Origin of the sequence: Ectobacillus panaciterrae DSM 19096 (assembly GCF_000430785.1) — a bacterium.
GTDB lineage: Bacteria > Bacillota > Bacilli > Bacillales > Bacillaceae_G > Ectobacillus > Ectobacillus panaciterrae.
Genome location: NZ_AUMR01000003.1, coordinates 230,687 through 283,148, shown reverse-complemented (window position 1 = coordinate 283,148; position 52,462 = coordinate 230,687). Strand labels below are relative to the sequence as shown.

General features: G+C 41.7%; 52 protein-coding genes and 7 pseudogenes (1 of these 59 only partly in view). 17 read left to right on the top strand and 42 right to left on the bottom strand.

Features of this window, described 5'->3' with window-relative positions:
• Nucleotides 1-202, top strand: a 202-nt coding sequence (locus H540_RS31670; protein ID WP_034670128.1) for a zinc ribbon domain-containing protein, incomplete at its 5' end; no start/stop codon positions are given.
• A gap of 352 nt (nt 203-554) precedes the next feature.
• Here the strand turns inward: H540_RS31670 and H540_RS0101495 are convergent.
• The 7 genes and pseudogenes from H540_RS0101495 to citZ form a co-directional block, all read right to left on the bottom strand.
• On the bottom strand, nt 555-2,075 hold the full coding sequence (locus H540_RS0101495; RefSeq protein ID WP_028399102.1) for a malate:quinone oxidoreductase: 1,521 nt from the start codon (nt 2,073-2,075) through the stop codon (nt 555-557).
• 256 nt (nt 2,076-2,331) lie between these two features.
• Nucleotides 2,332-3,030, bottom strand: a complete 699-nt coding sequence (locus tag H540_RS28710) for an adenylate kinase (protein ID WP_051316945.1) — start codon at nt 3,028-3,030, stop codon at nt 2,332-2,334.
• Nucleotides 3,031-3,193: 163 nt separating this feature from the next.
• Nucleotides 3,194-3,601, bottom strand: a pseudogene (locus H540_RS0101485) (AMP-binding enzyme); the annotation flags it as partial.
• 148 nt (nt 3,602-3,749) lie between these two features.
• Nucleotides 3,750-4,367 carry an acetate uptake transporter gene (locus tag H540_RS28705; protein ID WP_051316944.1) on the bottom strand — a complete coding sequence of 206 codons (618 nt, stop codon included), beginning with the start codon at nt 4,365-4,367 and terminating at the stop codon, nt 3,750-3,752.
• Nucleotides 4,368-4,858: 491 nt separating this feature from the next.
• Nucleotides 4,859-5,218: pseudogene (locus H540_RS0101470) on the bottom strand (2-oxoglutarate dehydrogenase E1 component); the annotation flags it as partial.
• Nucleotides 5,194-5,577: a hypothetical protein gene (locus H540_RS0101465; RefSeq protein WP_028399099.1), complete on the bottom strand. Its 384-nt coding sequence runs from the start codon at nt 5,575-5,577 to the stop codon at nt 5,194-5,196. The gene H540_RS0101465 and the pseudogene H540_RS0101470, both read right to left, overlap by 25 nt.
• 200 nt (nt 5,578-5,777) lie before the next feature.
• Nucleotides 5,778-6,890: a citrate synthase gene (gene citZ, locus H540_RS0101460; protein ID WP_028399098.1), complete on the bottom strand. Its 1,113-nt coding sequence runs from the start codon at nt 6,888-6,890 to the stop codon at nt 5,778-5,780.
• Nucleotides 6,891-7,784: 894 nt separating this feature from the next.
• Here citZ and H540_RS0101455 point away from each other — a divergent pair.
• Entirely contained in the window at nt 7,785-8,111 is a 327-nt protein-coding gene (locus H540_RS0101455) for a Spo0E family sporulation regulatory protein-aspartic acid phosphatase (protein WP_028399097.1), read from the top strand.
• Between the two features lie 74 nt (nt 8,112-8,185).
• Here the strand turns inward: H540_RS0101455 and H540_RS35430 are convergent.
• The 3 genes and pseudogenes from H540_RS35430 to H540_RS0101440 all read right to left on the bottom strand — a co-directional run.
• A pseudogene (locus H540_RS35430) lies at nt 8,186-8,298 on the bottom strand (IS6 family transposase); the annotation flags it as partial.
• A 385-nt stretch (nt 8,299-8,683) separates the two neighbouring features.
• A complete protein-coding gene (locus H540_RS0101445; protein ID WP_028399096.1) occupies nt 8,684-9,247 on the bottom strand; it encodes a hypothetical protein in 564 nt (187 codons plus the stop codon).
• A gap of 95 nt (nt 9,248-9,342) precedes the next feature.
• Entirely contained in the window at nt 9,343-9,621 is a 279-nt protein-coding gene (locus tag H540_RS0101440) for a hypothetical protein (protein ID WP_028399095.1), read from the bottom strand.
• Nucleotides 9,622-10,074: 453 nt separating this feature from the next.
• Here H540_RS0101440 and H540_RS34330 point away from each other — a divergent pair.
• Nucleotides 10,075-10,311: pseudogene (locus tag H540_RS34330) on the top strand (IS1595 family transposase); the annotation flags it as partial.
• A gap of 554 nt (nt 10,312-10,865) precedes the next feature.
• Here H540_RS34330 and H540_RS0101425 read toward each other — a convergent pair.
• The 6 genes from H540_RS0101425 to tkt form a co-directional block, all read right to left on the bottom strand.
• Nucleotides 10,866-12,617: an ABC transporter ATP-binding protein gene (locus H540_RS0101425; protein WP_034670107.1), complete on the bottom strand. Its 1,752-nt coding sequence runs from the start codon at nt 12,615-12,617 to the stop codon at nt 10,866-10,868.
• Entirely contained in the window at nt 12,614-14,368 is a 1,755-nt protein-coding gene (locus tag H540_RS0101420; protein WP_028399093.1) for an ABC transporter transmembrane domain-containing protein, read from the bottom strand. The genes H540_RS0101425 and H540_RS0101420 overlap by 4 nt, the downstream gene beginning before the upstream one ends.
• 60 nt (nt 14,369-14,428) lie before the next feature.
• Nucleotides 14,429-14,734, bottom strand: coding sequence for a hypothetical protein (locus H540_RS35425; RefSeq protein WP_425388063.1), 306 nt, complete (start codon nt 14,732-14,734; stop codon nt 14,429-14,431).
• 123 nt (nt 14,735-14,857) lie between these two features.
• Nucleotides 14,858-15,076, bottom strand: coding sequence for a YneF family protein (locus H540_RS0101410; RefSeq protein WP_028399092.1), 219 nt, complete (start codon nt 15,074-15,076; stop codon nt 14,858-14,860).
• An 86-nt stretch (nt 15,077-15,162) separates the two neighbouring features.
• Nucleotides 15,163-15,609, bottom strand: coding sequence for a sporulation inhibitor of replication protein SirA (gene sirA, locus H540_RS0101405; protein WP_028399091.1), 447 nt, complete (start codon nt 15,607-15,609; stop codon nt 15,163-15,165).
• A 187-nt stretch (nt 15,610-15,796) separates the two neighbouring features.
• Nucleotides 15,797-17,803, bottom strand: a complete 2,007-nt coding sequence (tkt, locus tag H540_RS0101400; protein ID WP_028399090.1) for a transketolase — start codon at nt 17,801-17,803, stop codon at nt 15,797-15,799.
• 771 nt (nt 17,804-18,574) lie between these two features.
• Here tkt and H540_RS0101395 point away from each other — a divergent pair.
• Complete coding sequence (locus tag H540_RS0101395) at nt 18,575-18,817, top strand: spore germination protein (protein ID WP_028399089.1); 243 nt, start codon at nt 18,575-18,577, stop codon at nt 18,815-18,817.
• A 315-nt stretch (nt 18,818-19,132) separates the two neighbouring features.
• Complete coding sequence (locus tag H540_RS0101390; RefSeq protein WP_028399088.1) at nt 19,133-19,375, top strand: spore germination protein; 243 nt, start codon at nt 19,133-19,135, stop codon at nt 19,373-19,375.
• 252 nt (nt 19,376-19,627) lie between these two features.
• Here the strand turns inward: H540_RS0101390 and H540_RS0101385 are convergent, their stop codons facing one another.
• The 3 genes from H540_RS0101385 to H540_RS0101375 all read right to left on the bottom strand — a co-directional run bounded on the left by H540_RS0101385 (nt 19,628) and on the right by H540_RS0101375 (nt 21,327).
• Nucleotides 19,628-20,119, bottom strand: coding sequence for a CarD family transcriptional regulator (locus tag H540_RS0101385; protein WP_211241877.1), 492 nt, complete (start codon nt 20,117-20,119; stop codon nt 19,628-19,630).
• A 267-nt stretch (nt 20,120-20,386) separates the two neighbouring features.
• Nucleotides 20,387-20,626, bottom strand: coding sequence for a DUF896 domain-containing protein (locus tag H540_RS0101380; RefSeq protein ID WP_028399086.1), 240 nt, complete (start codon nt 20,624-20,626; stop codon nt 20,387-20,389).
• A gap of 41 nt (nt 20,627-20,667) precedes the next feature.
• Nucleotides 20,668-21,327, bottom strand: coding sequence for a YneB family resolvase-like protein (locus H540_RS0101375; protein WP_028399085.1), 660 nt, complete (start codon nt 21,325-21,327; stop codon nt 20,668-20,670).
• A 133-nt stretch (nt 21,328-21,460) separates the two neighbouring features.
• Here H540_RS0101375 and lexA point away from each other — a divergent pair, with 133 nt between their 5' ends.
• Nucleotides 21,461-22,081, top strand: a complete 621-nt coding sequence (gene lexA / locus H540_RS0101370; RefSeq protein ID WP_028399084.1) for a transcriptional repressor LexA — start codon at nt 21,461-21,463, stop codon at nt 22,079-22,081.
• A 255-nt stretch (nt 22,082-22,336) separates the two neighbouring features.
• Here the strand turns inward: lexA and H540_RS0101360 are convergent, their stop codons facing one another.
• From H540_RS0101360 to H540_RS0101350, 3 genes are all read right to left on the bottom strand, one after another.
• Nucleotides 22,337-22,753, bottom strand: coding sequence for an RNA-guided endonuclease TnpB family protein (locus H540_RS0101360; RefSeq protein ID WP_028399083.1), 417 nt, complete (start codon nt 22,751-22,753; stop codon nt 22,337-22,339).
• Nucleotides 22,754-23,123: 370 nt separating this feature from the next.
• Nucleotides 23,124-23,318, bottom strand: a complete 195-nt coding sequence (locus H540_RS28695; RefSeq protein ID WP_034670106.1) for a hypothetical protein — start codon at nt 23,316-23,318, stop codon at nt 23,124-23,126.
• 770 nt (nt 23,319-24,088) lie between these two features.
• On the bottom strand, nt 24,089-24,277 hold the full coding sequence (locus H540_RS0101350; RefSeq protein WP_028399082.1) for a hypothetical protein: 189 nt from the start codon (nt 24,275-24,277) through the stop codon (nt 24,089-24,091).
• A 221-nt stretch (nt 24,278-24,498) separates the two neighbouring features.
• Between H540_RS0101350 and H540_RS35420 the strand changes: the two genes are divergently transcribed.
• Nucleotides 24,499-24,735: a DDE-type integrase/transposase/recombinase gene (locus H540_RS35420; RefSeq protein ID WP_425388061.1), complete on the top strand. Its 237-nt coding sequence runs from the start codon at nt 24,499-24,501 to the stop codon at nt 24,733-24,735.
• A 136-nt stretch (nt 24,736-24,871) separates the two neighbouring features.
• On the opposite strand, the gene H540_RS32855 is transcribed toward H540_RS35420, so the two are convergent.
• The 3 genes and pseudogenes from H540_RS32855 to H540_RS28685 all read right to left on the bottom strand — a co-directional run.
• Nucleotides 24,872-25,009, bottom strand: a complete 138-nt coding sequence (locus H540_RS32855) for a hypothetical protein (protein WP_155890903.1) — start codon at nt 25,007-25,009, stop codon at nt 24,872-24,874.
• A gap of 158 nt (nt 25,010-25,167) precedes the next feature.
• Entirely contained in the window at nt 25,168-25,347 is a 180-nt protein-coding gene (locus H540_RS28690) for a hypothetical protein (RefSeq protein ID WP_034670105.1), read from the bottom strand.
• Nucleotides 25,348-25,390: 43 nt separating this feature from the next.
• A pseudogene (locus tag H540_RS28685) lies at nt 25,391-25,699 on the bottom strand (transposase); the annotation flags it as partial.
• Between H540_RS28685 and H540_RS31240 the strand changes: the two are divergent.
• Together H540_RS31240 and H540_RS0101325 are read left to right on the top strand one after the other, a co-directional pair.
• Nucleotides 25,683-26,246 carry an AHH domain-containing protein gene (locus tag H540_RS31240; RefSeq protein WP_028399080.1) on the top strand — a complete coding sequence of 188 codons (564 nt, stop codon included), beginning with the start codon at nt 25,683-25,685 and terminating at the stop codon, nt 26,244-26,246. The pseudogene H540_RS28685 and the gene H540_RS31240 sit on opposite strands and share 17 nt — an antisense overlap.
• Nucleotides 26,247-26,386: 140 nt before the next feature.
• Nucleotides 26,387-26,962, top strand: a complete 576-nt coding sequence (locus tag H540_RS0101325; RefSeq protein ID WP_028399079.1) for an imm11 family protein — start codon at nt 26,387-26,389, stop codon at nt 26,960-26,962.
• A 176-nt stretch (nt 26,963-27,138) separates the two neighbouring features.
• Here H540_RS0101325 and H540_RS28675 read toward each other — a convergent pair.
• The 5 genes and pseudogenes from H540_RS28675 to hflX all read right to left on the bottom strand — a co-directional run bounded on the left by H540_RS28675 (nt 27,139) and on the right by hflX (nt 32,549).
• Nucleotides 27,139-27,616 (bottom strand): annotated as a pseudogene (locus H540_RS28675) (sigma-70 family RNA polymerase sigma factor).
• A 416-nt stretch (nt 27,617-28,032) separates the two neighbouring features.
• Nucleotides 28,033-29,367 (bottom strand): type I glutamate--ammonia ligase, encoded by a 1,335-nt coding sequence (gene glnA / locus H540_RS0101315; RefSeq protein ID WP_028399078.1) that lies wholly within the window; start codon nt 29,365-29,367, stop codon nt 28,033-28,035.
• 55 nt (nt 29,368-29,422) lie between these two features.
• Entirely contained in the window at nt 29,423-29,764 is a 342-nt protein-coding gene (locus H540_RS0101310) for a MerR family transcriptional regulator (RefSeq protein ID WP_081414962.1), read from the bottom strand.
• A gap of 228 nt (nt 29,765-29,992) precedes the next feature.
• Nucleotides 29,993-31,276: a methionine gamma-lyase family protein gene (locus tag H540_RS0101305; protein ID WP_028399076.1), complete on the bottom strand. Its 1,284-nt coding sequence runs from the start codon at nt 31,274-31,276 to the stop codon at nt 29,993-29,995.
• Nucleotide 31,277: 1 nt separating this feature from the next.
• Nucleotides 31,278-32,549 carry a GTPase HflX gene (gene hflX / locus H540_RS0101300; protein WP_028399075.1) on the bottom strand — a complete coding sequence of 424 codons (1,272 nt, stop codon included), beginning with the start codon at nt 32,547-32,549 and terminating at the stop codon, nt 31,278-31,280.
• A 97-nt stretch (nt 32,550-32,646) separates the two neighbouring features.
• Between hflX and H540_RS0101295 the strand changes: the two genes are divergently transcribed.
• The 3 genes from H540_RS0101295 (at nt 32,647) to H540_RS33940 (ending at nt 33,637) form a co-directional block, all read left to right on the top strand.
• The gene (locus tag H540_RS0101295) at nt 32,647-33,270 is read left to right on the top strand and encodes a trimeric intracellular cation channel family protein (RefSeq protein ID WP_028399074.1); all 624 of its coding nucleotides are present in this window, start codon (nt 32,647-32,649) and stop codon (nt 33,268-33,270) included.
• Between the two features lie 77 nt (nt 33,271-33,347).
• Nucleotides 33,348-33,482 carry a hypothetical protein gene (locus H540_RS35085; RefSeq protein WP_281172438.1) on the top strand — a complete coding sequence of 45 codons (135 nt, stop codon included), beginning with the start codon at nt 33,348-33,350 and terminating at the stop codon, nt 33,480-33,482.
• Between the two features lie 11 nt (nt 33,483-33,493).
• On the top strand, nt 33,494-33,637 hold the full coding sequence (locus H540_RS33940; RefSeq protein WP_169729561.1) for a hypothetical protein: 144 nt from the start codon (nt 33,494-33,496) through the stop codon (nt 33,635-33,637).
• Nucleotides 33,638-34,080: 443 nt separating this feature from the next.
• Here H540_RS33940 and H540_RS0101280 read toward each other — a convergent pair whose 3' ends face one another.
• Together H540_RS0101280 and spoVK are read right to left on the bottom strand one after the other, a co-directional pair.
• Entirely contained in the window at nt 34,081-34,686 is a 606-nt protein-coding gene (locus tag H540_RS0101280) for a poly-gamma-glutamate hydrolase family protein (protein WP_028399073.1), read from the bottom strand.
• A gap of 43 nt (nt 34,687-34,729) precedes the next feature.
• On the bottom strand, nt 34,730-35,683 hold the full coding sequence (gene spoVK, locus H540_RS0101275) for a stage V sporulation protein K (protein WP_028399072.1): 954 nt from the start codon (nt 35,681-35,683) through the stop codon (nt 34,730-34,732).
• A 109-nt stretch (nt 35,684-35,792) separates the two neighbouring features.
• Between spoVK and H540_RS0101270 the strand changes: the two genes are divergently transcribed.
• Entirely contained in the window at nt 35,793-36,785 is a 993-nt protein-coding gene (locus H540_RS0101270) for a tyrosine-type recombinase/integrase (protein WP_155890902.1), read from the top strand.
• A 24-nt stretch (nt 36,786-36,809) separates the two neighbouring features.
• Here H540_RS0101270 and hfq read toward each other — a convergent pair whose 3' ends face one another.
• Nucleotides 36,810-37,034 carry an RNA chaperone Hfq gene (gene hfq, locus H540_RS0101265; RefSeq protein WP_028399070.1) on the bottom strand — a complete coding sequence of 75 codons (225 nt, stop codon included), beginning with the start codon at nt 37,032-37,034 and terminating at the stop codon, nt 36,810-36,812.
• A 40-nt stretch (nt 37,035-37,074) separates the two neighbouring features.
• Nucleotides 37,075-38,010, bottom strand: coding sequence for a tRNA (adenosine(37)-N6)-dimethylallyltransferase MiaA (gene miaA / locus H540_RS0101260; RefSeq protein WP_028399069.1), 936 nt, complete (start codon nt 38,008-38,010; stop codon nt 37,075-37,077).
• 195 nt (nt 38,011-38,205) lie between these two features.
• On the opposite strand from miaA, the gene H540_RS0101255 reads away from it, so the two are divergent.
• From H540_RS0101255 to H540_RS0101240, 4 genes are all read left to right on the top strand, one after another.
• Nucleotides 38,206-38,436: a hypothetical protein gene (locus H540_RS0101255; RefSeq protein WP_051316942.1), complete on the top strand. Its 231-nt coding sequence runs from the start codon at nt 38,206-38,208 to the stop codon at nt 38,434-38,436.
• A 268-nt stretch (nt 38,437-38,704) separates the two neighbouring features.
• Nucleotides 38,705-40,240, top strand: a complete 1,536-nt coding sequence (locus tag H540_RS0101250; RefSeq protein ID WP_028399067.1) for a spore germination protein — start codon at nt 38,705-38,707, stop codon at nt 40,238-40,240.
• Nucleotides 40,237-41,337, top strand: a complete 1,101-nt coding sequence (locus H540_RS0101245) for a GerAB/ArcD/ProY family transporter (RefSeq protein WP_028399066.1) — start codon at nt 40,237-40,239, stop codon at nt 41,335-41,337. The genes H540_RS0101250 and H540_RS0101245 overlap by 4 nt, the downstream gene beginning before the upstream one ends.
• Complete coding sequence (locus H540_RS0101240; protein ID WP_028399065.1) at nt 41,334-42,449, top strand: Ger(x)C family spore germination protein; 1,116 nt, start codon at nt 41,334-41,336, stop codon at nt 42,447-42,449. The genes H540_RS0101245 and H540_RS0101240 overlap by 4 nt, the downstream gene beginning before the upstream one ends.
• A gap of 94 nt (nt 42,450-42,543) precedes the next feature.
• Here H540_RS0101240 and mutL read toward each other — a convergent pair whose 3' ends face one another.
• The 8 genes and pseudogenes from mutL to H540_RS0101200 all read right to left on the bottom strand — a co-directional run.
• Nucleotides 42,544-44,415, bottom strand: coding sequence for a DNA mismatch repair endonuclease MutL (gene mutL / locus H540_RS0101235; RefSeq protein ID WP_028399064.1), 1,872 nt, complete (start codon nt 44,413-44,415; stop codon nt 42,544-42,546).
• A 4-nt stretch (nt 44,416-44,419) separates the two neighbouring features.
• Nucleotides 44,420-47,035 (bottom strand): DNA mismatch repair protein MutS, encoded by a 2,616-nt coding sequence (mutS, locus tag H540_RS0101230; RefSeq protein ID WP_028399063.1) that lies wholly within the window; start codon nt 47,033-47,035, stop codon nt 44,420-44,422.
• Nucleotides 47,036-47,274: 239 nt separating this feature from the next.
• Nucleotides 47,275-47,820, bottom strand: coding sequence for an outer spore coat protein CotE (locus H540_RS0101225; protein WP_028399062.1), 546 nt, complete (start codon nt 47,818-47,820; stop codon nt 47,275-47,277).
• A gap of 365 nt (nt 47,821-48,185) precedes the next feature.
• Nucleotides 48,186-48,629 carry a YlbF/YmcA family competence regulator gene (locus H540_RS0101220; RefSeq protein WP_028399061.1) on the bottom strand — a complete coding sequence of 148 codons (444 nt, stop codon included), beginning with the start codon at nt 48,627-48,629 and terminating at the stop codon, nt 48,186-48,188.
• Complete coding sequence (miaB, locus tag H540_RS0101215; protein ID WP_028399060.1) at nt 48,630-50,159, bottom strand: tRNA (N6-isopentenyl adenosine(37)-C2)-methylthiotransferase MiaB; 1,530 nt, start codon at nt 50,157-50,159, stop codon at nt 48,630-48,632. It lies immediately after the preceding gene.
• 400 nt (nt 50,160-50,559) lie between these two features.
• Nucleotides 50,560-50,745 (bottom strand): annotated as a pseudogene (locus H540_RS31665) (hypothetical protein); the annotation flags it as partial.
• A gap of 235 nt (nt 50,746-50,980) precedes the next feature.
• Nucleotides 50,981-51,847 carry a 2-oxoacid:ferredoxin oxidoreductase subunit beta gene (locus H540_RS0101205; protein WP_028399059.1) on the bottom strand — a complete coding sequence of 289 codons (867 nt, stop codon included), beginning with the start codon at nt 51,845-51,847 and terminating at the stop codon, nt 50,981-50,983.
• Nucleotides 51,834-52,462, bottom strand: the 3' end of a protein-coding gene (locus H540_RS0101200) for a 2-oxoacid:acceptor oxidoreductase subunit alpha (RefSeq protein WP_028399058.1). Its footprint extends 1,126 nt past the window's final position; 629 of the gene's 1,755 nt are visible here — the last part of the coding sequence; the start codon falls outside the window, past its right edge; it ends in the stop codon at nt 51,834-51,836. The genes H540_RS0101205 and H540_RS0101200 overlap by 14 nt, the downstream gene beginning before the upstream one ends.

Below are 52,462 nucleotides of genomic sequence, written 5' to 3'. Positions count from 1 at the left end.
TAAGTTAGAGAAACAGGGGAAGAAACTGATCAAAATCGACAAGTGGTTCCCTTCTTCCAAAACTTGTTCCTGTTGCGGTCAAGTAAAAGCAGAACTGTCTCTTTCTGAACGGACATTCCAATGTGAATGTGGATTCACGGCGGATAGAGACCATAATGCTTCTATCAATATCAAACGAGAGGGCTTACGCCTGTTAGCATAAACATATAGAGCACGGAATAGGCTCGATAGCTCAGTCCATTTCGTATCATGAGGTGCGAGTACCTGAGAAGCCCCCACCTCTAAGCGTTAGCGTAGGTGGCGGGTAGTTCACTTAGCTCCTTGTCATGAAATTCAGTAAGGAGCAGTTGGGGACAAATTGGGGGCACAAATAAACAAACTGGCCTCAATTCCTCCTATCCAATCCGAAATACTCAATAGAAAAAGGACTTCCCACAAAGAGTGAGAAGCCCTTTTTCAATAGAATAGTAGAACACGTATTCTATGATAATAATATATGCTTAATCTTTAAGTCGTTACATTTTGGGTTATAGCTTCAAAAAATTCGCACCTACTTATGATACGCTTTGGCCTGCTATCTGTAACGGCAAGTTTTCGCTTAGACCAAGCGCCCGCGCTGTTGAAGTATGAATTTCGTGGATAAGCTCTGGGTTTTCCATTAGTGACACGCCATAAGAAGGAATCATTTCTTTTATTTTCGGTTCCCACTCTTTTATATGTTGCGGGAAGCATTTTTTTATTACCTCAAGCATGACGGAAACGGCGGTAGAAGCGCCCGGAGAAGCGCCGAGCAATGCAGCTATCGAGCCATCAGCGGCACTAATAACTTCCGTACCAAATTGAAGTGTTCCTTTACCGCTGGCCTCAGTATCTTTGATAACTTGCACACGTTGGCCCGCTACCACTATATCCCAATCCTCGCTTTTGGCGTTCGGAATAAACTTGCGTAATTCTTCCATGCGCTTTTCATTCGATAACATAACTTGCTGGATCAGGTATTTTGTCAATGCCATCTCTTTTACGCCTGCCGCCAACATAGTGAAGACATTATTCGGTTTTACGGAACCTATCAAATCAAAATTTGAACCAGTTTTTAAGAACTTTGGTGAGAAGCCGGCAAACGGTCCAAACAGCAATGTTTTTTTGTTGTCGATATATCTTGTATCAAGATGCGGAACAGACATTGGAGGAGCACCAACCTTAGCTTTACCGTATACTTTTGCATGATGCTGCGCTACAACTTCCGGATTGTTACATACCATAAATAGTCCGCTTACCGGAAATCCTCCAATATGTTTTGACTCAGGAATACCGGTTTTTTGTAGTAAAAGCAGACTTCCGCCCCCACCGCCGATAAAGACGAATTTTGCAGTATGGTATTCAATTTTACCACTATCGATATCATGCACTTTCACTTCCCACAAGCCGTCGCTAGTACGTTTAATATCCTCAACACTATGCTTGTAGTTTATCTCGACGTTTTTACTCTTTAAGTGGTCAAACAACATGCGTGTTAAAGCACCAAAGTTGACATCCGTTCCAGAGTCGACTTTTGTTGCCGCTATCGGTTCATTCGATGTACGGCCTTCCATGATAAGCGGAATCCATTCCTTCAGTTTTTCAGGGTCATCGGAAAATTCCATCCCTTGAAACAGGGGATTGTTCGACAGCGCTTCAAAACGTTTTTTCAAAAACGTTACATTTTTTTCCCCTTGTACTAAACTCATATGAGGTATTGGCATGATAAAGTCCTGTGGATTACGAATCAGATTGCTGTTTACAAGATAAGACCAAAACTGTCCTGAAAGCTGAAACTGTTCATTAATTTTAATAGCTTTGCTAATATCTATAGATCCGTCCGGTTTTTCGGATGTATAGTTAAGCTCACACAGTGCAGAATGGCCCGTACCCGCATTATTCCATTCGTTAGAGCTTTCCTCTCCTGCGTTTGCGAGCTTCTCAAACACTTTGATTTCCCATTCCGGTGCTAACTCTTTCAGTAATGATCCCAAAGTCGCGCTCATGACTCCAGCACCAATTAAGATAACGTCTGTTCTAGTTTGTCTGCTGCTCATTTTTCCCATCCTTATCCCCTAGGTTTGCAGAAAGGATGTAGGCGCTCTTGCTTAGGCGTCACAGCAAGCCAGGGCGCGACCCAGTCACACACCTTTTCTGCATCAATTATAACCTGATTATAGTATGTTACTATTATTTATAGATTAAAATATCTACTATAAACGTAGATTTTACAGCATTTTTAACGTAGTGCGTAACGGTATTTTTACTGTAGTGTTACGGTAAATGCTTACTATGTTTAGCGGTATCGCCACGTTAAGCCGTAACGCCTTTTAAACCATTGGTAATAACAGTTGTAGCTGAATTGGAACGATTACAGACAATATCGTCAATACATTTAAATACCATATCAATTGGTTGAGACCCATCAATGTTACATAAATATCCTTTTTCTTGATAAAAATCAAGCAGTGGTTGCTGCTGGCTTATATTAACTTCCAGTCGTGTTCCTACCGTTTTTTCATTGTCATCATCACGTTGGTAGAGTTCTCCACCACATTTATCACACATACCTTCAACATGAGTTGGGTTAAAGATGACATGATAAGTCGCTCCACAATTACGACAAAGACGGCGTCCAGTTAATCTAGCCATTAACTCTTCACGAGCAACATCAATGTTAAGAACATAGTTAATTGTTCGCCCCATTTCAGCTAACATTTGTTCAAGGACATCAGCTTGTGCTACTGTTCGAGGGAAACCATCTAGCAAAAAACCTTTTTCACAATCATCTTTACTTAAACGTTCACGGACAATACCAATGGTTACTTCATCTGGAACTAAATGTCCAGAACCCATATATTCTTTCGCTTTCTTTCCAAGAGGTGTCCCTTCTTTTATCGCTGCACGGAACATATCTCCAGTAGAGATATGAGGGATTTCGTATTTTTGGGCTATTCGTTCAGCTTGGGTTCCTTTACCTGCCCCGGGAAGCCCCATTAATAATACATTCATCCATAATCTCTCCTTCTTTTTTGCCTGACTTTGTATATGTTTAGATGCTCTAAGTTGTTATTCTTCTCACCTATATTCCCTTTACACATGAGCGAATAGGAATTACTGTCGCTGAACCGCTCACATTTTAGAGCAGTTCAGCAGGAACATGTAAACTTAGTTTTTAACCTTCCATTGTTGATAAATCACCGGTTGGTAAATCGAGCTCCCATGCTTTTAAGACACGCCTCATAATCTTTCCACTTCTTGTTTTCGGAAGTGTATCACGAAACTCAATTTCTCTGGGAGCTGCATGTGCGGCAAGTCCCGTTTTAACAAAAATGCGAATTTCTTCTTTTAGTTCATCCGATGCTTCATATCCTTCTCTTAATGCAATAAATGCTTTAATAATTTCTCCACGTATCGGATCAGGTTTTCCAATGACTCCGGCTTCAGCAACTGCCGGGAATTCAACTAATTTACTTTCAACTTCAAACGGTCCGACACGTTCCCCTGCGGTCATAATTACATCATCGACACGGCCTTGGAACCAAAATTAACCATCTTCATCCATGTAAGCAGAATCACCGGTATGCTCATAGTTTTCTAAATTAAAGTGCCCTTTTTGCACAGAAAGCGTTTCCAACTTCATTATTTTTTCCTCCTAGCTTAATAGATATGTTGTAACTGATACATGGCTTTTCTAGGTAAAAGATTGTATACAGTCCTAACTTTAATGGTTAAGCACTTTTTTCTGCCTGTTGTGCCCGTTGCATTTTCGTTTTATACGGACCGATAGGCAATACATCTCTTCCGTATAAGGGATTTAAAATACCTGCTGCTGACGCATACCAGGCGGCAAGAGCAGTCCCTATTCCGAAGTAGCCTGCAATCGGACCAGAAATAATTTTGAATTCTGTTAAATCCAATAATATGAAGGTAGCCAATAATAAACCAAAAACGATATTTAATGAACGATTTAAACGGAAAGTTCCAATCCACATGTAGAATGTAAAAAGTGTCCAAGCAATCAAAAACACACCGACGGCAATATTTCTATCAGCGCCAAACGACAAAACGCCAGTTAACTCGAAATAAACCATAGAGGACAATGCGATCCAAAAAGCACCGTAAGATGTAAAGGCGGTTGCACCAAAAGTGTTGCTTTTCTTAAACTCCCACATGCCAGCCAACAATTGTGCCAATCCGCCATAGAATAATCCCAGCGTCAGAAATACATCAGCGACAGAAGTGGGGACAAGATGAGCATTCACACAACTTAAAACAAATGTCGTCAGGGCAAAGGCGGCTAATCCTAGCGGTCCAGGATCTGCAATAGTTTCCTTCTTTTCATTCATGCTTTTCAGCTCCTTAGTATTTTTTATGTAAGCTATTACTTGTTGAAAAAGTTGGAATGGCGCGGTGAGTATTTTTATCATTTTTAGCCAAGAAGGCTCCTTCCTCAATTTGTGTGAAGGTGCATAGCACCAACAAATAGGTGGGAGATGAATTGGCTTTTCGTGTAGCAAAACGCACGTTCGTATGGTAAAATACCCCTGTTCAGATTGCACATTGAAAACTGAACAGATGAGGTTGGTACGAGAAATGCTTCGTACCGTAAAATGTTCAAGCAACATTCGTCCATGCGAACTGAAGTCGCGAAAACCAAGCAGAGTAGGTTCGTATGCCGTGTCCAACGTATAGGATACAAAATGTTGAACCGTAGGAACTACGGGGAGTTTCGTGTTCGCAGGAATCTCCCACTTCTAAACGAAGTGAAAGTGGGAGTAGTTCAAGACTTCTTAACATCAAGGTAAGTATCCAATAGGAGTTTAAACCGAACATCAGCTTAATTTTTTACTAAAAACTTTTCTTGTTCCTGGGTATAAGGCACGCTTCGACCTTTTAACGCGCAATGGATGATTCGTTCCTGCTCTTTTTTGTGAACGGTCGGGTCGCCGCCTGAAGGACTTGAACGATCCGGGCGGCCAATATAACCGACGGTTACCCGTCCGGCAGCTAGTTTGTATAGAATCGGGGCCATAAAATGCCATGCTCCCATATTTTTTGGTTCTTTCTGAACCCATACGATTTCTTCCAGATTGGTGTAACGGTTCATAATCGTTTTGATTTTTTCCTCAGGGAACGGATATAGTTGTTCTACACGGACTATATGTAACTCAGTTACATCCAGGCTTTCCATTCCTGCGTATAACCTTCTATCACCGGATCCACAAATTCAAGATGGCTCGGATTATTGGCTAACGTCACACGAGTGACATGGGCCTCGGAATCTTCCACGACTCGATTCCGTCCTAAATGGTACTTCACATCCCCCGTCCAGCCTTCCGTAATGACAACCTTGATATTGTCCGCAGGAGGATCGTTTTTAGTGGTGGCGTGAAGAAATTCAGCAAAAATGTTGCTGTACGGTTTTTCCAGCACGTGAGCAAATTCGTAAGCTAACGTACTTGTATAAAGATCTTTCAACCGTTGAAAGGCATCAGCCGCTGTTTGGATTTGTACCGGTGCATCCTCCCAAACGGCTTGAGCCGGAATCGCCTTCAAATCATTCTCCGTTCGTTCGTATTTGTCTAGATTGAATAGTGCGTCTTCCTTATTATTGATGATTCAGAAGAGTTAGAGACACATAGAGCCGGATATAAATCTCTCTAAGCCGCCCTAACACTCCTAACTTCGCAATACTTTCCGTGAAGTCTTTCTAAGCCTCGAGGAAAGTTAAAATCACGAGTCATTAATAGCTTCTTCTATCTTGCTTCTATCGGTGTGTAGCCTCTCTTTTGCGGACCGACATATTCAGCACGGGGCCGAATTAAACGATTATTCTCATATTGTTCTAGAATATGAGCCGTCCATCCGGAGGTGCGGCTAACCGCGAAAATCGGTGTAAATAGTTCCCTTTTGATGCCTAAACTTTGATAAACAGACGCTGAGTAAAAATCAACATTCGGTAACAATCCTTTTTCTCTCGTTATCATTTCATCTATTTTGATGGACATCTCATAAAGCTTTCTCTGTCCTGTCAAATTAGTTAATTTTTCAGACATCTCCTTCAAATGCTTGGCACGAGGATCTCCTGTTTTATAAACGCGATGCCCAAATCCCATTATTTTTCTCTTTTCTGCTAAAGCCTGTTGAATATACGATTGGACGTTATCTACATCGCCAATTTCTTCGAGCATAGCCATAACTGCCTCATTTGCTCCGCCATGGAGAGGGCCGCTTAACGTTCCGATAGCGGAAACCATGCCTGAATATATATCAGCAAGAGTAGCTACCGTAACCCTTGCAGAAAAAGTAGAGGCGTTCAATTCATGATCAGCATGCAGGATCAGTGCCTTATCGAAAGCTTCGACAGCCACTTGGCTAGGTTCTTCCCCATTTAACATATATAGAAAGTTTTGTGCAAAGCCATACTCCGGTTTAGGGAAAAGGATGTTCCGACCTTCACGTACTCGTTGAATAGCAGCTACAATCGTTGAAATCTGCGCTTGAATCTTTAATGCCTTTTTGCGATTTGCTTCCCGAGATATATCTTTAGACTCTGGATCTAACAAGGCCAAAGCGGAGACAACTGTTCTTAGGGCATCCATGGGGTGAGCATCGAGAGGCAAGGTTTTCAACAATAAAATAATCTCATTGGGCAACATCCCATAACGAACAAGATCCTGTTTCAGCTGCATCAATTCTTTAGCTTTTGGCAGTTCACCATTCCACAATAAATAGACAACCTCTTCAAAACTTGCATGATCTGCTAATTCATCAATATCGATTCCTCGATATGTTAGAGTTCCATCAATAATGGAACTAATGGCAGATTGCGTTGCATTGATGCCTTCCAGTCCAGCAGTCGTCATAATAATCGCTCCCATTCTTATAAAATTTTAAGTTACATAATAATTTTTTCATGAGTTTAACCGTTGAAGTCTAGTTACTTTTTTCATGATAGTAACCGCTTTCAAAATTGCGTAATCAATGTGGTTTAGTATACTTGCGCATACGAAGTTGGCATCTGAGATGGGGGGATTGATGAGAGAAAATTGACCTTCATTCATCCTTTTCTGTATGATAGAGTCTGTTTGAAAAGGTAGTTGCTTAGGAATCTTGTTGATTTTGGTGAATATTTTATCTCCGCACCAATTAACTTTGAGTGATGATGTTCCTAACGTATAGGGCACCGCTTTGACATCAACAACTCAGATAAAATCCTTTAATCCTAGTATCATGTCATTTTGAATTGAGAGTCTATCTTTCCCTGTCAGAATCACACGATTTGATAAACAATAGTCAGGAATAGTTTTTATAAGAATTTTCTGATTTTTATCCCTCTCGTATCCTTGTAAGTTATTTTACCTGATGATGTTCATAAAGAATGAATTTCAGGATGAAATTAGCAAAAATTAAGATAAAGCAGATAATTCTTATCATAAAACAGGAAAAATCTTCAAACCCCAAGTAGTTTTCGAGAATAACCGGAGTAGGATTGGCTAGTCTACAAAGTTATGTATTCCTTTTAGTTGGGTTACTTCATATAAAATTTACTTGGCATAGATTAAAAAGTACAAAAAGAGCCATGTTTTATGATATTATTCCTTCTGAGTAGACAGTAAACAGAAAGAGCCTTGCTGTTAACTCAGGAGGATTATTTTTATTTTAGAAAGTTTTATATCAGTATTTGTCGAAGAAATAATGTAGGAAAATACATAAAAATTCCGAATAATTAAGAGTATAGATGATTTGAAAGGGTGTCGAAAATGGATACAAAAATGGAATTAACAGTTGAAATTGAAAGAATGAAAAAATTGTTAACAAATACGGCAGAGGAACATAATTTTGATCTCCAACATCCAAGTGTTCTACATCTCAGTCATCAGCTTGATTTTTTAATTATAAAATCAATGAAAGATGAGTATAACAACTCTTCTTATACATTTGATTTTAGTGCGATTTTTGAGTTTAGTCTGTTTCCATCGAAACTTGCTTTACGTTTTCTTGAGCTAGTAACTGATTTACAGCAACCGCTTAGAATTACAAGTCAATATCCAGAAAAGAAGAATACTGCGTTCCGCTATCTCCACTAGTTGAGCATTACGGGTTCTTGTGCAAAAATAATTCGCTAGAACCATAGAACAGCAATATCCTGTTAACCTTGAGATTAAGCAGTTAACCTAAATAACTTATGAATAAATTCGACTTCATTTTGGACAGAGTTCACCCTTTGGTGAAGTTGTCCTTTTTTACCATATACATAGCTCCGATGCCGCTTACCGTTAACAAAATAGTATCAGGCTTCCACTTGAACGAATTTTTCATTTCCATACCGATTACACATCTTTTGTAGAGCAGTAGTGTCCAGTATGTCTAAGTTTCAGAGATTTTTTTCACCAGAACAATTAGATTATTGGTTTGAAAATAATATTATGAAAAACTTCTGCAAAAAGCATGGATTTACAAAATACAGAGAATTTGTGTATAAAGAGTTATAATCTTATTGCACTAATAAGTATATTTATTAAACAAGCATAGGAAGACCTCCAGAACGTCTTGGAGGTCTTCCTTTTTTATATCGGTATCAATAACTATCTTTATCAGAACCTAAAAATTTAATAACGTAGTACCGCTAAGACAATTTTTGGGTAAATAAAAGCGGATGTTAAATGCCTTCTTTAGTATTTTCTATGGTTACATCATTATCTAAGATTACAACCTCTTTACCAAAATATATAGTGTAATCCTGCATGGCTACACCAAACTTACTAAGCTCTCCTGCAATTAACATGAGCTTTCTCGTATCAATGATGAATGAGAATAGCTTTTTCTTTTTAAATAAGCTCTGGCTGAATACTGTTACCTCATATCTAGAGTCAATATTTTTCTGAGCAAGGTCAGGCAGGAAAGGCACGGCATCCTCATCTCTTAACTCTCTGAAAGTAACATTCTTATTGAGGGTACAGTAGTCATACAGGAGGTAAGGTAAGTCCTCCTTAGCATCTTTCTCCAATAGCTCAAAGTACACCCATTCTCTGTAAAAGTCATCAGGATTAGAGGTCTTGTATATCTCCTGTAGCTTGTTGTATTTGAGCTTATCTGCCTCTTTATTTTCTTCCCTTTCTTGTCTCCATACATCATCTTTTTGATTTAATGCAAGATCATCTAAGAGGTAGTAATTTTTCTTATGTAGGAATATCAAGTTTCTATCAATTTTGTAATAAGGCATAACTTTCCTCCTTGAACGGTTCTAGTGCAATAAATCTAGGAAGCTTGGACATACTGGTTGTTGCGTTTATGCACTATCGACAAACTGTAAAACCATTACCACTTTACCCGAAGTTTCGGAATATCGCCCTCTGCTTTAATATCAGTGCATAAATATCGCATCCAGAATACAATTGCTAATCCATCATCTAGAGGTTTTTCCGTAGCTGGTTTATAGTTACTGCCTGGAATGTTTCTACCTCGATACGCTTTTGCATACTCCTCTATCGTATCAAGTAAAAAAGAGTCACCATATACAGTTTTATCATCTGTAAACTCAATAGAAAGTCGTCCGGCTTCCTCAAGCTGCTTTAGTTTGCCGCTGATTCGAAACACTAGCTATCATCTCCTTTTCATCATAATTTCTAAGAATTAAAAAAGCTGCGAATGTACGTCCCGTTTCTTAAACAAATTTTCATTACAAAAAACCAAAAGTTAAAACTGATAAGATATGCAAACGGCATAGATGTAAAATTTATATGCTGCATAAGCATGTAGCTATCACTCAGTTTTATCTTTCATAGACTTTATAAGTATCTATATTGATAAAATTAAAGAATAGTATTCCTATCGTTTTCGTAACATAGCTATCTGATGAAATCGTGCATAGGAATTCTAATTGTTTTTACTTCTTTAAGCTGTCCCCTTATATGTATTCGCAAGGATTCTTATTTTTAAGGGGGTCAAATAAGCTTTCTTTTAAAAATAACTTTATATATTTCTGAACCGTGTAACATTATAAATATAATAAATATTATGATAATCGCTTTCTTATTTCTAATTATCTGGTTAATGAACTTAAAAAGCATCGGCTTTGGTGTGTTAAAAGGGATTATCAAAAGTTCTGCAACGTATTTTCTTGAGCCTCAGAAAGGCAAGAAGAACATTACTTTCCAAGAACCTCGCAAGCGTGGCAGAGTTACTAAGAAACGTGGGATCTCAAAGGAACAGACCTGTGTATTGGTTGCGTATGACCGTAAATCCAAAACAGCAGGTCGAGGGCGTATCAGTGCAATGGAAATAGATGGATAGCCACGTTTAAGGGTGCATAAAAAAGACCTTGAGTAAGGACTTTTTAGAGAAATCGGGGTATTACTTACAATATCGGATTAACATTCTGCTGTTTTACATTACCTATAATTTCTTAAATAAGAACATAAATAAGGGTGATTATCCCAACAAACATTACAAAGATTGCACCCAAGAAACCATTATTGACTAATGATTTCCATAAAGATTTTCTCTCTTTATCCATACAATACCTCCTTTTTTCCTTATTATACTAAAATATACATTGAACTCCCCCCACTTATCAGCTGATGCCGCCTGTGGGGGATTCCAGTTCCTCTTGCTCCGCTGACAAGGGCGTCCAGAACCCCCTCCGTTCAACAGGAGAAGTACGCTATACCGTCAATCCGAAGTATCTTCAATAGATAACCCGTCTCTGCCCTTCACGCAGTTGAAGAAGGGGGCTTCTGGGCTGGAATGATAAATTTAAAAAACTTCATAAAAACCGGGTTATAGCAACAATTATCACGAAAACAGCCAAAAGAAAAAAGGAGCCTTCAAAAGCCTCGCTACTACAAGGCTTTTTGAAAGCTTCCTTTGTTTTGAAGCAAATACATATTATAATATAACCCCTTCTTCGCCAGCAGCTCCTGATGATTCCCTTGCTCCACAATACGTCCGTGATGCATGACGAAGATTTGATCCGCATCTTGAATCGTAGACAAACGATGTGCAATCGCAATTGTAGTGCGGCCTTCTCTCATACGGTGCAGCGCTGTTTGGATTGCTTCTTCCGTTTCTGTATCGATGTTTGCTGTTGCTTCATCGAGTACGAGAATTTTCGGGTTTGCAGCAATCGTCCGGGCAAATGTAACGAGCTGACGCTGACCGCTTGAAAATGCGGCTCCTCTTTCTACGACTTCTGTGTCATATCCTTCCTGCAGCTGAGCGATGAAAGAATCAGCCTGCACGAATTTTGCAGCTTCTTCCACTTCTGCATCCGTGATGGACTCATCATACATGCGAATGTTCTGCTTCACCGTTCCCGCAAATAAGAAAGCATCCTGCAGAACGAGACCGATGTGGCCGCGGATTTCCTGCTCTTCATATTGCACGAGGTTTACGCCGTCGATGAGTATTTCTCCTTTTTGAATATCGTAAAAGCGCATCAATAAGTTCATAATCGTGCTTTTTCCGCTTCCAGTGTGGCCGACGAAGGCGACGGTTTGACCAGGCTTCACTTCAAAGGAGATATCGTTTAATACGTCGCGCTTGCCATCATAGGAAAATGTGACGTTGCGAAACGCAATGCCTCCTTCTGTCATGAGCGGCTTGCCGTTTCCTTTCTGAACAGGTGCCAAGTCGTCTTCGTCCATCAGCTCAAATACACGTGATGATGAAACGAGTGCCTGCTGGAAGAGAGAGAGCTTCATCATCATTTCGTTGACCGGCTCAAAGAAGCGGTCAATGTAGTTGACGAATGCGTATAAGACCCCAACTTCAACCGGGCTGTTTAAAGCGTCCGCGCCGAACAAACTGAGGATGAGGATAACGGCAAAGATATGCACAAGATCAGTTGCTGGGCGAAGGAACAAGGCATCGAGCTTCAAGTTTTTGCGGGCGGCGTTGTAATGCCGTCCGTTCACCTCTTCAAATTCCCTGCGCAAGCGGCGTTCCTGGCGAAAGACTTGAATGATGCTCATTCCCTGGATGGACTCATTCAACTTTGCGTTCAGCTGACTGAGCTGATTGCGGATTTCCGCGTAAAACACGGAGCTTTTTCTCCGGTATGTCATCATGATTGTCCCGATGACTGGGAGCAGCACTAAGCAAAACAGCGCCAGCTTCACATTCAGCAAGAACATTGCGGTTAAAATCCCCACGAGAAACACGATGTTTTTGACAAATGTAGAAAGCACGCTTACGAAAAAATCTTTAATCGCTTCCGTATCGTTTGTCACGCGGGATACAATCGTACCGATCGGCGTACGATCGAAAAAACCGAGCGCCAGCTTCTGTACATGATCATATACTTGCACCCGGATGTCTTGGACAATTTTAAAAGCAATGTTTTGAAAATATAACAGGTTTAAATACGTTAGGATGACTTTCACAATATGCAGCACAAAATATGCGATAAATAATATCATAATGGCCTGCTTATCAAAATCACGCGGCACTAAATGCTCATCGATAAACATTTTAATCAAAAACGGGCCTGCCATCTCTGCCGCTGTGGCTCCGACGAGAAATACGAAGGCAAGCGTCAGCAGGCCTTTGTAAGGGCGCATATAGGATAAGAGACGCCTTAAGTCGCGCTTCATGATACTCCTCCTTGCTCCACGAGCGATTCGAGCTGCTGGCGTTCAAACATATCTTTATACCAGCCGTCTTCGCTCATGAGTTGTTCATGCGCACCTCGCTGTGCGATGCGCCCGTCTTCAATGACTAAAATTAAGTTCGCATGTTGAATTGCACTGAGGCGATGCGCTGTAATAATCGTTGTTTTTTGTTCACGCTCCCGCTTCAGAGCCGTCAAAATCTTTTCCTCTGTTTTGGCATCAACAGCGGATAAGCAATCATCGAGAATGAGAATTTCCGCGTTCGTCAAAAGCGCTCTCGCGATGGAAACGCGCTGCTTTTGTCCTCCCGATAAGGAAACACCCCGCTCTCCGACAATCGTTTCGTAGGCATCCGGAAACGAAGCAATATCTTCATGAATGCATGCGATTTGCGCCGCACTGATAATCTCTTTATAGTCTGCATTCGGTTTGCCGAACGCGATATTATCGGCAAGAGTTGCCGAAAACAGAAAATGATCTTGCGGCACGTAGGAAATGGCGGAACGCAAACTATGCAGCGTCATATTGCGAATATCTGTGCCGGCAATCGTAATGCTTCCATCTGTGTGGTCATATTCTCGGATGAGACATTTCAGCAATGTAGTTTTTCCAGCCCCGGTGCGTCCGACAATGCCAAGCGTTTCACCCTTTTTTAAGGTAAAATGCATGTTTTCAAGATTCGTTACTTCGTTTTCCTGATAAGAAAAACGGTCGATACGGTAAGCTATATCACCGCTCGGCACAGCATCTGCCGCGTTTTGTCTATCGTTTACGGCAGGCTTCTCCGCCAATAAGCGGCTGACGCGATCATAGGAGGCACGGCCGCGCTCTACGATGTTAAACAGCCAGCCGAATGCGAGCATCGGCCATATAAGCGTTCCTAAATATGTCGTGAACGTGATGAGCTGACCGATTGTGAGCTCATCGTTTACAACAAGAACAGAGCCGTAGCCGACTGCAATTAAAAAAGAGAATCCTACAATAAGAGAAATTGTCGGATCGAACAAGGAATCAATGCGTGCAACAAGCACGTTTTTTTGCACTACTTCTTCCGATTTTTTCCCGAAGGCTTCCAAGTCTTCCTTCTCTTGACCGAAGGAGCGAATGACTTTCATGCCGCTCATGCTTTCTTGCACTTTATCGTTGATTTCCGAGAAGGCTTGCTGGGCTTTATGGAATCTTTTATGCAGCAACGTTCCATAATAGCTTGTGCTGATGGCCATAATCGGCATCGGAAGCAAGCTGAACAAGGTCAGCTTCCAGCTGATTGTAACTGCCATTGTAATGAGAACAGCACCGCCGACTGCCAATGAATCCACAAACGTGAGTACTCCGGCGCCGGCTGTTTGTTGAATGGCTTGAATATCGTTTGTTGCGTGAGCCATTAAGTCTCCCGTTCGGTATTGTTGATAAAAGGACGGGCTCATCTTTGTGAAATGCTCATACAAACGCGTGCGCAATTGCCGAGCCAGCTTAAGGGACGAGCCAAAAATCATAATGCGCCACACATAACGCAGACTGTACATAGCGAGACCGACCGCAGCCAATATGATGCACCACTTCATTAAACTTTGCGCCGTAATTGCGGCATTTCCGATTTCGTCTACAACAATGCCGAGCACCTTTGGCGGAATAAGCTCCAAAATTGCCACTGCGAGAAGCAATAAAATCCCGGTAATGTACGATCGTCTTTCTTGCTTAAAAAACCATGCTAAGTCGAAAAATACTTTCAAATTTATACCCCCTGTCGCAAATGCAGACGATGATTTCAGTGTAACAAAATTTCATAATCTTTAAAAGATTTTTATTATTCTTCGAATTATGAACCCCACTCGCTCCTGTTCCTGGAAGCGGAGGCATTCTTGCCTAATGTATAATAAAAAAACAGCAGTTGCTATTGGGGCAGCAACTGCTGTTCTCTTACATTTTTCTGAATTTGCTGTTTCACTTTTTTCTGTTCCGTCTTCCACGTTTTCAATGAACACGGAACAAACAGGCATGTTATATTGCTGTGACGTAAACTCATAGCAGGGATCGTAATTGACAGCATGAGAAATATGAACCTCCTCAAATTCGGCAGGTGTCCGCACATCAATCAGCGTATAGGAGTCGGAACGCGTTTCTTCAATTGAAATCGTAGGAATTTGAATGGGCCAGACCAGTTCATGCTTTCCCCTCTTTCTAAACGAAAGGACACTCGCGATTGAGTGCCCCCTTCCTGATTATTTCATTTGTTTGTTCATCGCCTGCAGCATTTGATTGATTTTCTTTTGAGACGGCTTTTGGCCCATCTGCATCATCATCATTTTCAGCATTTGTTCATTAATTGGCGGGTTTTTCTTTAAGTAATCCATCATATATCGACGAGCGATGAAAAATCCTAGCGCTACGCCTGCAATTAATGCAAGCACACCTACTAGAACTCCTACCCAAACTGGCATACCTTTTCCTCCTTCATGTTGTCTACATTAAAGTGTACTAAAACCTTTTCAATAAGACAAGGATGTATTCGACATTTTTTTTGTGCTTATACGTATTTTCTTTCCTGCTTAATCGGGTTTAGCCAGCCGTACCGATTTTCCTCGTAGTTCATCGCTAAAAAGGTCAATTCGTTTTTTCTCAGAATTTCAAAAAATGTTGTTTCTGCCTCAAAGCTGCCGTTCGATTCAATTTTTACATATTGCCGATGTATCGTTAATGTACCTAGCTCCGGACGGTTCGGCTCCTGCAATATATGAATGTCTCCATCTTTTCTGTAATAGGGATATGACAATAGCGTTTGTTCTACTCTATGATGAAGCTTCAGCATTTTCAGCGGCTTCGTAACAAATTGAATCTGTTTGTACAGCATCTTTTTTTCGGAAAGCGAACGGGAGCTGGAAAACCGAGAAAATAAGTCGAATAACATAAACTCACGACCGAAATACGCCTTCGCAATGTCATCTTGAATTAAATACAGATGATACGTTCTCATACTCTTTCCCCCTCTGGACAACCAGCTTTCTTTCCATTATAAAAGAAAAACAGCAAAAGGATTGTCTGACTGCGGAGAAAGAAATAACTTTTTCTGTCGAAAACTTGATTTTTACCAAGAAAAGCGGAGCCGGCTCGAGACATGCGTCTTTACACAAAAATCTCTCCCGTTTGGGAGAGATTTTTTGTTAGTTCTTCAACATTGCTTTTACTTTCGCTACAACGTTGTTTACTGAGAAACCGTACTCTTCCATAATCTTTTCTCCAGGTGCAGAAGCGCCGAATTGGTCGATGCCGATCACATCGCCTTCTAAGCCAACATAACGGTGCCAGCCGAAAGATGCACCCATTTCAATTGCAAGACGCTTTGTTACCGCTTTTGGCAATATGGATTCTTTGTATGCTGCAGATTGCGCTTCAAAGCGATCGAAGGATGGCATGCTGACAACAGCTGCGTCAATACCTTCCGCTGCAAGAGCTTCTTGCGCTTTTACTGCCAAGCTTACTTCAGAACCTGTTGCAAGAAGAAGCACATCAGCCGTTTCTTTTTTACCCGCAGACAGAACGTATGCACCTTTAGATACTTTCTCGTATGCATCTGTTGTAGTGCCTTCTAATGTAGGCAAGCCTTGACGAGTCAATACAAGAGCTGTCGGCTTATTTGTTGACTCAAGCGCAAGCTTCCAAGCAGCTGTGGATTCGTTGCCATCAGCAGGACGAATAACAGAAAGACCAGGCATAGCGCGTAAAGATGCCAATTGCTCAACCGGCTCATGCGTTGGACCGTCTTCACCTACTGCAATGCTGTCGTGCGTAAATACGTACGTTACAGGCAGTTGCATTAAGGATGCCAAACGGATTGCCGGACGAAGGTAATCCGAGAATACGAAAAACGTACCGCCGTATGTTTTTAAACCGCCATGCAGTGCAATACCGTTCATTGCAGCGCCCATCGCGAATTCGCGAACGCCGTACCAAATGTTTTTGCCGCTGTAATCTTCGCGTGTGAAGTCTTTTTCCTTCTTCATGTACGTGTTGTTGGAGCCTGCAAGGTCTGCAGAACCGCCGAAGAAGTAAGGAACTGCTTCAGCAATTGCTTGAATTGCCTCGCCAGAAGATGCGCGAGTCGCAATGGACTTACCGATTTCATACACAGGAAGGTTGCTGTCCCAGTTCTCAGGAAGACGGCCTTCCATTGCCATTGTCAATTCCTCAGCCAATTCCGGATATTTTGCAGTATACTCTTTGTAAATTGCTTCCCATTCCGCCTCTTGCTTTTGGCCTGCTTCTTTTACAACTGCGTTGAAGTGCTCATATACTTCTTCTGGAACGTAGAAATCTTGCTCAAATGCCCATGTGTAAGCTTCTTTTGTAAGCTTTGTTTCGTCTACTCCAAGCGGAGAGCCGTGAGATGCAGATTTGCCGGCTTTGTTCGGTGAACCGAAACCGATTGTTGTTTTCACTTCGATTAGAGTCGGACGAATTTCATCCGCTTTTGCTTCTTCAATTGCCTTTGCGATTTCTTCGACACTGTTTCCGTCTTCTACGCGAATGACTTGCCAACCGTACGCTTTGTACCGCTCTTCCACGCTTTCAGAGAAAGAACGGTCCAAGTCGCCGTCAAGGGAAATATCATTGGAATCGTAAAGAACGATCATACGGCCTAAGTGTAAATGAGCCGCTAAGGAAGAAGCTTCTGCAGAAACACCTTCCATTAAGTCGCCGTCGCCGCAAATGACATATGTATAATGATCTACTACGTTGAGGGAATCGCGGTTGTATTTCGCTGCCAAATGACGTTCTGCCATTGCCATCCCTACTGCTGTCGCAATACCTTGACCAAGCGGGCCAGTCGTTGCGTCAACACCCGGTGTATGGCCATACTCAGGGTGTCCCGGCGTTTTGCTTCCCCATTGACGGAAGTTTTTCAAATCGTCCATCTGCATGTCGTAGCCGCATAAATGCAGCATGCTGTACAGCAGCATAGAGCCGTGTCCTGCGGATAATACAAAACGATCGCGGTTGAACCATGTTGGATTTACAGGGTTGTGATTCATGAACTTCGTCCATAATGTATAAGTCATCGGTGCAGCACCCATCGGCATGCCCGGATGTCCGGAATTTGCTTTTTCAATCGCATCGATTGAAAGAGTACGGATTGTATTAATGGATAATTGTTCGATTGAATGTGACATAATATTCTTCCCTTCATTCAATTTGTCAGACGTTTAACACATTATATATGATAGCTTGCCACGCAACATTATACAACATGTATCAGAAAAGATATTCGTATTTTTTATCATTCCAGCCCAGAAGCCCCCTTCTTCAGCTGCGTGAAGGGCAGAGATGGGTCATCTATTGAAGATACTTCGGATTGACGGTATAGCGTACTTCTCCTGTTGAATGGAGGGGGTCGTTCAATCGAATGGAATTTAGAGCCTCGTTTTTGAACATATCTGAATTATTCAACGATGTCCTCTATACAATCCCTTTTTACCGAATTATATGTCTACAAAACTTGATTTCTATGTTTCCCCGATTTCCCCTTTGATTGTTTTGGCTAGTCGAAAAGCTTTAACACTTTTATGTTAAGCTCATATAGTGTATTAAGTACTAAAAGAGGGCATGAGGCTTCTATATACAAGTGAATAAAAAAACCGTCTTTTTATAGCGGGGAGAGATCATCCGGCGACGTGCAGAAGCGGTCAAATCTTTGTAGTGGTTCATGCAAGGGTAAACCAGAGGGAAGAAGCATACCATATTCCCTTTTGGTTGCACATAACACATGGAATGCCGAAATTATAATTCATTCACATATAAATATAACGCTTTTTTAGCTTATTTTATAATATGTTTAAATAATGAACGATGCAGATTAATTTATTTAAGAGCGATAATAGCGGCATAAATGGGCCTGCAATGAGTTAGTAAGGAATTTTGCGAATGGACATGGGGGGATCTAAATGACAATTGCTATTAATATTTTTAACGTTAAGGTTAACGGTATATCAAAGAACGGAAGTTTCGACGTTGGTACAACCGTGCACAATAGCCATACTGCTAACAGCAAAACAGTAGGGGCATGTTTAACATTGGGTGATTTCTCTATTAACAATAGTGTAGCTATTAATGGATATATTGATCCGGACATTAGCGATCAAGATCAAATTGCCAACCCTTCTATACCTGTGGTAGGTACACTGTAAAGATTTTTAGATTATCTCACGTGATGTTTTCATAGGAAAAGTATTTGCATATAAATGCAACTAAAAAAACCGACATAAAAACGTTTCTTTTAGAGGGGAGAGAGCATCCGCCTAAGTGTAGAAGCGGTCAAACCCTTTTCGTGGCCCATGCAGGGAGAGAGAGGGAGCAAGTACAGTTTCCCTTTTGTTCTACGTGGCAAACGATAGATCTGTCGGAATAACAAAGTGGACTTATACAGAAGCGTTAATAGTGGCATAAAATAGCCTGCAATGAGTTAGTGAGGAATTTTACGAATGGACACGGAGGGAGATTCAATGGCATTTTTCATAAATGTTTTTAAAAATAAGGTTAACGGTATATCACAGAACGGAAATGTCGACTTTGGTACAAATACACAAAATAGCCATACTGCTAACAGCAAAACAGTAGGGGCATGTTTTATATTAGGTGATTGCTGTTCTTCTAATATTTTAACGATTAATGAATTTATTGATTGTGACGTTAGCGACCAAAGCCAAAGTGACAACCCGTCTTCTCCTGAGGTAGATACACCATAAGGATTTGGGATTTAATGTAATGTTGTCAGAGAAAATATATTTACAAAGCAATACCTAAAGCCGGCTCTTATGAGTTGGTTTTTCTTATGCTAACTGTTTTCTTTTTTAGTATTCTTAAGCATAAATTTCTTATACGAATGCTGAGGTAAGTATATACAAAACAAAATAGCCTGAACGCAAAAAAAAAACAGCATTCAGGCTATTTTACTGTCTGTAAGTAAATGCATCGATAACAGGAAAACATATTTGTATTCAGCCGACCTTGCTATCCAACAAGTCAGTTGCCTGATTTTCAGTAAGCCCTTTAATCAATGCCAATTCACTGATAAAAATTTTCCGAGCCGTATCCAGCATTTGCTTTTCACTTGTATTGAGTGCTTTTTCTTTATGTTTGCGCATTAAATCGCGTACTACTTCAGCGCCTTCTTGGATTTCGCCCGTTTTCATTTTCTCCATGTTGACGCGATATCTTTGTTTCCATGGTAGAGATTTATCCGATTCACCGTGCTCAAAACTAAACAGTACATCCTCTAATGTGGACGTATCAACAACTAAACGTATGCCTGAATGAGACGCTTTTCCCATAGGAATCATGACCTGCATATCATTGATCGGCATTTGTATCACATAATACTGCCGTTTCTCGCCGAGAATTTCTTTTTCTTCTATAGCCTTCACTATACCTGCTCCGTGCATTGGGTAAACAATCTTATCGCCAATTTGAAACAAATCATCCACCTCCATATAGTACCTATTTAGAATAACATATATGAAGTTTTTTATCAAATAAATAATAATATCACCAACTAATCGCTAATGTCAATATATTACCAAAAATATTTTCTCTTTATTTTTAAAAATGCGATAGGCGGCATCCCCAGCGCATTTCATGCTTCTTTCTCAATATTTTATCTATCAGCTCCAACCCTGACTTCAAAGTATTCGAAGGATTTTAGCCGAATCGAGCATAAAAAAAGAGATGGATATATCCATCTCTTTCGTTTTTATATATTAATTAACCAAACCGTTGCTTTCTTTCTTTAAAAGCTTCAGTTTTTCCGGTGTAATATCATTTCCTTTTTCATCCACGATTTTCATGGATTTTAAGTGATCAAGCATGTTCCCGCGGAATACTTGCAAGTATTCTTCGCGCAGCGCTTGGCGTTCTTGCTGTTCTTGTTCTGTCAATCCTTCAGCCTTCGCTTTTCGGGACAGCTCGTTAATGCGATTCAGTTTTTCTGGTGATAACATGGGCAGTCTCCTTTCCTAGCCTGATATTCATCATACAATAGTTATTTCGGAATATCAAGATGTTGATCTTTTTCATATTCCGCATAGCGGCGGTGCACCGTCGCTTTTGAAACATCGTAGCCAAATCCGCGCAGCGTCGCCGCTATTTCAGCAAATGTCAGCTCGTTTTTTCGAAGCCGGACGATTTCTTCAATCGGCACTTCTTTTTTCTCGCGGCCGCTGTTCAAATGCTGATTTTTTAAGTTTCGTTCCGGGCGGAAGCCGTTTTCAACCGCCCGCTTCATTCCGCGCTTAATTTTCAAATTATGAATTTTACGCTGATACTCCTCTACAATACCGATGATATCAAGCACCATCGAATCCGCATCGGACAATTGCAGTTCCCCGTTATGCGAATGTGTATATACCTTAATGCCTTCTTTATTTAAACAGTGCATAAGCGCAATTTTGGCGTTTCCTCTTCCAAGGCGTGTTTCATCTTGAATAAGAAGAACATCCGCACTTTCTTCTTTTATTGTATCAAGCACTTCCAAAATGCCCTCGCGTTCAATCGTGTAGCCGCTCGCCTTTTCCTGCACAACTTTTATCACTTCCATACTATAGAGCCCCGCCAGTTGTAATAGCTCTTCCTTTTGCCGTTCTAAAGATGTTTCCTGTGCTTCTTTTTTCGTACTGACACGCGCATAAATAATCGCCTTCATACAAATTCCCCTTATTCGACTTAATTTCTACATTATACCATAAATATGAAAAATATTCGAACTTATGTTTGTAGAAAATTATTTGCCGTGTTATACTATATGTAGAATTTTCTATACAAACGAGGTGTGAAACATGGAGAAATTATCAAAAAGACAGCAGGATATATTAACCTTCATTAAGCAAAAAGTGCAAGAAAAAGGATATCCGCCTTCCGTACGCGAAATCGGTCAAGCTGTCGGTCTTGCTTCTAGCTCTACTGTACATGGTCATTTAGCCCGTTTAGAGGAAAAAGGCTATATCCGCCGCGATCCAACTAAACCTCGCGCTATTGAAATTTTAGGATCTGATGAATCAACTGCCGCAAAAAATCCTGTCGTTCACGTTCCAATTGTCGGGAAAGTTACTGCCGGTCCGCCGATTACAGCAGTTGAAAACATCGAAGAACACTTTCCATTGCCAGCCAGCCTCGTTTCTGAATCGGATCACGTGTTTATGTTAACAATTCAAGGAGACAGTATGATTGAAGCCGGCATTTTAGACGGCGACCTCGTTGTTGTTCGTCAGCAGCAATCCGCTAACAATGGTGAAATCGTCGTAGCGTTGACTGAGGAAAACGAAGCAACGGTAAAGAGATTCTACAAAGAAAAGGATCACTTCCGCCTGCAGCCAGAAAATGCAACGCTCTCTCCGATATTGTTAAAACAAGTATCGATTGTCGGAAAAGTGATTGGCGTATATCGCAACGTTCATTAAGAGCTTTTCGGAGCTCTTCTTTTTTTGGATTTATATTTGTGGGCGTAAAACCACGATACCTTTAGGTTCGTGGTAGTTCACTTCTTAGCTTTTCCATCCATATCTTTACATCTTCCGCATAATACTCTTCTCCCGGAATGTTATGCCCGCATTTTTCAACACTCACATGTTTACGATCAGAAGACAAATTCAACATAGGTAATTTCTTGAACTACCTCCCACTTACTCGCTAACGCTCCTTGAAGTGGGGGATTCCTAAGAACACCAGCCTATCGGCCAGTTATGGATTAGGCTACCCCCGTCGCTCCGACGGTTATTTCCATTTGTATGCTTTGTGATATAGGATTGGACTTTGTTTCGTTTGCTTTTGAATCGCGGCGCGTCATTCTGTTTTTGGAAAAAGCGTTTGAACGCATCGTCAAGGTTCTTGAGGGAAGATTGCAAGGCAACGCTGTCTACTTCTTTCAGCCATGGCACTTCTTTTTTAAGCGCTGTGAGCTGTTTCGAGCAAGCGTTGTACGTCAAACCCTCACCTGTTGCCTTGTAGGCATCATTCCATAGAGTGAGGAAGCGATTGAATACAAATCGGCTGCAACCAATTGTTTTATTAATTAAGGTGGATTGTTCTTTGTTGGGGTAGATACGGAACTTGTATGCTTTGTTAACTAACATGGTACTTCACCTCCTTTTTCCATATAAGTAGTATAACATGTATGTACTGGAATAATAAGGAAAATAAGAGAAAAAACAAACGAACGTTCCGTAATCTACAAACACACGATTAGAAGGGTTGGATTTCTACAAAGAACAAAAAGGATTTGACACTCGTGCACAAATGATACTGTATCTTCTGCAGATCGCACTCGAACAGCCGGACAATCGGGATGGCATACAGTCATCCCTTGTCCGAAGGCAATTCCTCCCCACCCTACTCATTGGGCTGCGCCCTTCTCATTCCTTGAGGATGGGGTCTTCTCGCCTACAAAAAATAAAATGGTTTAATCGCTTCCCCCCTTTGTTTTACTCCCAATCATTGTCTGTTCTACTTCGCTTCCCCTACTAACTCCGCCGCTATTTTCCGCAGATGCTCTGGAATTTCCGTATGATGATGACAGTTGCTGCAGTACTCATCTTTTGTAATATTATTTTTCCAATAATTCCGAATCGCATATTTGGTGATTTTCTTCGGTAATCCACATTTTTCGCACAACGCCAAGTATACAGTCCTGCGCTTCATCCGCCCCCTCCTTCCCATCCCTTTAATCTCTTTAAAATAATTCTTATTTCATTTGTACGAACAAACTTGTAAGCGTATTCAATTTCTTTTAAATTAAGGCTTTCTTATGTACAAAAATAGGCTTTCCAACACTTCAAAGCAAAAACGAGACCTGCATCAGACCTCGTTTCTTTTTATTAATAAATGCTCATATACTAATCGCATTCCCATGTATATATTTTGAATTTCTGCACATTATAAAGACATCGGGTACGTAACGGTTGAGCCCAGACTTATATATGGTTCGTAAAAGAGGTGTATATAGGTCGGTCAAAGATTGCATACAGGTCATTCGTTTGTACAAACCATTTGGTTTGTATGTAGTCGGAGAGAAGATTCTATTCGGTAGAGAAAAGGTTTATTGTAGTCGTATGCTAGCAGCTATGATTACAATAGGGTTCCAACTTATCGTATGGGGTCGAGCTAAGATCGTGCTGAGTGCCGCAGGCTTTAGAGAGCAATCAAGCTCTTATAAAGCTAACGGTCATATATAGCCGAAAGGTTATATATGGTTGTACAGGTATTTTGTACGGTCGAACGAACCATTAGTATGAGTGGTGAACTGCTTGTTTATAGTCGAAAGATTATAGGTAGGTAATCAGCTATTTATATTAGTGCAAGGTAGACCGTTACGTGCTCGTGTTATGTTGTATACGCAATATTATCTATTGCATATAAGAATTTAGAAAATAAAAAAACCGTCTGTTTCCAGACGGTTTTTGCAATATAAATTAACCGACTTCTTTGTCGATTGCTTTTGTTAGAAGCGATAAATTCTTATCGATATCCGAGTTAACCCATTCCTTTACAGCCTCTACCCGAATAACTTTAAATATTGAATCCCATAAGCCAGAACCTTCACAAACATCCGTAGACCGAATAATATCCATCACAAATTCCGGAATCATATTATCAATCATATTTCCCCTCCTCACCTCTACACTTCGACAGAAGGAGACAACTTCCTTTCCCTCCTCCCATTCCGCGATAATAGCGTTTTCTTAAGCTAATGAAATCGTTCGCAAATGCGATCAAAAAATACAAGAGTGATTTCTTACCCAAATCCATGCTGTTTAATGCTTTCTCACAGATATGGTAAGAAAGCTTCAGTTATCTTTCCAAACGTTCTCAATCGTGAATTTTGGGCAGAGACGCTGGGAAAAAACTGGTCACAGATATTACGTATATTCGAATTGAGGACAAGTTTGTCTATCTCTCCGCTGTACTAGACTTATACAAAAATGGAATCGTCACATGGGCGATGTCACATCAAATTGATTTAGACCTCGTGCATACGACCGTAGAACAGCTCAGGCAGTGCACGTTACAATCTGACGTACTATTATTCCGATCAAGGATTCCAGTCAAGAAAAACTAAACGGCCTTTCCCCGATAGAATATCGAGAAAAAGCCGTAGCTTAAAGACTCTTTTTTTAGTGTCTACTTAACGGGGCTATGTGCATATTGAGCCCTCTGAATTACACTGCTAAAAATATTTGGCCTTTATTTTCTCCTCATGATCCATTCTTTAGATTTTTCAAAACCATTGGCATTTCCTTCTCTTCTTTTCCCTTCTTCTCTTGAAGCTTATTGTTATTAGAGTTAGCCGATCTAAACCTCACTTCATCCATTCCATCTATAATATTCGTCAATGTGATACCTCCTTTCCATTTCCATTATTCCCTAACATATAAAATTAGAGTCGTAACAGGATGATTTGATAACCCTCTGATTTCTAACAAAGCTGTATTTGATTTGAAATAAAGGGCTTCTAAGAAAAGCCTGTTGTATTCAGATTACCAAAAATAAATTAACCAACTCCCCTAATAGGTGTAATTAGTTTTACATCAATTCGTGAAAAGATCGTGTCTCCTATAGCGATTGTATAAATAGAATTGTCCTTTAACCTCTCATTCATCGCTACTGTATCATATCCTTCAACTTCTGATTCAAGTTGCTTACCACTATGGGTTTCAACTTGCAACTTCATCAATACGTCCCCCTATTCAGCTTTGAATAAATAAACGAGAAATGATATTCGCATTCACGCGTCCTAGCTTGTCCGGATGTACCATTGTTTCCTTCTTATCTGTTCCATCCGTTTTATCATGGTAACGGAATGTCACAAATTGACCATCATATGCCTCAACACGATTGAGTCCAATCGCAGGTCGACGAATATAGCGGCCAATATACCGAAGTTGTTCCTTCACTTTTCCTTTTTGTTTCGGTGCATACACATAGAAGTCTTTTCCATTTCCAGAAAACGCCTGTTGTAAACGAGCTTGAACTCGTTTCTTCTCTCGCTCTGGCAAATTACGCCGAATGAGCTTAAGTACGACGATTCTAGGCACTGCAAAATCTGCTGCAGAATTAAAGTATGGAGAAGACCTACTGTCAGGACGGCAATTTACAGATGAAGACTATGTCACAGCTACTATGTCACTTATTCCGTTTGAGGGTGCTGCGGCTAAGGTAGTAGCATTAGGTACCATTAAGGTTGGAACAGTCAAGCAATTATTAAAATTAGGAGATAAGGGTGCTAGTGTAATGTCGGCTGCTGGTTACGCTGCAAAAGTTTCTAATAACACAAAAGTAGTAGGATACTACACAACAAGCACTGCCAATTCTACAATATTACGTGACGAGTTAAAAGCAGCAGGAATTGCTCCCCCACCTTATCCTAATGACGCGCATCATATAGTACCAGCAGGAGATACTAGGGAGAGCGCACAGTTAGCTCAACGTTTGCTAAAATCCTTTGGAATAGAAATTAATTCAGCAGCAAACGGTGTATTCTTACCACCGGTTCCTAAGCGGGTAAAGGACGGAGCAGGCATATATAGGCGAGGAATCGAGACATGCATTTCATGTAAACTCGTACAATGATTATGTTGCTAGTATTTTAACAGCGGTCAAAAGCTCTGGTGGAGGTAAAAAACAGGCTGTGGAAGCATTAAATGATATTCGAGCAGACCTATTAAGCGGTAAAATCAAATTGTATAATGAGTAATAAGGAGAGTGAATATATGAAAATATGGGAATTGAAAAGTGATTTTAACGGATACGAAAGTATCCAACTTGTAAATTTTGACGAGGATTTTGATAGATATTTTGATACGAGATTTCCTAATCCTCTCCCTTTACTTTCTAACTGGGAGGATGTCTATGTTAAGACTATAGAAAAAGAAGCAATGAGAGCAAGGAGTGACTTTCCGCATTTCTGGGTTGATGTAGGTACCTCAGTAGTAAGTGAGAAAGCGAAAGTAGCTTTACAAGGACTGGTAAAGAACAGCGTTGAATTTCTCCCCCTTATACATGATGAGTATCAATACTATGCTATACACGTATTAAAGATAATAGATGCTATTGATTACAAAAAAGCAGTTTTAAAAAGGCTTAGTAGCGGATTTGTAATAGGCTTTGATAAATATGAATTTATTAAAGAACGAGTTTTAAATCAACATATATTCAAAGTATACTTAAATGACAATATCCATAGAACAGCTACATTTGTCTCTGATGTATTTAGAGATCTTGCTTTAGAAAGTGAGCTTACAGGAGCAAATTTCGTAGAAGTCTGGGATTCAGAAAGTAATTATTAGATATATGAGATGATAATGTTATTATTAGCTCTCTAAATTTTATAACCTGAGTAAGTATTTTTATTTTATCGCTAAATATTGTTTGGATAGACGCTTAAAGAGGCTGCTGAGAAATTTCTTAACAGCCTCTTTATATTTTATCTGAAGCCTCTCCTGTATAAATTTTTTTATAAATTTCAACTCCATTGGCAGAAGAGGATTTCTTTAACCTGTCTTTCAATTTTTTGTTTCCCTCGCTCAATCATAATCTGCACTGCACTTTTTGAGATTTGTAAATACTTAGCAATTTCCTTATAAGACAACCTGCCTACCTTTGACATGATGTAGACTTCCTTTTCCCTTTCTGTCAAAGTGCTCAACGCATCTTCAATCAGAAGCCGATTCCACTCGCCTATATCTCGCTCTTCCTGTTCTATAAGCTGAAACCAGTACTTGCAGAAGCTGCGGATCAGCAGGGATTGCTCGTTGATATGCAACCCTTCTCTCAATTCCTCGTCTATTTCCAGGTCGTTTTGCTGTCCTCATCCATTCCAAGGCATACTGCAAATCCCCTACCATACCACTTAATATTTTAAAATCTTCCTCAGAAGCTGACTCTTTTGCTTTATTAATCTGGTAAAACGTTTTGTTATATTGCTTCATTAAATCCTTCATGCAGCTCCCCCTTATTTGTATAGGAGTCTGGCAGCCCATAACTACCAAACTCCCAAGCTATTACTCCTGTGAGCCTTTATCCTGTTGCTCTTTCTACTCATGTCATTTTACTGTAAATACGATCATTGAAATTTCACTTCCTCCCCTTTACGTAACACTTGCCCGTTTTCCATATTCTCAATCTGCCCGCAATTCTTACAACAAAGATATGCAAACGACTGCAAATATCTATTCGCATATTAGTGACAAAATACAAAGTGACTCTATCGCACAATTTGAACAGTACATGAATGAAGTGATGAAATGAGTTTGAATTATGTGGGTGTTTTGTGGGTGCAGATAAATTCCCCCCTCAAAATGTATTCCCCACAAACATAAAAAAGCCTCAACACCAGTGGTGTCAAGGCTTCTAGTTCTTAATAAATACTCATATATTGGTCGCGTTCCCATTGATGAACTTGCGTACGGAACATATCCCACTCAATTTCTTTCGCTTCAACAAAGTGATCTAATAAATGCTCGCCAAGCGCCGCACAAATAATTTCGTCAGATTTCAATCTATCTAACGCTTGCGCCAATGTTGCAGGTAAATCTACGATGCCTGCATTTTCACGCTCTGTTTTTGTCATCACATAGATGTTGCGGTCTACTGGAGCTGGAACCGCCAATTTATTTTTCACACCGTCAAGACCTGCCGCAAGAAGAACGGATAGTGCTAAGTACGGATTTGCTGCCGGGTCTACGCTACGCACTTCTACGCGAGTGCTTAAACCGCGGGATGCCGGAATACGGATTAACGGGCTGCGGTTGCGAGCGGACCATGCTACGTAGCAAGGAGCTTCGTAACCAGGCACAAGACGCTTGTAAGAGTTTACAGTCGGGTTTGTTACTGCAGTAAAGTTCGGCGCGTGCTTCAATACGCCCGCGATGAAATGACGAGCTGTATCGCTTAATTGCAAATCGCCGTTTTCATCATAAAATGCGTTTTCTTTGCCGCGGAATAAGGATAAGTTACAGTGCATTCCTGAGCCGTTTACACCAAATAATGGTTTTGGCATGAACGTTGCGTGCAAGCCGTGCTTACGCGCAATTGTTTTTACAACAAGCTTGAACGTTTGAATGTCGTCGCAGGCCTTTAGCGCGCCCGCATATTTGAAGTCAATCTCGTGCTGACCAGGAGCAACCTCATGATGAGACGCTTCAATTTCAAAGCCCATTTCTTCAAGTTCAAGCACGATATCACGGCGGCAGTTTTCACCCAAGTCTGTAGGAGCAAGGTCGAAGTATCCGCCATTGTCGTTCAGCTCTAATGTAGGGTTTCCTTTTTCATCAACCTTGAATAAGAAAAATTCAGGCTCTGGTCCAAGGTTAAAATCTGTAAAGCCGAGCTCTTCCATTTCTTTCAGTACGCGTTTTAAGTTATTGCGCGGATCTCCTTCAAACGGCGTGCCGTCTGGATTGTAGATATCACAGATTAAGCGTGCAACCTTGCCTTTTTCAGAAGTCCAAGGGAACACTACCCAAGTGTCCAGATCAGGGAATAAATACATATCGGATTCTTCAATGCGTACAAATCCTTCAATGGATGATCCGTCAAACATCATTTTGTTGTCTAACGCCTTTTCTAGCTGACTTACCGGAATTTCTACATTTTTAATAATCCCGAGAAGATCCGTAAACTGCAAACGGATATACTTTACATTTTCCTCCCTTGCCAAACGGAAAACATCATCTTTTGTATACTTCGCCATCGTTTCGTTCCTCCTAATCCCTAGCATCTTATATTGAAAAACTTGCAAACCAACATTAGTGAAAAAACCGGGACATATCTCCTTGACGCAAAGAAGTTCGATTAAAACGCCCAGCCTGGTACAACTCATCACGTAATAGCTTGCGAAGCTCAGCGTCTGAGAGCTGTTTTTGATCCGGCAACAGAGCAGGTTGCGCCTCCCCTGTTGCCTTTAATTGAAGCACTTGCTTAATACCGGCTAAATTCAAACCTTGATCCAATAAATCTTTAATTTCAAGCAATTTGTCCACGTCGTTAAATGAATAGTGACGACGGTTTCCTTCTGTACGAGTAGGTTTGATTAACCCATGTTCCTCGTAATAACGAATTTGGCGGGCGGACAGCTGCGTTAAATTCATGACGATTCCGATTGGAAACAGTGGAGTAGAGCGTCGATCGTGGTTGCTCACTTCAGTTCCTCCTTCGCCTTAACATACTTTTATTGTATATTATGGTATGTCTAGTGTCAATAAATGTTAGTTTTTATGACAAAAAATTCCCCGCAAATTCTTTCATGCTTTTTCGTTTCAATCCGCCCTTTTTATCATATGTAGCCAGCTAAATTGTATGAAATAAAGCTGCCAACATTAGTTGACAGCTTTATTCAAAGACAATAGGTTTTTCTCGAGCAATTCATCCACAGCAGAGCAAATCGCCACTTTCACATGGGAATATGTTAAACCGCCTTGTACATATGCTACGTACGGCGCGCGGATCGGGCCGTCTGCAGAAAGCTCGATGCTTGCCCCTTGAATGAATGTTCCCGCTGCCATAATTACATCATCTTCATAGCCCGGCATATAGTTCGGGTACGGCGTAAAATGCGAGTTAATCGGCGAAGCATATTGGATAGCTTGGCAAAATGCAATCATCCGGTTCCGATCATCAAATTGAACAGATTGAATCAAATCTGTACGAGGCGTATCCCATCTCGGCGATGTGTTCATGCCGAGCTTCTCTAAAAATGCGGCAGTGAACACGGCCCCCTTCAATGCTTGCCCTGTTACGTGCGGCGCAAGGAAAAAGCCTTGATACATTTCCTGCAGACTGTACAAAGACGCTCCAGCTTCAGCCCCGATGCCTGGTGATGTTAAACGGTATGCACATGCTTCTACATACTGCTCTTTGCCAACGATATAGCCCCCTGTTTTTACGATGCCTCCGCCCGGATTTTTAATAAGGGAACCAGCCATTAAGTCCGCACCGACGTGACACGGCTCCATCTCTTCTGCGAATTCTCCGTAGCAGTTGTCCACGAACACGACAACGTCCGGCTTGATGCTTTTTACGAACGCAATCATTTCTTGAATTTCAGCTACGGTAAAGGACGGCCGGGTCGCATATCCTTTAGAACGCTGAATGCCAATCATTTTCGTATGTTCATGAATCGCATTCTTCACGGCATCAAAATCTACGCGTCCCTCGCTCGTTAAGGCAACGGAGCGATATCCGATTTGAAATTCCTTGAAAGAGCCGATGCCCTTTCCGCGAATACCGACAATTTCTTCAAGCGTATCGTACGGCTTTCCAGTGATATATAAAAGCTCATCACCTGGACGCAAAATCCCAAATAAGGCTGTAGAGATGGCATGTGTACCTGAAATGATTTGCGGGCGCACGAGCCCTGCTTCTGCACCAAATACGTCTGCATAAACTTTTTCAAGCGTATCGCGGCCGATATCGTCATAGCCGTACCCTGTTGTCGGGATAAAATGAGAATCGCTGATCTTATGCTGACGGAAGCTTTCCAATACACGGAATTGGTTGCTTTCCACCACTTCATCGATGCGCTTATGCACACCGGAAATCATTTCTTCTGTTTCTCGTACAATTGGAGCAAGCTCCTCTCCGTGCTTCAACCTGTTAAACATGTTATTCCTCTTCTCCTTTTCTTGCTGCATATCTCTTTATCGGTCCGTTGAGCGGAGAATTTGCAAATATATAACCCTTGCACTCATACGTTTGCGTTTCTTCATTGAAGACTGTTTCCTCAAGCAGCGTATCCGTTTTTAAAAGAGTCAGCATACGCCCTTCCGCTGCCGAAACAATGACGCGGTACGGATTCATCAGTTGCTTCATTTCGCTCTCAATTTTTTGCTTGAGCAAATCTAAATCCTCGCTGTCGAATGCGCTGATTAAAACATGCTCTCCCTTTGGCGACGGCAAAAAGGACGGGTGCTCGATATCCTTTTTATTATACACCGTGATGAACGGAATTTGCTCCACTTCCAAGTCACACAGCAAATTCTTGACTGTTTTCTCATGTCCAGCATAGTTCGAGTCAGATGAATCCACAACGTGTAAAATGAAATCTGCTTCGTTCACTTCTTCGAGAGTAGAACGGAACGCCGCGACAAGAGAAGTCGGCAAATCTTGAATAAACCCTACTGTATCAGTGAGCAGCACTGTATACCCGCATGGCAGCTGCATTTTTCGAGTTGTCGGGTCAAGCGTTGCAAATAGAAGATTCTCTTCGAACGTATCCGCCTCCGTTAAGCGGTTAAACAATGTTGACTTTCCGGCATTCGTGTACCCTGCAAGCGACAGCTGAAACGTGCTGTTTTGCTTGCGCCGCTCGCGGTAGCGCTTGCGATGCTCTACAATAACAGCGAGCTGCTGCTTGATTTCATCGATGCGGCCGCGAATATGACGGCGGTCTGTTTCGAGCTTCGTTTCCCCCGGACCTCTTGTACCGATTCCGCCGCCGAGACGGGACAAAGCTTCCCCTTGTCCGACGAGGCGGGGCAGCGCATACTGCAGCTGGGCAAGCTCAACCTGAAGCTTTCCCTCTCTTGATTTTGCGCGCTGTGCGAAGATATCCAATATAAGCTGTGTCCGATCTATCACTCTTGCTTCCAGCTCATTGGACAAATTGCGTATTTGGCTTGGTGTTAACTCATTATTAAAGATGACGACATCCGGCTCCATTTCTTTCACCAGTGCAGCGAGCTCCTCCAGCTTCCCTTTTCCGATATAAGTAGCAGGATGAAACCTTGTACGTTTTTGCGTCGTCGAGAGCTGCACCTCAGCTTTTGCTGTTTTTGCCAAGGACGCAAGCTCCTCCATCGAGTATGTAAAACGTTCTTCGTGATCATTCGGCAATTGACAGCCGACTAAAATCGCCTTTTCTTTCTCCAAATATATTCACATCTTTCTTTTCGAAACTTCAACCTTCTACTATAATAGCAGAGGAAGCACTTTTCTTCTAGTTGCTTATCATTCATCGGGAGGAGATTTCATCATGACATGGGATTTGTTCAGCATCATCGGAACGATTGCATTCGCCATAAGCGGCGCTATTGTCGCTATGGAGGAAGAATATGATATTTTCGGGGTATATATTTTAGGAATGGCGACTGCTTTTGGCGGCGGCGCTTTGCGCAACCTGTTAATAGGATATCCGATTGACGCCTTTTGGAAACAAGACTTGCTGTTTCAAATTGCACTTTTATCTATGACAATCATTTTCTTATTCCCTAACAAGCTGATGAAGCATTGGAAGCGTTGGGAAAACATTACCGACGCTATCGGACTTTCCGCCTTTGCGATTCAGGGCGCTTTATATGCGCAAAAAATGAACTTGCCGATCAGCGCAACGATTGTTGCCGCAGTGTTAACAGGCACAGGCGGCGGGATTATCCGCGATATATTGGCAAAGCGCAAACCGCTTGTACTGCGCGCAGAGGTATATGCATTCTGGACGATTTTAGCTGGATTCGCAGTCGGAGCAGGTATTATAAAAAGCCCGGTCTCGATGTATGTATTATTTGTTCTCGTCGTAGTATGCCGCATGCTGTCCGTGCATTACAAATGGCATTTGCCGATTAGAAGCCTGGCGAAAATACAAAAATCGCCGGATAACTAAAAGCGCCTTTCAGGCGTTTTTTCTTTTGTTTTTTTCTCCTTGAAACAGCCATACTAACGAAAAAGGGGGTGCCAATTATGACAAATCACGTAAATAAAGGAAAGCAAAAAAGCTCAGTCGATCAGTTCGGACAAACACCGGAATCCGATTACGGCAAAAGCAAAAAGATGGAGATGCATCATAAGCTGCGTCTAGAAAAAATAAAGGAATAGGGGCGATTAGCATGGCAAAAGGAAACAACCAAAGAAACCGCGGCCAAGCGGCAGCAAGCAGCGTAAACCCGCAAGGCATGGCACCTGGAGAAGGAAATTACGATTCCAAAAGCAAGCTTGAGAACCGCGCAAAAAAGAGCAATACAAAAATTTAAATGCTTCCACTGAAACAATAAGAAAGAAAAAGCACGGAACGGCGCTTCGTGCTTTTTCTGCTTAATTATTAATTTTCTGACCTGCCAAGGCGAACGCAAGCACTGTTGCCGTCAATTTCTTTTCCATATATATGCCTCCAATTCCAAAACACGCAATTACATTCTTTATTCTACATATTAACGAATTATAATTTCGGCATTTTTATGTGCTATGTGCACCAAAAGGGAATATTGTATGCTTCTTCTCTCTGGTTTACCCTTGCATGAAGCGCTACAAAGGTTTGACCGCTTCTGCACGTCGCCGGATGATCTCTCCCCACTATCAAAAGACGATTTTTTTATTCACTTGCATATAGAAACATAAATGTATAATTCGAAAAACATAAATTTTACAATTTTATACATAAAAAAAGAACATAACGCTTATGTTCTCCATTCGTTTTCTATTTCGTTCTTATACTCATCACAAACCGCACAGCTTGTTCAATAGCATAGGCATATTTACGGAAAACGCTATTGCCGTACACTTCATTTTCAAAAAATAAATACCGCTGCGCTTGGGTCAGCTCCAGCTGCAATCCCATTCCCCGCTTATTGCGGTTTGCGATATTGTTCGGATGATCCCCGTTGATTTCATCAGGCGCATCCTTTATGAAGAAGCCGGAGCTTGCCAACATCTCTGCCGTCTCGTTTTTAAGAGAAGCATCCCTGCCTCCCATATAGGTAAGCGGCTCTTCTCCCCGTGCGCCGTGAACAGATACTGTATAAAGCGAGCTTTTCACAAGCTCAAGCGCAATCGGTTCATCAAACTTAGCAGAAGTGATATGCAGCTTTCGATTGTTTCCTTTTTTTAAACCTTTTAACGTATAAAACGTGGCGTTTAATTGCTTCGCGACCTCATAAGCAAGTTCCGATGTGCCCTTTTCAATATTGCCGCCATGAATGGCAAGTACAGCTACGTCCGGATTCCGTTTCTCATATTCAATGCTGTAATCTTTGCCTTTTGCTTCGTTGCTTGCCAATTCCATAAAGCTTTCGTATGTATTCATGAATCCGCCTCCTCCCTTTTAGTATTGTAAAAAACCGCCCAGCCTATAAGCTGTGCGGTTCCTCTCCAAACTCTAAATCAGCGCTTGAAATCGTCAACAAATCAAATTTATCATATGAATCCTGCGTCAAGAGCCGCATCGCCTGCGATCGCACTGATTTCTCTACAATGTTTCGTACGTACCGTCCGTTGCTGAATGCCGTGATGCTTGAAGAATATTTGACTGCATTCAAATGGTCGCGGAGCTTCCACTCAGCTTCCCGGGATAGCTGATACTCCCTTTCATCATACATTCGTTTTCCGATTTCAAGCAATTGATTGACTGTATAGTCGGGAAATTCAATGATAAACGGAAAACGGGATTGCAGACCCGGATTTAAGGAAAGGAAATGATTCATTTCTCTTGAATAGCCAGCCAGGATGAGCACAAACTCATGCTGCTTATCCTCCATATGCTTCACAAGCGTATCAATCGCTTCTTTGCCAAAATCTTTCTCTCCGCCTCGTGCGAGAGAATACGCCTCATCAATAAACAAAATGCCACCTATCGATTTTTTAATTAAATCCCTCGTCTTTTGCGCCGTATGACCAATATATTCTCCTACTAAATCAGCCCTCTCCGCTTCCACGAGGTGCCCCTTCGACAGTACATTCATCTGAAACAGCAATTTCCCGATGATGCGCGCCACCGTTGTTTTTCCCGTGCCCGGATTCCCTTTAAACAGCATGTGAAGCACCTGTTTTTCTGCCTTCAATCCTATTTCCTGTCGCTTTTTATTGATATAAATCCACGCGTATATTTCTTTAATGATTTTTTTCAAGTCCTCCATGCCAACAAGCTTGCCCATCTCCTCTTCCACTTGTCTGAGCATATCATGCTTAGAAACGGCTTCTTCTGCCAAAACCTTTTGCGGAGAAACCGGAGTCGGCTCTTTCTTTCGATTGTTCAACACGATGTTGATTTGATTGTTATTCTTTTTGCGCATGGATTGCTCCATAGGCCACCTCCCCTTGACGAATGATGTCAAGTTTTGCGCTTTCCCAAGAAATAAACATTTTCTTACCGTTTTCTGTTATAATTTATGAAAAGTGATTGGTGGTGGATTGATGCAGACAAAACGGATTGAAAATGAAGAACTGCAGGATACGATTCGAGCTTTCGCCGCATATTTAACGAGTAAGGGAAGAAAGCAGTCTACAATTAAGCGTTACGTATACGATTTGGAAGACTTTATTGGCTGGCTGCAAAAACATAAACATGTTTCTTCTAACAATATATGGTCTTCTCTCGTGACAAAAGACTATGAAAATTACTTTTTTGACTTAAAAGAAAACCGCCACTACTCGGAAAAGACGATGCACCGCGTATTCATTGTCCTAAATCGCATGTACCAATTTCTGCAGCTCTCAAGTCCTGGGCTTTCCAATCCATTAAAAAACATGAATCTTGTCATCCAGCCGGACCGAGCGCTGCGCGATGAAGATTTTATTTCTGAAAAAGAAGAGCTGCAGCTAAAAAAAACTCTTGTATCTCTTGAAGGACTGTCTGAAAAACAGCTGCCTGCACGTCCACTTCTTATTGACAGAAATGCATGCATCCTTATGCTTCTTCTTGATTACGGCTTATCCTTGCAAGAGCTTGTCTCGCTGAATATGCATCATGTCCACTTCGAAAATGACACGCTTACCATTCCTCCTGTATCCGGTATCGCCCGCACTATTAAATTGACCATTGATGATAAGAAAAAACTGTACAAGTACTACAAAATCATTCCAGAGGCAGTGCGGCCGAAATATCATACGTTCGATCCTCTCTTTATCGCATTCGATTTTAATCGGAACACCTATCGCTGGGTATATGAAAACGACGCTCCCAAAGAGCTGACAGAGATTGCAGTGCAAAAAATGATACGGCAAGAAGTGGCTCGCGCCGGACTTCGCAAAGGCATTTCCGGTCAGCACTTTCGAAATACATTCATTTTGCGCCTTATTCAAAACGGGGTAAGCGAGCAGGAAATTGTAAAGAGAGTGGGCTTTAAAACGAAGCTTTCATTAAAACGCTATTATGATTATACAAAAAATAAAACCCTCTTATCGTAAGAGGGTTTCTTTTCTTATGTATGTCTATTCAAGCTCAATGCTTACATTTTTTTGCGGAACGAATGTGGAAATGGCATGTTTATAAATGAGCTGCTGCTTTCCGTCTGTTTCCAAAAGAACTGTAAAATTGTCGAAGCCTTTGATAAGACCGCGCAATTGGAAACCGTTCAGCAAATACAGCGTTACATACGTATTATCTTTACGGAGTTGATTTAAAAATTGATCTTGGATATTGATAGATTGCTTCATGTCGAATCCTCCTCTTTTTCTCTACTTACACTTTATTCTACTAAAGTTGCAGCTTTCCTTCTACATCATGCAAAATTTCTTTTTGTTTAGGCCCATCTGTTACATCAAACCAGGCTACATCCATTTTATTGCGGAACCAAGTGAGCTGCCGCTTGGCGTATCGGCGCGAATTCGTCTTCAGCGCCTCTACTGCTTCTGCTAACGTATGAGTTCCGTCAAAATACGCATACAGCTCTTTATAGCCGATCGCTTGAACGGATTGACAATTTCGGATGCCTCGGTCATACAATGACTTCACTTCTTCAAGCAAGCCCTGCTCCATCATGATGTCCACCCGTTTGTTGATTCGCTCATATAGCTTCGCGCGTTCCATCGTGAGTCCGATGAGTGCAGTATCATACAATAGCTTATTTTCCTGTTCGTCCAGCGATTCGGTCATCGTCTTTCCTGTTGTTTCAAAGATTTCCAGAGCGCGGATGACGCGTCTCACATTGTTCGGATGGATACGCTCTGCGCTCTCGGGATCAATGCTTTGCAGCCGTTTAAAAACAGCTTCTGCCCCTTCCCGTTCAGCCAGCTGTTCTAACTCCTCACGATATATCGGATCTCCCGAAACATCTGAGAACTGATAGTCATATAGCACAGCTTGTATATACAGACCCGTACCGCCGACAATAATGGGCATTTTTCCTCTTTTTGAAATATCGTGGATGCGCTCGCGTACAAGCGTTTGAAACTCAGCTGCAGAAAACGGTTCAGACGGTTCTTTTATATCGATCATGTAATGCGGAATGCCTTCCATTTCTTCGCTCGTAACTTTCGCGGTCCCGATATCCATCCCGCGATACACTTGCATGGAATCTCCGCTTATAATCTCGCCGTTTAAAACTTTCGCAAGCTCAATGCTGAGCTTCGTTTTTCCGACCGCTGTCGGACCGATAATGACAATGACTTTCTCTTGCTTGCTTCCTCCCATGCTTTTCACTCTCTTTATGTAAAGTTGTACATCTGACTATTATACCCAATTTTATGAAATTTAAAAGATGGGAGCTAAAAATAGTTCAATATAGTAATTGAAATTTAAAGTGGCTACATAAAAATTGTAGCCTATCCGGCATAGTTTGTCCACTTCGTTCATACATTTGTAAAAAAAGAAAACGGGAGGCTTACTATGAAAACAAATAGCAGTCAAGAAAGAATGCAAATGTTATTAGATGAACTGATTGTATATTTATCTACGAGGCATTTAGACGTTTCAGAAGAAGAACTGCTGTTTTCATTCAATTGCCTGCTTCGTGCGTGCCAAGGCATGTTGGGTGAAGATCAAAACTGGGAATATATCGAAACGAAATTCAATGCGGCATACAATCTGCTTACCGGCCGGACTGTATACCCGTTTTAATATAGAAGAGCGCCCTCGGGCGCTCTTCCTTGTTTTTAACCGTCTGCAGGCGATTCTTTCAATACTTTCTCCATCACATATACACGTATCTTTCCTGTTTCCGACTGGACCGACCGTTAGAAGAACCTACTCATCTTGTGAGAAAGCGTGTACTCGATACTCTTTATGCAAATGGGAACCTATTTAGTTTGAATTTAACTGTACATGAATTATATTTCCATAAACAAGGAATGATAATAAAAATTTACTTTATATAGGCGATGGTGAAATGAGGATTTTTCAAAATAAACCAAGAAAAAATTTTTATGAGCCTCAAAAACAAGTAAAGGAAATTCAAAATAAAAGGATAAGCACAACCTTATCTGAAAACCTTGTAGATTTGTATACCCTTTTCAACCATACTCCTGACTTAATTGTACGACACTTGGATATTCAAAAGAGTGGTGAGAAAGCGGTCCTTATTTATCTTGCGGGTCTAACTAATACAGACTCTATCCATGATCATGTCCTTCGCCCGTTAATATATGGGGATGAAGATAAGAAGAATCCCAACTTACCGGTATCGATTGGTCACGTTGGATCATCGAATTATTGGACAGAGCTTGAGAACAGTATTCTACAAGGTAAAAGTGTATTGTTAGTCGAGGGACGAAACGATGCAATGATCTTCGACACCCAAGGGTGGCCACAAAGAGCGATTGAAGATCCACAGCTTGAAGCCTCTTTAAAGGGTGCACATCAAGGATTTGGGGAGACAGACAGTAGGAATATCGCGTTAATCCGCCGCTATATTCCTAGCCGTGAGCTAAAAATCAAAGAGGCCACAGTTGGACGCCGAAGTAAGTGTAAGGTTTCGATTCTGTACTTGGAAGATGTGGCACATCCAGAGGTATTGCAAGAGCTGGAGGATCGCATCCGCCAATTAGATGTCGACGCGATTCTTAATGCAGGAGAGTTAGAGGAATTCATTGAGGATAATCCCTATTCCCCGTTTCCGCAACTTATCTCAACGGAACGGCCGGATGCGGCTGCCTCTCATATTTTGCAGGGAAGATTTGTCGTTATGGTGGATGGATCACCCGCAGCATTGGTTGCACCAGTAACACTTGTATCTTTTTTTCAAAATGTGGATGACTACGGCTCACGCCTGCTAACTGCTAATTTTATCCGGTTATTGAGGTTACTTGCTTTTTTCGTGGCTATTCTTTTGCCCTCACTTTATATATCTTTGATTTCGTTTAATTATGAGTTAATTCCTGTAAAATTATTGCTCAACATTGGAAAATACCGGGCTGAGGTGCCTTTTTCTCCGCTGATTGAAGCGTTTATTATGGAGATTGCTCTTGAAATGCTGCGTGAAGCAGGGGTACGCCTTCCTGCTCCCATTGGGCAGACCGTAGGGATTGTAGGGGCTATTGTTATCGGTCAAGCTGCTGTACAAGCTGGGATTGTCAGCAACATGATGATTATAGTTGTCGCCTCTACCGCCATTACTTCTTTTATTATACCTAATCATGATATGAGCTCAGCCATTCGGTTATTGCGATTTCCTATGATGTTGCTAGCATCTTTGTTTGGGATTGTAGGTATTGTGGTTGGTTTGATCACTTTGATTGGACATCTTATTTCTTTGGAATCGCTGGGCACTCCATATAGCAGTCCATTTGCCCCAGTCTATTTTTCCGACTGGAAGGATAGTTTTTTGCGTGTTCCACTCTGGAAAATGAACCATCGTCCTTTGAGCACAAGAGCAATTCAAGCAAAGAAACAAGGCTCCAATCACCCTCAGGGGGATGAAAAGTGAAAAAGTATGCTTACAATGAAATTACCTTAATGCAATATATTTTTTTAATACATGGTGCACAATTCGGGATCGGTGTACTGCAGCTCCCGCGAATCTTGGCAGAAAAGGCAGGTATGGATGGTTGGATACCTATCATCCTTGGCTGGATCGCATCTGTTGCAGCGAGCCTGATCATTATTCAAATCATGAAGAAATATCCAGAGGGAACACTATTTGATTTGTTTACAAAGTATTTTGGAAAGTGGGCAGGAAAAGCCATTGCCGTTTTCATTGCCCTGTATTGCGCTTATAGTGGGTTTATCATTATGCAGCGGTCAATCCTTTTTATTCAAGTATGGATTGTGCCGGGAGTAGCTGGTTATGTACTCATGATTTTATTCGCTATCCCTACTTATACGATTGCTCGCAATGGGATTCGCATCATCGGCCGATACGCAGAACTCATTTTTTTCCTTATATTATGGATGCCTTGCTTTTACTTGTTTGCCTTGCGGGAAAGCCATCACTGGATTCACCTTCTCCCTTTGTTCAAAGATATGAAGAAGGCCCTATTGGCTACGCAATCTACTGCATATTCTTTTTTTGGCTTTGAAATTGCGTTTTTGCTATACCCATTTTTACAAAAGAAGCAAACAGCTTCTATCGGCATTATAATTGCTAATTCATTATCAATGCTCGTATTTTTATTTATAACTCTTGCATGTTTTATCTTTTTTAGTCCAGACGAAATTACTCTATTTAACGAACCTACAGTAAGCATATTAAAAGTAGTGGAATTTCGATTTGTAGAGCGAATGGAAATTATTTTTCTTGCGTTGTACTTGTTGGTGCTATCTAGGGCCTGGATGCCTTATATGTATGGCGCTACTTTCTGTACAAGTTGGCTGTTCGGAAAACAGGATCACAGCAAACATTTGCTCCTATTATTGCTGTTGATGGTGATGATCACGTATTTTGTCACTCCTACTTTTAATCTAAATGACCAGCTGCAAGAACTGAGTTCGAAAATTGCATTTCCCTTCATATATATCGTTCCTTTATTTTTGTGGATTTACTTAATTATCCATGAACGGATTCGAGGAAGGGTTGCCAAATGAAGTGGTGGATGGGACTTTTTCTGTTGCTATTTTCTCTACTAATCCTTTCAAGAGGAATTGTACAACCACCATACTTAGAGGATACAATGTTTTCCTTAGCGTTTGGTGTAGATTTAAACAAAGAAAACGAGTTGGTATTTTATGACACAAGTCCTGTATTCGGTAAAGAAGTGAAAGAAAAAACAGAAAGATTCGATGTTAAGGCAAAAACGATTCGGCAATCTAGAAAGGAATTCGACGATCGCAGCACTGGTGTGTCCATCGGATCAAAACTTCAGGTTCTGCTTATCGGGAAACGATTGCTTCAAGATCCCAATTGGCTTTCCTTATTGGATGTCTTTTATCGTGATTCTAAAGCTACAGTCAATTCTAGAATCATGATCGTAGATGGTCCTGTCTCAGAGATTATGCACTTTAATCCTAAAGACAAACCAACCACCTCGATATATTTAAGGTCCCTAATCGATACTTCAAATGTAAGAGGAGAATCCGTAAAAACAACGCTGCAGAACCTGCATCGGCAGCTGTTTGATAAAGGCATCACTCCCGCCATCCCCACCATTAAAATGGGGAAAGAAGTCATATTGACTGGCAGTACACTGTTAAACGGGAAAGGAATGTACAGTGCTTCGCTTAATTCTCAGGAAACCACCTTGTTACAAATACTGCAAGGGGACAAGTCCGATTTTTATCTCACCCTTCCTGTTATAAAAGGGAAAGAGGAGAACTCAATCGAAAGAAACATGTTAAGCTTTAATGCTCATAACGTAAAAACAAAGATTCATACTGAGTATAGTCATGATAAATTTAGATTCGATATTCACGTTAATATGTACATAGAATTATCGGAACGTCTATTTCCATTTAATATGAAAAAGAATAGCGATAAACTAGAACAGATGGTAGAAAAACAATTGAAAATGCAACTTGGCAATTTCATAAAGAAAATCCAAAAACATAAAATTGACCCAATTGGCTTAGGGGTATATGCCAGAGCCTATCAAAACAAACATTATGAGCAAGTGCAGGACCGTTGGGGCAAAGCGCTAGGAGAAGCAACGATCAATATTTCTGTAGATGTAACAACACGATCCATGGGGGCTGTCAAATAAACAAAGAGAAAGGAGTTTACATTCTTTTAAGGAGGAAAAGAATGTAAACTCCTTTGAATTATAATTGAAGTGCATTATTTGTAAGCAATTTTGTTTACATTACCCGCTTAAACATCTTCTCTAACTCATACGTGGAATGATGCACCACAATCGGTCTTCCATGCGGACATGTATATGGATTCGTTGTTTTACGCAAATCTTCCAATAACGCGAAAATTTCTTCATTCTTTAAATGTTGATTAGCTTTGATAGAAGCCTTGCAACTCATCATGATAGCCGCTTCTTCCCGCAGCTTTTTCACATCAACCCGCTTGTGCTTCAGCACCTGCTGCATCATTTCTTCGACGATTTCAACCTCTTCTCCTGTTGGGAACCAAGTAGGATGAGACCGGACGATAAAGCTTTGCTGGCCGAACGGCTCTAAAAATAAGCCGACCTTTTTCAGTTCTTCCAGCTGCTCCTCAACCCGCAAATATTCGTTCAGCGATAAGTCAATACGATACGGAACGAGCAGCTCCTGCACTTCAGACGCGACACGGCCCACTTTTTCACGGAAGTATTCGTAATTGATGCGCTCCTGAGCGGCATGCTGGTCAATGAGATATAGCCCTCTGTCATTTTGGGCTAAAATATAGGTGCCGTGCATTTGTCCGATCGGATACAGCGGCGGAAGATCATTGCCGTTCATGCTGACTTCGCATGCAACTTCTTCTGGCTCTTCGTTAAGAGTCTCTTCCTTTTCATGCTCTTCTTCCCATACATATGTCTCTTCTTGCACGGATACAGGGATCTGCGGATTTTCCGTTTTTGTTACAGCCTCTTTCTCCTCTATAATTTCCTCTGCCGGCGCTTTCTCTTGTACGAGCATACCGGTCGGAAGCGTGATAGCAGGGGTTGTGTTATGCTCGAAACGAAACGTTTCCTGCATGCTTTCTTCACGCACGGGCTTTTTCGTCTGAACAGCCGCAGCAGGGATAAGCTGTACCTTTTGAAACGCTTCTTTCAGTCCGGCTTCTATAAGCGCAAGCAATTCCGCCTCTTTACTGAAGCGCACCTCAAGCTTAGCCGGATGCACGTTTACATCCACAAGCATCGGGTCCATTTCAATCGAGAAAAAGCCGACCGGGTATCGTCCGATTGGCAGCAGTGTGTGATACCCCTGCTGAATCGCTTTGATGAGCGAATAGTTGCGAACGTAACGTCCGTTTACAATGGTAGAAATATAATTGCGTGAGGCGCGCGTAATTTCAGGAAGCGCCGCATAACCTGTAATGATAAAATCGAGCGATTCCGCTTGAATAGGAACCATCTTTTTCGCTGTCTGCAGGCCATAAATGGCTGCAAGAACTTGGCGCACATCACCACTTCCCGGGGTATGCAAAAGCTTTTTCCCGTTATGGAACAAGCGGATTGACACCTCCGGATGCGCCATAGCAATACGGTACACAAGGTCAGTAATATTGCCAAGCTCTGTATTGATGGTTTTCATATATTTCAGACGGGCCGGTGTATTAAAGAATAAATGCTGCACCGTAATATCCGTTCCCTTGCGGCTCGCTGTTTTTTCCCGTTTGATTACTTCGCCGCCTTTGATGATCACATGCGTGCCCGGCGCATCGCCTGTGCTCGTAATAAGCTCCAGCTCGCTGACAGAAGCGATACTCGGCAGCGCCTCTCCGCGGAATCCGAGCGTGCGGATGCGGAACAAATCATTTTCATCTTTAATCTTGCTTGTCGCATGACGGTCGAACGCAAGCAGACAATCGTCTTCTTCAATTCCATCCCCATTATCGACAATGCGGATTTTTGAGAGACCCGCTTCTTCTAAATGAATCTCTATTGTTGTACTGTTTGCGTCAATTGCGTTTTCCACTAATTCTTTGACGACGGAAGCAGGCCGTTCCACGACCTCTCCCGCTGCAATTAAGTTCGACAGCTGATCATCAAGCTTTCGAATTTTCCCCATCGTCTCACCCTTTCTTCAGCGTTTTTTGCAGGTGATACAGCTGGTTCATCGCCTCAAGCGGCGTCATATCCAATATGTCTATTTTCTTAATTTGATCAAGCACTTGCTTTTCCTGCGGTGTGTACACCGTTTTTTGCTTCGGCTCCGTGTTCAATGCAAAGAAGGAAAGCTGATCGGCTTCCGCCACGATGGAAGCGGCTTCCTCCGTCTTTTTCTCCGCTGTCTTCGGAATCTCTTTCGTTTCCTGCCCCTCCAGAGCGGTGAGCACTTCCTTTGCCCGGGAAATTAATACAGCCGGCAGTTCAGCAAGCTCCGCGACATGAATGCCATAGCTTTTGTCTGCTGCGCCTTCTTGAATTTTATGCAGAAAAACAACCTTTCCGTTTTCCTCTATCGCCGAAACATGGACATTTTTCAGCTTGTCCAGCTGCTCTTCCAACACTGTCAATTCATGATAATGCGTTGAGAATAACGTTTTTGCGCCTATATAATCATGAATATACTCGATAATCGCTTGCGCCAATGCCATTCCATCGTATGTGGATGTGCCGCGGCCGATTTCATCAAATAAAATCAGGCTGTTCTGTGTTGCATTCGCAATCGCATTCTTCGCTTCAAGCATTTCCACCATAAATGTACTTTGTCCTGAAATTAAGTCATCCGCCGCGCCGATTCGCGTAAATACTTGATCAAATACCGGCATGACTGCTTCGCTTGCCGGCACAAAGCATCCGACCTGCGCCATAACCGCAATTAGCGCCAACTGACGCATGTATGTGCTTTTACCGGACATGTTCGGACCTGTAATGAGGAACAAATCTAATCCTTCCGGCATTAGAACATCGTTCGGCACATACGTTTTGGCTTCGAGCACCTTTTCTACAACAGGGTGACGGCCGTCTTTAATGAAAATTTCGCGCTTCATTGTAAGCACTGGCTTCACGAACTGCTCTTCTTCGCTAATTGTCGCAAAGCTTTGCAGAACGTCCAGCTCGCTGATAACCTTAGCCAACTGCTGCAGCTTCGGAATATATACTTTCACTTGCTCGCGAAGCTGTGTAAATAAATCGTACTCTAGCTGCACGATTTTTTCCTCCGCTCCTAAAATCATCGCTTCCTTTTCCTTCAGTTCGTCCGTAATGAAGCGCTCAGCGTTTGCAAGTGTTTGCTTGCGCTCATAACGCCCCTCGGGAAGCATGGACAGGTTGGCCCTTGTGACCTCAATATAATACCCGAAAATACGGTTGTATCCGATTTTCAAAGATTTGATTCCTGTTAGCTGACGCTCGCGCTGCTCAAGCTCGGAAATCCACGTTTTTCCGTTTTTACTGACGTAGCGGTATTCATCCAGCGTGCTGTTATAGCCGTCCTTGATAATATTGCCTTCTTTTACAGACAAGGACGGATTGTCTAAAATGCTTTTTTCCAAGAGCTCAGCCAAGCTTTCGCACGGGTCCGCATTTTGCACAAGCGCATTTGCATACGGGCTGTTCAACTGCTCGACCAGCTCTAGAATAGACGGGACCTGCAGTACGGAACGCTTTAATTGAAGCAAATCTTTTGCGTTTACATTGCCGTATGCAACTTTTCCTGCCAATCTCTCTAAATCATATACTTCCCGCAGCTTTTCTTTTAAATCTTCACGCACGAAATAGTTATTTACAAACGTTTCTACCATTTCATGGCGCTCTTCGATTTGCGCCTTGCTCACAAGCGGACGCTCCATCCATTGCTTCAGCATGCGGCCGCCCATCGCTGTTTTCGTTTTATCAAGCAGCCACAAAAGCGATCCGGTTTTTTCTTTTGTCCGAATTGTCTCTGTTAACTCAAGGTTCCGCTTAGAGTGCACATCTATTTTCATGAATTGATTTGTATAGTACATCTCCACCGGCTGAAGATGATCAAGGGAACGCTTTTGTGTACGTAATACATAGCGCAGCAGGCGGCCCACTGCATCGGCGAGCTTCGTTTGTGTGAGATGCTCAACGAGGTGAAGCAACCCTTCCGGAATCGCTGTATCGTCTTCATAAGAAACGGTGATTTTAAGCTGATCTGTTATTTTACTTAGCTCACCCATCGGGAATGAACTCGCCACGACGATTTCTTTAGCGCCAAGAGCGTGTACTTCAAGAAGCACATCCTCCATAGAACCGTTCAGCAGCGTTACTGTATTTTGTCCGGTTGATAAGTCATTGCAGGCAAGTCCGTATGAACCGTCTTCAAAGCTCGTTAAAGAAACAAGGAAGTTGTTTTCCTTCTCATCAATTGTACGCCCTTCCATCACCGTTCCCGGCGTGATGAGCTGCACCACTTCGCGGCGAACAACACCTTTTGCTGTTTTCGGGTCTTCCACCTGCTCGCAAATTGCCACCTTATAGCCTTTTTCAACAAGCTGCTCAATATAGTTTTTCGCAGCGTGATGCGGCACGCCGCACATTGGAATACGTTCGTTTCCCCCAGCATCGCGGCTTGTCAGCGTAATTTCCAGCTCATGCGCAGCCTTTACTGCATCATTAAAGAACATTTCATAAAAATCGCCGAGGCGAAAAAATAAAAAGGCATCTTGGTAGTCTGCCTTGATTTGTAAGTATTGTTGCATCATAGGGGTATATTGTGCCATTGTGTTCCTCCAGCCCTTTATTCCTAAAAATCTCATTATAGCATATTATATCTCGCAAACACGGTTTGACGTTAGTGTTCATTACGTTTCGCTTCAATACAACCGCTTCTATTATGACATATCAGCGACATTTTCTCCATTCAATGATTCTAGTTATTTATCATTTCGTTAACGTATTTATATAAATGCAACTAAAAAAATCGACAAAAAAGCTAGGAAGAGATCTTCCTAGCAGGTAACTATTCTTCTTCAGCCTCTAACATAAAGTTCGGGTCTAAATCTTCAAATTCATCGTCATCTATATCGTAATACGCATTGTCATCGTCATGACAGCCTTCCGGATTCACCTTTACGCATATCTTCGTTTTGCCGATCACCTCAACGAGAAACTCACGCTCAACCGTTACAATAATTTTGTTGCCGTTCGGTGAAATAACTGCCTCTAAGCAGTTCGGATGCTGAATGACGCGCGCGATGATTTCATAGTCATCGCCTGTAAAGTTTTTGTCTCGGTAACGGATCTTAACCTCTTCTTTGTAATGAACGCGCTCCGTTACGACTTCCGTTTTCGTGTTGTCATCATAGGAATACCATGTGTTGATATCATAGTACCCTTCAATTTCTACGTACTTACCGCATTTTTCTGCTTCATATGCATGGTTGATAACCCAGCACCCTAAAATGCTTGTCGGCGTATGATTCGGATCTACAGTGTGAGTGGATTTCATATATTGGCGGCCCTTACCGACGACCGCGTACGTATAAATCTCTCTATATTCGGACATTCCAAACCCTCCTCAATCAATATTCAATTCATCATATGCGAGACAATCGCGGAATGTGTCATCACCTATGAAAAAAAGCCTAGGAAAGACGGTTCTGTGCATAGAATCCGCATAGTCCATTTTATGCGCAAATGCCCAAATATGTGCTTATTTTATGAAGGAAGTGAAGAATTAATAAGCAGTGAACCTGTAGGCTCACTGCTTATTAATGTATAGCACCTGTAATCCGGTTTGGTTCAAAGAATGCTAAGGCTTATTGTAGTGCGGCTGGAAGAAGAAATCCATAAAGCCGAACGGATTATTTTTGAACTTTTTTCACAAATTTAATTTAAAAAAGATGTCCTGAAATCGGACATCTCTTCGTCTTAAAGACCGCAGCCAGAACCGCAGCCGCCGTTTTTGCTTTCTACTTCTGCACCTGTTTCGCCTTTTAACACATTTCCTCCTGTAGAGATGAGAATTTCATCTGTTACTGTATTGGAAATCGTACTGGCTACAAGCTGCAGCAAGTCATTCACATAAGTTTGAGAGGATTGAAATTCTTGTACGACCGGAATCGCATCAAGCTGCTCTTGCAGCGCATCGATATCAGCTTCCACTTTTTTGAGCGCTTCCGCTTTTCCATAATGCTGTAAATTTACCGCATGCTTTTGTAGCGCCTTAATTTGGTCGATCATGCGTTTTACACTTTCATTTTTATGAATTTGCGCTTCTGCGCGTTTAAAGAAATCTACTTCTTCTGTCTCAGCAATCATTTTTGCTAATTCTTTTGCGCGTGCTACAATATCATCTTTTGTATAAACGGTCATTTATTTCACCTCTATTGGCTCTTCTACCATTACTCCGTTTAGCGACCATGTTTTCGCTTCAGTAATTTTCACTTGCACAATCTTTCCGATTGCAGATTTTGGTCCAATGAAGTTAACAAGCTTGTTTTTACGTGTATAACCTGCTAATACGTCCGGATTATTTTTACTTTCGCCCTCTACAAGCACTTCTACGATTTGATCTTGGTATGCCAAGTTTTTCTTCGCGGAAATTTCGTTTACAACTGCGTTCAAGCGCTGTAAACGATCTTTTTTCACTTCCATCGGAACGTTATCTTGCATTTTCGCAGCCGGCGTACCTTCGCGAGGAGAGTAGATGAACGTATATGCACTGTCAAATTCTACTTCGCGATACAGAGACAGCGTTTCTTCAAATTGCTCTTCAGTTTCGTTCGGGAAACCGACGATAATATCCGTTGTAAAGGAAGCATCCGAAATCGCTGCCTTCATCTTGCGGACAAGCTCTAAATATTGCTCACGAGAATATTTACGAGCCATCATTTTCAAAACTTCTGTGCTTCCGGACTGTACCGGCAAGTGGATATGCTCCACTAAGTTTCCGCCTTTTGCCAACACTTCAATTAAGCGGTCATCAAAGTCGCGCGGATGGCTTGTTGTAAAACGAATGCGCGGAATATCGATTTTGCGAAGCTCATCCATTAAATCGCCAAGACCATATTTTACATCTTCAAAGTCTTTGCCGTATGCATTTACGTTTTGACCGAGAAGCGTGATTTCTTTATAGCCTTGCGCTGCCAGCTGACGTACTTCTTGAATGATATCTTCCGGACGGCGGCTGCGCTCTTTGCCGCGTGTATACGGAACAATACAGTACGTACAGAACTTGTCGCAGCCGTACATAATGTTTACCCACGCTTTAATATCACCGCGGCGCACGCGCGGAAGGTTTTCAATTACATCGCCTTCTTTGGACCACACCTCTACTACCATTTCTTTAGAGAACATTGCTTCTCTTAAAATGAATGGCAGACGGTGAATGTTATGTGTACCGAATACCATATCCATGAACGGATACGTTTTCATGATTTTATTGACAACAGATTCTTCTTGAGACATGCAGCCGCATACGCCAAGAATCACATCCGGATTCTTTCTCTTCAGCGCCTTTAAGTGACCGATTTCGCCGAATACTTTGTTTTCCGCATTTTCACGGATCGCGCACGTATTCAATAAAATAACGCCTGCATCCTCTACTGTATTTGTCGGCTCAAAGCCAAGACCGGCTAAAATACCAGCCATAACCTCTGTGTCATGCTCGTTCATTTGACATCCGTACGTACGAATGTAGAACTTGCGGCCATTTCCGATTCCGATCATATCTTCTGGAATCTCAAAATCACGCTGAATGCTGATTTCTTCTTTTCCGCGCTTCTTTGCATCCTTCAAAGAAGGCGGCTGATATATTTTTTCAAAATATTGGCTGTAATCCTTTGCGGATTTTTTGTCCGATGGATTCACCTGTTGGCTTTCTAGTCGTTGTTGTTCGTTCATGAATAATCTCCTTTCAGTCTAGTATACTCAGTCTAAACAGATGCTCTTATTCTTAAACAATGCAGCATTCATGTACATTATCATAGTATAAAGCGTTTAGCGTAATTAAACAATATACACGAACAGGATTCATGAACGAAAAATTCATGAGACACTCCCTGCTTTTTCAAATGCAGCCAGCTCTTTTTTTATGTGCTGCGTCAGTACGATTGTACGAGTATATACACATCGGCTTCCATGACAATCGCTTCGTAATTTTTACAGAACAACACTTTTTGAAAACGGTATTATTTTTTCTTTTCAGTGCTTGTTTTCACTCCACGCTTGTTAAGGACCCGCATGTTTACAATTATCATACTTCATCCAGCGTAGCCTGTAATTATTCAAAGTCTTTCCTCATATAAATATGAACATCCGTTCCGCAAATAGAAGTCGCTTTTACTTTGATGAGCACTTCATCTGCTTGAATAGTTGGAACAGGTACCATTTGCAGCTGTGCTCCATATCCCTGATGGTGCTTGACTATGGCTCTCATTTTCCCTGTCACCGTATGGACTCCCCCTGTGCATGCAGCTAATTCAAGCATTACACTATCATTTTAACATTCAGAATTTTCAGGGTAAATACAGCTTGCCTCAAGGTTTTACATATATCGTTTTCTGACAAACGCTATTTTTTGACTTTTTATATGAACAGAAGCTATCCAAGCGCAGTCGGACAGCTTTTCTGTGAAAGCTCTGTTTTGCTATACAAAATTCGCTGCATATACTCTTAAACCAAATAAAATAGAACTCCTTCGGACGGGAAGGAGTTCTGCTGTATTACATGAATTCTGCCACAAGCTCGTCGAACATCTGTTGATCAAACGTTAGGTCAGCGTTCACTAATGGTTTTTCACTGTAGCTTTTAATAAGCTCCTGATAAGAAGGTTGTTGCTTATTTTGGTAAATAAGGCCTGTTACAAGACCATTATTTTCCATAAGTGTTTGCATCGCCATTGCACGGTTAGATGGGTTGTAACCCTCTACTTCGCTCAATTTCTTCAAGTTTTCTTTGAACCAGTCATACGTGTTTACTTTATTGTACGTTACGCATGGGCTGAAGACGTTAATTAAAGAAAATCCTTTATGCCTCATACCTTCTTCAATTAATTGTGTCAGCTCTTTCAAGTCGCTGGAGAAGCTTTGCGCTACGAATGTCGCACCAGCAGTTAGTGCCATTTCCATTACGGATAATGCCGGTTCAATGGAACCTTGCGGTGTGCTCTTTGTTTTGAAGCCAACGTCGCTTCGAGGGGATGTTTGGCCTTTTGTTAAACCGTAAATTTGGTTATCCATAACGATGTAAGTAACATCGATGTTACGGCGAATTGCATGAATCGTATGACCCATACCGATTGCAAAACCGTCTCCATCACCGCCGGAAGCGATAACCGTAAGATCGCGGTTTGCCATCTTCAAACCTTGCGCGATTGGCAATGCACGTCCATGAATGCCGTGGAAGCCGTATGAGTTGATATAGCCTGAAATACGTCCGGAGCATCCGATACCGGATACAACTGCCATTTGCTCAGGCTCTAAACCTACGTTTGCAGCTGCACGCTGGATAGCAGCCTGTACAGAGAAGTCGCCGCATCCTGGACACCAGTTTGGTTTTACATTATTGCGAAAATCCTTAAATGTTGCCATTTAATACAACCCCTTTTTTGCATTCGTTGTAAATTTCTTTCGGTAAGAACGGATTTCCATCGTACTTCAGCAAGCTGGAAATCTTTTCGCCATAGCCAATATTCATCTTCATGATGTTAGCAAGCTGACCTGTTGCGTTGTTCTCTACTACTACGACACGCTTTGCACTCTTTACAAACGGCAGCAATTCGTCTTTCGGGAACGGGTGAATTAAGCGAACGTGAGCGTGGTTCACTTTCATGCCTTCCTGCTCAAGACGCTCCATCGCTTCTTCGATTGCACCGCGAGTAGAGTTGAAGCCTACCAGCAGAAGGTCCGCATCGGCATACTTTGCATTTGTATAAACAGGGGTGTTGAATTTCAAGTTATCTAATTTGCGCATACGCTTATCCATTTGCGCAATACGGTTTTCTGGAGACTCAGACGGCTTGCCTGTTTCTGCGTGTTCTACACCCGTTACGTGGTGAATGCCGTTCTTCGTACCAGGCACAACGCGCGGAGAAACGCCGTCTTCTGTCACCTCATAGCGCTTGAAGTATTCTTTGTTTTCTATGGAAGGCTGCGCATTCAAGTCAAGCTTGCCGCGGCGAACTTCTACTTTATCATAGCGGAGCG

What these genes read in the sequence shown, in the direction of transcription:
- glnA (WP_028399078.1), bottom strand. Translation starts at nt 29,367, where the DNA reads ATGGCGAAGTATACAAAAGATGATGTTTTCCGTTTGGCAAGGGAGGAA.
- H540_RS28695 (WP_034670106.1), bottom strand. Translation starts at nt 23,318, where the DNA reads ATGAAGCGCAGGACTGTATACTTGGCGTTGTGCGAAAAATGTGGATTA.
- H540_RS31240 (WP_028399080.1), top strand. Translation starts at nt 25,683, where the DNA reads ATGAGCTTAAGTACGACGATTCTAGGCACTGCAAAATCTGCTGCAGAA.
- H540_RS0101425 (WP_034670107.1), bottom strand. Translation starts at nt 12,617, where the DNA reads ATGAAGCGCGACTTAAGGCGTCTCTTATCCTATATGCGCCCTTACAAA.
- sirA (WP_028399091.1), bottom strand. Translation starts at nt 15,609, where the DNA reads ATGAGAACGTATCATCTGTATTTAATTCAAGATGACATTGCGAAGGCG.
- miaA (WP_028399069.1), bottom strand. Translation starts at nt 38,010, where the DNA reads ATGGGAGGAAGCAAGCAAGAGAAAGTCATTGTCATTATCGGTCCGACA.
- H540_RS0101325 (WP_028399079.1), top strand. Translation starts at nt 26,387, where the DNA reads ATGAAAATATGGGAATTGAAAAGTGATTTTAACGGATACGAAAGTATC.
- lexA (WP_028399084.1), top strand. Translation starts at nt 21,461, where the DNA reads ATGGAGAAATTATCAAAAAGACAGCAGGATATATTAACCTTCATTAAG.
- H540_RS0101220 (WP_028399061.1), bottom strand. Translation starts at nt 48,629, where the DNA reads ATGACCGTTTATACAAAAGATGATATTGTAGCACGCGCAAAAGAATTA.
- H540_RS0101305 (WP_028399076.1), bottom strand. Translation starts at nt 31,276, where the DNA reads ATGTTTAACAGGTTGAAGCACGGAGAGGAGCTTGCTCCAATTGTACGA.
- H540_RS0101395 (WP_028399089.1), top strand. Translation starts at nt 18,575, where the DNA reads ATGACAATTGCTATTAATATTTTTAACGTTAAGGTTAACGGTATATCA.
- H540_RS0101390 (WP_028399088.1), top strand. Translation starts at nt 19,133, where the DNA reads ATGGCATTTTTCATAAATGTTTTTAAAAATAAGGTTAACGGTATATCA.
- miaB (WP_028399060.1), bottom strand. Translation starts at nt 50,159, where the DNA reads ATGAACGAACAACAACGACTAGAAAGCCAACAGGTGAATCCATCGGAC.
- H540_RS0101240 (WP_028399065.1), top strand. Translation starts at nt 41,334, where the DNA reads ATGAAGTGGTGGATGGGACTTTTTCTGTTGCTATTTTCTCTACTAATC.
- H540_RS28705 (WP_051316944.1), bottom strand. Translation starts at nt 4,367, where the DNA reads ATGAATGAAAAGAAGGAAACTATTGCAGATCCTGGACCGCTAGGATTA.
- mutS (WP_028399063.1), bottom strand. Translation starts at nt 47,035, where the DNA reads ATGGCACAATATACCCCTATGATGCAACAATACTTACAAATCAAGGCA.
- H540_RS0101295 (WP_028399074.1), top strand. Translation starts at nt 32,647, where the DNA reads ATGACATGGGATTTGTTCAGCATCATCGGAACGATTGCATTCGCCATA.
- H540_RS0101410 (WP_028399092.1), bottom strand. Translation starts at nt 15,076, where the DNA reads ATGCCAGTTTGGGTAGGAGTTCTAGTAGGTGTGCTTGCATTAATTGCA.
- H540_RS0101225 (WP_028399062.1), bottom strand. Translation starts at nt 47,820, where the DNA reads ATGTCCGAATATAGAGAGATTTATACGTACGCGGTCGTCGGTAAGGGC.
- H540_RS0101255 (WP_051316942.1), top strand. Translation starts at nt 38,206, where the DNA reads ATGAAAACAAATAGCAGTCAAGAAAGAATGCAAATGTTATTAGATGAA.
- H540_RS35085 (WP_281172438.1), top strand. Translation starts at nt 33,348, where the DNA reads ATGACAAATCACGTAAATAAAGGAAAGCAAAAAAGCTCAGTCGATCAG.
- H540_RS0101455 (WP_028399097.1), top strand. Translation starts at nt 7,785, where the DNA reads ATGGATACAAAAATGGAATTAACAGTTGAAATTGAAAGAATGAAAAAA.
- H540_RS28690 (WP_034670105.1), bottom strand. Translation starts at nt 25,347, where the DNA reads ATGAAGTTGCAAGTTGAAACCCATAGTGGTAAGCAACTTGAATCAGAA.
- H540_RS0101270 (WP_155890902.1), top strand. Translation starts at nt 35,793, where the DNA reads ATGCAGACAAAACGGATTGAAAATGAAGAACTGCAGGATACGATTCGA.
- hfq (WP_028399070.1), bottom strand. Translation starts at nt 37,034, where the DNA reads ATGAAGCAATCTATCAATATCCAAGATCAATTTTTAAATCAACTCCGT.
- tkt (WP_028399090.1), bottom strand. Translation starts at nt 17,803, where the DNA reads ATGTCACATTCAATCGAACAATTATCCATTAATACAATCCGTACTCTT.
- H540_RS28710 (WP_051316945.1), bottom strand. Translation starts at nt 3,030, where the DNA reads ATGAATGTATTATTAATGGGGCTTCCCGGGGCAGGTAAAGGAACCCAA.
- H540_RS0101445 (WP_028399096.1), bottom strand. Translation starts at nt 9,247, where the DNA reads ATGCCTTATTACAAAATTGATAGAAACTTGATATTCCTACATAAGAAA.
- H540_RS0101375 (WP_028399085.1), bottom strand. Translation starts at nt 21,327, where the DNA reads ATGAAGGCGATTATTTATGCGCGTGTCAGTACGAAAAAAGAAGCACAG.
- H540_RS33940 (WP_169729561.1), top strand. Translation starts at nt 33,494, where the DNA reads ATGGCAAAAGGAAACAACCAAAGAAACCGCGGCCAAGCGGCAGCAAGC.
- mutL (WP_028399064.1), bottom strand. Translation starts at nt 44,415, where the DNA reads ATGGGGAAAATTCGAAAGCTTGATGATCAGCTGTCGAACTTAATTGCA.
- H540_RS0101250 (WP_028399067.1), top strand. Translation starts at nt 38,705, where the DNA reads ATGAGGATTTTTCAAAATAAACCAAGAAAAAATTTTTATGAGCCTCAA.
- H540_RS0101350 (WP_028399082.1), bottom strand. Translation starts at nt 24,277, where the DNA reads ATGATTGATAATATGATTCCGGAATTTGTGATGGATATTATTCGGTCT.
- H540_RS0101310 (WP_081414962.1), bottom strand. Translation starts at nt 29,764, where the DNA reads ATGAATTTAACGCAGCTGTCCGCCCGCCAAATTCGTTATTACGAGGAA.
- H540_RS0101495 (WP_028399102.1), bottom strand. Translation starts at nt 2,075, where the DNA reads ATGAGCAGCAGACAAACTAGAACAGACGTTATCTTAATTGGTGCTGGA.
- H540_RS0101380 (WP_028399086.1), bottom strand. Translation starts at nt 20,626, where the DNA reads ATGTTATCACCAGAAAAACTGAATCGCATTAACGAGCTGTCCCGAAAA.
- H540_RS0101385 (WP_211241877.1), bottom strand. Translation starts at nt 20,119, where the DNA reads ATGGAGGTGGATGATTTGTTTCAAATTGGCGATAAGATTGTTTACCCA.
- H540_RS0101205 (WP_028399059.1), bottom strand. Translation starts at nt 51,847, where the DNA reads ATGGCAACATTTAAGGATTTTCGCAATAATGTAAAACCAAACTGGTGT.
- spoVK (WP_028399072.1), bottom strand. Translation starts at nt 35,683, where the DNA reads ATGGAGCAATCCATGCGCAAAAAGAATAACAATCAAATCAACATCGTG.
- H540_RS0101280 (WP_028399073.1), bottom strand. Translation starts at nt 34,686, where the DNA reads ATGAATACATACGAAAGCTTTATGGAATTGGCAAGCAACGAAGCAAAA.
- H540_RS0101360 (WP_028399083.1), bottom strand. Translation starts at nt 22,753, where the DNA reads ATGTTAGTTAACAAAGCATACAAGTTCCGTATCTACCCCAACAAAGAA.